This window comes from Inquilinus sp. CA228 (assembly GCF_052078665.1).
GTDB lineage: Bacteria > Pseudomonadota > Alphaproteobacteria > DSM-16000 > Inquilinaceae > Inquilinus.
Genome location: NZ_JBQJIK010000011.1, coordinates 54,306 through 108,058 on the forward strand (window position 1 = coordinate 54,306; position 53,753 = coordinate 108,058).

General features: G+C 70.4%; 58 protein-coding genes and 1 tRNA gene (1 of these 59 only partly in view). 31 read left to right on the forward strand and 28 right to left on the reverse strand.

Features of this window, described 5'->3' with window-relative positions:
* The 7 genes from alr to rpsF form a co-directional block, all read right to left on the reverse strand.
* Window positions 1-71, reverse strand: the 5' portion of a protein-coding gene (gene alr / locus ACTOWL_RS07260) for an alanine racemase (RefSeq protein ID WP_441320534.1). The gene continues 1,048 nt to the left of window position 1, outside the view; only the first 71 of its 1,119 coding nucleotides appear in the window; the start codon lies at window positions 69-71; the stop codon falls past the left edge of the window.
* Entirely contained in the window at window positions 61-1,548 is a 1,488-nt protein-coding gene (locus ACTOWL_RS07265) for a replicative DNA helicase (protein ID WP_441320535.1), read from the reverse strand. The genes alr and ACTOWL_RS07265 overlap by 11 nt, the downstream gene beginning before the upstream one ends.
* Before the next feature lie 116 nt (window positions 1,549-1,664).
* Window positions 1,665-3,104, reverse strand: a complete 1,440-nt coding sequence (locus tag ACTOWL_RS07270; RefSeq protein ID WP_441320536.1) for a virulence factor family protein — start codon at window positions 3,102-3,104, stop codon at window positions 1,665-1,667.
* A complete protein-coding gene (gene mprF, locus ACTOWL_RS07275; protein ID WP_441320537.1) occupies window positions 3,101-5,734 on the reverse strand; it encodes a bifunctional lysylphosphatidylglycerol flippase/synthetase MprF in 2,634 nt (877 codons plus the stop codon). Before mprF ends, ACTOWL_RS07270 begins: the two co-directional genes overlap by 4 nt.
* Before the next feature lie 170 nt (window positions 5,735-5,904).
* Window positions 5,905-6,489: a 50S ribosomal protein L9 gene (gene rplI / locus ACTOWL_RS07280; protein WP_441320538.1), complete on the reverse strand. Its 585-nt coding sequence runs from the start codon at window positions 6,487-6,489 to the stop codon at window positions 5,905-5,907.
* A 12-nt stretch (window positions 6,490-6,501) separates the two neighbouring features.
* Entirely contained in the window at window positions 6,502-6,732 is a 231-nt protein-coding gene (rpsR, locus tag ACTOWL_RS07285) for a 30S ribosomal protein S18 (RefSeq protein ID WP_306770208.1), read from the reverse strand.
* Between the two features lie 5 nt (window positions 6,733-6,737).
* Window positions 6,738-7,202: a 30S ribosomal protein S6 gene (rpsF, locus tag ACTOWL_RS07290; RefSeq protein WP_441320539.1), complete on the reverse strand. Its 465-nt coding sequence runs from the start codon at window positions 7,200-7,202 to the stop codon at window positions 6,738-6,740.
* 236 nt (window positions 7,203-7,438) lie between these two features.
* On the opposite strand from rpsF, the gene fabD reads away from it, so the two are divergent.
* From fabD to pssA, 7 genes are all read left to right on the forward strand, one after another.
* A complete protein-coding gene (gene fabD / locus ACTOWL_RS07295; RefSeq protein ID WP_441320540.1) occupies window positions 7,439-8,389 on the forward strand; it encodes an ACP S-malonyltransferase in 951 nt (316 codons plus the stop codon).
* Between the two features lie 32 nt (window positions 8,390-8,421).
* The gene (gene fabG / locus ACTOWL_RS07300; protein ID WP_441320541.1) at window positions 8,422-9,159 is read left to right on the forward strand and encodes a 3-oxoacyl-[acyl-carrier-protein] reductase; all 738 of its coding nucleotides are present in this window, start codon (window positions 8,422-8,424) and stop codon (window positions 9,157-9,159) included.
* A 143-nt stretch (window positions 9,160-9,302) separates the two neighbouring features.
* Window positions 9,303-9,542, forward strand: coding sequence for an acyl carrier protein (locus ACTOWL_RS07305; RefSeq protein WP_225766028.1), 240 nt, complete (start codon window positions 9,303-9,305; stop codon window positions 9,540-9,542).
* Between the two features lie 45 nt (window positions 9,543-9,587).
* Entirely contained in the window at window positions 9,588-10,850 is a 1,263-nt protein-coding gene (gene fabF, locus ACTOWL_RS07310; RefSeq protein WP_441320542.1) for a beta-ketoacyl-ACP synthase II, read from the forward strand.
* 4 nt (window positions 10,851-10,854) lie between these two features.
* A complete protein-coding gene (gene mltG / locus ACTOWL_RS07315) occupies window positions 10,855-11,883 on the forward strand; it encodes an endolytic transglycosylase MltG (protein WP_441320543.1) in 1,029 nt (342 codons plus the stop codon).
* Window positions 11,873-12,595, forward strand: a complete 723-nt coding sequence (locus ACTOWL_RS07320; protein WP_441320544.1) for a phosphatidylserine decarboxylase — start codon at window positions 11,873-11,875, stop codon at window positions 12,593-12,595. Before mltG ends, ACTOWL_RS07320 begins: the two co-directional genes overlap by 11 nt.
* The gene (gene pssA, locus ACTOWL_RS07325) at window positions 12,592-13,476 is read left to right on the forward strand and encodes a CDP-diacylglycerol--serine O-phosphatidyltransferase (RefSeq protein ID WP_441320545.1); all 885 of its coding nucleotides are present in this window, start codon (window positions 12,592-12,594) and stop codon (window positions 13,474-13,476) included. Before ACTOWL_RS07320 ends, pssA begins: the two co-directional genes overlap by 4 nt.
* On the opposite strand, the gene ACTOWL_RS07330 is transcribed toward pssA, so the two are convergent.
* The gene (locus ACTOWL_RS07330; protein WP_343712928.1) at window positions 13,458-13,586 is read right to left on the reverse strand and encodes a hypothetical protein; all 129 of its coding nucleotides are present in this window, start codon (window positions 13,584-13,586) and stop codon (window positions 13,458-13,460) included. The genes pssA and ACTOWL_RS07330 overlap by 19 nt on opposite strands.
* Window positions 13,587-13,651: 65 nt before the next feature.
* The gene (locus ACTOWL_RS07335; RefSeq protein WP_441320546.1) at window positions 13,652-14,407 is read right to left on the reverse strand and encodes an SDR family NAD(P)-dependent oxidoreductase; all 756 of its coding nucleotides are present in this window, start codon (window positions 14,405-14,407) and stop codon (window positions 13,652-13,654) included.
* Window positions 14,408-14,497: 90 nt separating this feature from the next.
* Between ACTOWL_RS07335 and ACTOWL_RS07340 the strand changes: the two genes are divergently transcribed.
* Both ACTOWL_RS07340 and gmk read left to right on the forward strand, forming a co-directional pair.
* Complete coding sequence (locus ACTOWL_RS07340; RefSeq protein WP_441320547.1) at window positions 14,498-15,400, forward strand: YicC/YloC family endoribonuclease; 903 nt, start codon at window positions 14,498-14,500, stop codon at window positions 15,398-15,400.
* On the forward strand, window positions 15,397-16,032 hold the full coding sequence (gmk, locus tag ACTOWL_RS07345; RefSeq protein ID WP_441320548.1) for a guanylate kinase: 636 nt from the start codon (window positions 15,397-15,399) through the stop codon (window positions 16,030-16,032). Before ACTOWL_RS07340 ends, gmk begins: the two co-directional genes overlap by 4 nt.
* Here gmk and rsmA read toward each other — a convergent pair.
* The 3 genes from rsmA to lptG all read right to left on the reverse strand — a co-directional run bounded on the left by rsmA (window position 16,029) and on the right by lptG (window position 19,383).
* On the reverse strand, window positions 16,029-16,892 hold the full coding sequence (rsmA, locus tag ACTOWL_RS07350) for a 16S rRNA (adenine(1518)-N(6)/adenine(1519)-N(6))-dimethyltransferase RsmA (RefSeq protein ID WP_441320598.1): 864 nt from the start codon (window positions 16,890-16,892) through the stop codon (window positions 16,029-16,031). The genes gmk and rsmA overlap by 4 nt on opposite strands.
* A 7-nt stretch (window positions 16,893-16,899) precedes the next feature.
* Entirely contained in the window at window positions 16,900-18,192 is a 1,293-nt protein-coding gene (locus ACTOWL_RS07355) for a peptidylprolyl isomerase (protein ID WP_441320549.1), read from the reverse strand.
* A 96-nt stretch (window positions 18,193-18,288) separates the two neighbouring features.
* Window positions 18,289-19,383: an LPS export ABC transporter permease LptG gene (gene lptG / locus ACTOWL_RS07360; RefSeq protein ID WP_441320550.1), complete on the reverse strand. Its 1,095-nt coding sequence runs from the start codon at window positions 19,381-19,383 to the stop codon at window positions 18,289-18,291.
* Between the two features lie 201 nt (window positions 19,384-19,584).
* Here lptG and ACTOWL_RS07365 point away from each other — a divergent pair, with 201 nt between their 5' ends.
* From ACTOWL_RS07365 to ACTOWL_RS07380, 4 genes are all read left to right on the forward strand, one after another.
* The gene (locus ACTOWL_RS07365; RefSeq protein ID WP_441320551.1) at window positions 19,585-21,090 is read left to right on the forward strand and encodes a leucyl aminopeptidase; all 1,506 of its coding nucleotides are present in this window, start codon (window positions 19,585-19,587) and stop codon (window positions 21,088-21,090) included.
* Window positions 21,090-21,551 carry a DNA polymerase III subunit chi gene (locus tag ACTOWL_RS07370; RefSeq protein ID WP_441320552.1) on the forward strand — a complete coding sequence of 154 codons (462 nt, stop codon included), beginning with the start codon at window positions 21,090-21,092 and terminating at the stop codon, window positions 21,549-21,551. Before ACTOWL_RS07365 ends, ACTOWL_RS07370 begins: the two co-directional genes overlap by 1 nt.
* Window positions 21,548-22,258 (forward strand): phosphatase PAP2 family protein, encoded by a 711-nt coding sequence (locus ACTOWL_RS07375; protein ID WP_441320553.1) that lies wholly within the window; start codon window positions 21,548-21,550, stop codon window positions 22,256-22,258. Before ACTOWL_RS07370 ends, ACTOWL_RS07375 begins: the two co-directional genes overlap by 4 nt.
* 124 nt (window positions 22,259-22,382) lie before the next feature.
* Complete coding sequence (locus ACTOWL_RS07380) at window positions 22,383-24,704, forward strand: xanthine dehydrogenase family protein molybdopterin-binding subunit (RefSeq protein WP_441320554.1); 2,322 nt, start codon at window positions 22,383-22,385, stop codon at window positions 24,702-24,704.
* A 10-nt stretch (window positions 24,705-24,714) separates the two neighbouring features.
* On the opposite strand, the gene ACTOWL_RS07385 is transcribed toward ACTOWL_RS07380, so the two are convergent.
* The gene (locus ACTOWL_RS07385) at window positions 24,715-26,598 is read right to left on the reverse strand and encodes an ABC-F family ATP-binding cassette domain-containing protein (RefSeq protein WP_441320555.1); all 1,884 of its coding nucleotides are present in this window, start codon (window positions 26,596-26,598) and stop codon (window positions 24,715-24,717) included.
* A 129-nt stretch (window positions 26,599-26,727) separates the two neighbouring features.
* On the opposite strand from ACTOWL_RS07385, the gene ndk reads away from it, so the two are divergent.
* On the forward strand, window positions 26,728-27,147 hold the full coding sequence (ndk, locus tag ACTOWL_RS07390; RefSeq protein ID WP_441320556.1) for a nucleoside-diphosphate kinase: 420 nt from the start codon (window positions 26,728-26,730) through the stop codon (window positions 27,145-27,147).
* A gap of 112 nt (window positions 27,148-27,259) precedes the next feature.
* Here the strand turns inward: ndk and ACTOWL_RS07395 are convergent, their stop codons facing one another.
* The 3 genes from ACTOWL_RS07395 to purM form a co-directional block, all read right to left on the reverse strand.
* Window positions 27,260-27,403, reverse strand: coding sequence for an aa3-type cytochrome c oxidase subunit IV (locus ACTOWL_RS07395; RefSeq protein WP_441320557.1), 144 nt, complete (start codon window positions 27,401-27,403; stop codon window positions 27,260-27,262).
* Window positions 27,404-27,528: 125 nt separating this feature from the next.
* Window positions 27,529-28,176: a phosphoribosylglycinamide formyltransferase gene (gene purN, locus ACTOWL_RS07400; protein ID WP_441320558.1), complete on the reverse strand. Its 648-nt coding sequence runs from the start codon at window positions 28,174-28,176 to the stop codon at window positions 27,529-27,531.
* Entirely contained in the window at window positions 28,164-29,246 is a 1,083-nt protein-coding gene (gene purM / locus ACTOWL_RS07405) for a phosphoribosylformylglycinamidine cyclo-ligase (protein ID WP_441320559.1), read from the reverse strand. Before purM ends, purN begins: the two co-directional genes overlap by 13 nt.
* An 86-nt stretch (window positions 29,247-29,332) precedes the next feature.
* Here purM and ACTOWL_RS07410 point away from each other — a divergent pair, with 86 nt between their 5' ends.
* From ACTOWL_RS07410 to ACTOWL_RS07425, 4 genes are read left to right on the forward strand one after another with little or no spacing between them, the layout of a single operon-like run.
* Window positions 29,333-30,046, forward strand: coding sequence for a hypothetical protein (locus ACTOWL_RS07410; RefSeq protein WP_441320560.1), 714 nt, complete (start codon window positions 29,333-29,335; stop codon window positions 30,044-30,046).
* Between the two features lie 49 nt (window positions 30,047-30,095).
* A complete protein-coding gene (locus ACTOWL_RS07415; RefSeq protein WP_441320561.1) occupies window positions 30,096-30,653 on the forward strand; it encodes a CDP-alcohol phosphatidyltransferase family protein in 558 nt (185 codons plus the stop codon).
* Window positions 30,650-31,744: an AI-2E family transporter gene (locus tag ACTOWL_RS07420; RefSeq protein WP_441320562.1), complete on the forward strand. Its 1,095-nt coding sequence runs from the start codon at window positions 30,650-30,652 to the stop codon at window positions 31,742-31,744. The genes ACTOWL_RS07415 and ACTOWL_RS07420 overlap by 4 nt, the downstream gene beginning before the upstream one ends.
* Window positions 31,741-32,433 (forward strand): HdaA/DnaA family protein, encoded by a 693-nt coding sequence (locus ACTOWL_RS07425; protein WP_441320563.1) that lies wholly within the window; start codon window positions 31,741-31,743, stop codon window positions 32,431-32,433. Before ACTOWL_RS07420 ends, ACTOWL_RS07425 begins: the two co-directional genes overlap by 4 nt.
* Here ACTOWL_RS07425 and pdeM read toward each other — a convergent pair.
* From pdeM to ACTOWL_RS07450, 5 genes are all read right to left on the reverse strand, one after another.
* Entirely contained in the window at window positions 32,430-33,137 is a 708-nt protein-coding gene (gene pdeM, locus ACTOWL_RS07430) for a ligase-associated DNA damage response endonuclease PdeM (RefSeq protein WP_441320564.1), read from the reverse strand. The genes ACTOWL_RS07425 and pdeM overlap by 4 nt on opposite strands.
* Before the next feature lie 60 nt (window positions 33,138-33,197).
* Window positions 33,198-33,635, reverse strand: a complete 438-nt coding sequence (locus ACTOWL_RS07435; protein ID WP_441320565.1) for a hypothetical protein — start codon at window positions 33,633-33,635, stop codon at window positions 33,198-33,200.
* A complete protein-coding gene (locus ACTOWL_RS07440) occupies window positions 33,632-34,246 on the reverse strand; it encodes a hypothetical protein (RefSeq protein WP_441320566.1) in 615 nt (204 codons plus the stop codon). Before ACTOWL_RS07440 ends, ACTOWL_RS07435 begins: the two co-directional genes overlap by 4 nt.
* An 84-nt stretch (window positions 34,247-34,330) precedes the next feature.
* Window positions 34,331-36,085 (reverse strand): adenylate/guanylate cyclase domain-containing protein, encoded by a 1,755-nt coding sequence (locus ACTOWL_RS07445; RefSeq protein ID WP_441320567.1) that lies wholly within the window; start codon window positions 36,083-36,085, stop codon window positions 34,331-34,333.
* A gap of 70 nt (window positions 36,086-36,155) precedes the next feature.
* Entirely contained in the window at window positions 36,156-38,621 is a 2,466-nt protein-coding gene (locus tag ACTOWL_RS07450) for a ligase-associated DNA damage response DEXH box helicase (protein ID WP_441320568.1), read from the reverse strand.
* A 222-nt stretch (window positions 38,622-38,843) separates the two neighbouring features.
* Between ACTOWL_RS07450 and ACTOWL_RS07455 the strand changes: the two genes are divergently transcribed.
* Complete coding sequence (locus ACTOWL_RS07455; protein WP_441320569.1) at window positions 38,844-39,608, forward strand: 5'-methylthioadenosine/adenosylhomocysteine nucleosidase; 765 nt, start codon at window positions 38,844-38,846, stop codon at window positions 39,606-39,608.
* A 7-nt stretch (window positions 39,609-39,615) separates the two neighbouring features.
* On the opposite strand, the gene ACTOWL_RS07460 is transcribed toward ACTOWL_RS07455, so the two are convergent.
* Complete coding sequence (locus ACTOWL_RS07460) at window positions 39,616-40,179, reverse strand: hypothetical protein (protein WP_441320570.1); 564 nt, start codon at window positions 40,177-40,179, stop codon at window positions 39,616-39,618.
* Window positions 40,180-40,371: 192 nt separating this feature from the next.
* On the opposite strand from ACTOWL_RS07460, the gene ACTOWL_RS07465 reads away from it, so the two are divergent.
* The 5 genes from ACTOWL_RS07465 (at window position 40,372) to ACTOWL_RS07485 (ending at window position 43,715) form a co-directional block, all read left to right on the forward strand.
* Window positions 40,372-40,839 (forward strand): YybH family protein, encoded by a 468-nt coding sequence (locus ACTOWL_RS07465; RefSeq protein ID WP_441320571.1) that lies wholly within the window; start codon window positions 40,372-40,374, stop codon window positions 40,837-40,839.
* An 87-nt stretch (window positions 40,840-40,926) separates the two neighbouring features.
* Complete coding sequence (locus tag ACTOWL_RS07470; protein ID WP_441320572.1) at window positions 40,927-41,160, forward strand: hypothetical protein; 234 nt, start codon at window positions 40,927-40,929, stop codon at window positions 41,158-41,160.
* A gap of 144 nt (window positions 41,161-41,304) precedes the next feature.
* Window positions 41,305-41,805: a hypothetical protein gene (locus ACTOWL_RS07475; protein ID WP_441320573.1), complete on the forward strand. Its 501-nt coding sequence runs from the start codon at window positions 41,305-41,307 to the stop codon at window positions 41,803-41,805.
* A 94-nt stretch (window positions 41,806-41,899) separates the two neighbouring features.
* Window positions 41,900-42,499: a flavin reductase family protein gene (locus tag ACTOWL_RS07480; protein ID WP_441320574.1), complete on the forward strand. Its 600-nt coding sequence runs from the start codon at window positions 41,900-41,902 to the stop codon at window positions 42,497-42,499.
* A 142-nt stretch (window positions 42,500-42,641) separates the two neighbouring features.
* A complete protein-coding gene (locus ACTOWL_RS07485; protein WP_441320575.1) occupies window positions 42,642-43,715 on the forward strand; it encodes a lipid A deacylase LpxR family protein in 1,074 nt (357 codons plus the stop codon).
* On the opposite strand, the gene ACTOWL_RS07490 is transcribed toward ACTOWL_RS07485, so the two are convergent.
* On the reverse strand, window positions 43,712-44,914 hold the full coding sequence (locus tag ACTOWL_RS07490) for an MFS transporter (protein ID WP_441320576.1): 1,203 nt from the start codon (window positions 44,912-44,914) through the stop codon (window positions 43,712-43,714). The two genes, ACTOWL_RS07485 and ACTOWL_RS07490, sit on opposite strands and share 4 nt — an antisense overlap.
* Before the next feature lie 47 nt (window positions 44,915-44,961).
* Entirely contained in the window at window positions 44,962-45,351 is a 390-nt protein-coding gene (locus ACTOWL_RS07495) for a VOC family protein (protein WP_441320577.1), read from the reverse strand.
* 84 nt (window positions 45,352-45,435) lie between these two features.
* On the opposite strand from ACTOWL_RS07495, the gene ACTOWL_RS07500 reads away from it, so the two are divergent.
* The gene (locus ACTOWL_RS07500) at window positions 45,436-46,089 is read left to right on the forward strand and encodes an aminotransferase class I/II-fold pyridoxal phosphate-dependent enzyme (RefSeq protein WP_441320578.1); all 654 of its coding nucleotides are present in this window, start codon (window positions 45,436-45,438) and stop codon (window positions 46,087-46,089) included.
* On the opposite strand, the gene ACTOWL_RS07505 is transcribed toward ACTOWL_RS07500, so the two are convergent.
* Entirely contained in the window at window positions 46,078-46,998 is a 921-nt protein-coding gene (locus ACTOWL_RS07505) for a pseudouridine-5'-phosphate glycosidase (protein WP_441320579.1), read from the reverse strand. The genes ACTOWL_RS07500 and ACTOWL_RS07505 overlap by 12 nt on opposite strands.
* A gap of 8 nt (window positions 46,999-47,006) precedes the next feature.
* Window positions 47,007-47,933 (reverse strand): carbohydrate kinase family protein, encoded by a 927-nt coding sequence (locus ACTOWL_RS07510; protein ID WP_441320580.1) that lies wholly within the window; start codon window positions 47,931-47,933, stop codon window positions 47,007-47,009.
* A 97-nt stretch (window positions 47,934-48,030) separates the two neighbouring features.
* Here ACTOWL_RS07510 and ACTOWL_RS07515 point away from each other — a divergent pair, with 97 nt between their 5' ends.
* The 4 genes from ACTOWL_RS07515 (at window position 48,031) to ACTOWL_RS07530 (ending at window position 51,675) form a co-directional block, all read left to right on the forward strand.
* Complete coding sequence (locus tag ACTOWL_RS07515) at window positions 48,031-48,453, forward strand: hypothetical protein (RefSeq protein WP_441320581.1); 423 nt, start codon at window positions 48,031-48,033, stop codon at window positions 48,451-48,453.
* Window positions 48,454-48,498: 45 nt separating this feature from the next.
* On the forward strand, window positions 48,499-49,515 hold the full coding sequence (locus tag ACTOWL_RS07520) for a ligase-associated DNA damage response exonuclease (RefSeq protein ID WP_441320582.1): 1,017 nt from the start codon (window positions 48,499-48,501) through the stop codon (window positions 49,513-49,515).
* Window positions 49,512-51,095, forward strand: coding sequence for a cisplatin damage response ATP-dependent DNA ligase (locus tag ACTOWL_RS07525; RefSeq protein ID WP_441320583.1), 1,584 nt, complete (start codon window positions 49,512-49,514; stop codon window positions 51,093-51,095). Before ACTOWL_RS07520 ends, ACTOWL_RS07525 begins: the two co-directional genes overlap by 4 nt.
* Window positions 51,096-51,462: 367 nt before the next feature.
* Window positions 51,463-51,675 (forward strand): hypothetical protein, encoded by a 213-nt coding sequence (locus tag ACTOWL_RS07530; RefSeq protein WP_441320584.1) that lies wholly within the window; start codon window positions 51,463-51,465, stop codon window positions 51,673-51,675.
* 15 nt (window positions 51,676-51,690) lie between these two features.
* On the opposite strand, the gene ACTOWL_RS07535 is transcribed toward ACTOWL_RS07530, so the two are convergent.
* Together ACTOWL_RS07535 and ACTOWL_RS07540 are read right to left on the reverse strand one after the other, a co-directional pair.
* Window positions 51,691-52,461, reverse strand: coding sequence for a class I SAM-dependent methyltransferase (locus ACTOWL_RS07535; RefSeq protein WP_441320585.1), 771 nt, complete (start codon window positions 52,459-52,461; stop codon window positions 51,691-51,693).
* A gap of 295 nt (window positions 52,462-52,756) precedes the next feature.
* Window positions 52,757-52,831, reverse strand: a tRNA-Thr gene (locus tag ACTOWL_RS07540).
* Between the two features lie 150 nt (window positions 52,832-52,981).
* On the opposite strand from ACTOWL_RS07540, the gene ACTOWL_RS07545 reads away from it, so the two are divergent.
* Together ACTOWL_RS07545 and dcd are read left to right on the forward strand one after the other, a co-directional pair.
* The gene (locus ACTOWL_RS07545) at window positions 52,982-53,167 is read left to right on the forward strand and encodes a hypothetical protein (protein ID WP_441320586.1); all 186 of its coding nucleotides are present in this window, start codon (window positions 52,982-52,984) and stop codon (window positions 53,165-53,167) included.
* Between the two features lie 12 nt (window positions 53,168-53,179).
* Window positions 53,180-53,725, forward strand: coding sequence for a dCTP deaminase (dcd, locus tag ACTOWL_RS07550; protein WP_441320587.1), 546 nt, complete (start codon window positions 53,180-53,182; stop codon window positions 53,723-53,725).
* Window positions 53,726-53,753 lie beyond the last annotated feature (28 nt).

Sequence of the window (53,753 nt, forward strand, 5' to 3'; positions counted from 1 at the left end):
CCGGCGATGGCGTCGAGGTCGATGGTCAGCAGGGCGCCGGCCCGGCCGAGCGCCGCCGCCTCAATGGTCATCGAAGCTGGGATCGGACTGCAGGTTGGAGAACTTGGTATACTGGCCCTCGAAATGCAGCCGCCGCGTGCCGGTCGGGCCGTGGCGCTGCTTGGCGACGATGACCTCGGCCACGTTGTGCACCCGGTCCATCGCCGCCATCCAGTCCTGATGCTCCGGCGTGCCCTCGGGCGGCTCGCCCTTCGACAGGTAGTAGGCCTCGCGATAGACGAACATGACCACGTCGGCGTCCTGCTCGATCGAGCCGGATTCGCGCAGGTCGGAGAGCTGCGGCCGCTTGTCCTCGCGGTTCTCGACCTGGCGCGACAGCTGAGACAGGGCGATGACGGGGATGCTGAGGTCCTTGGCCAGGATCTTCAGGCCGCGGGTGATCTCGGAGATCTCCTGCACCCGGTTCTCGTTCTTCTTGGTCGACCCGGCGCTCATCAGCTGGATGTAGTCGACCACCAGCATGCCGAGATTATGCTGACGCTTCAGGCGCATGGCGCGCGTTCTTAAGGTACTGATCGAGACGCCGGCGGTGTCGTCGATGAAGAATGGCGTCTGCCGGATCAGGTTCGCCGCCTCGACCACGCGCGGGAAGTCCGACCGCTTCATGTCGCCCTTGCGGATCCGCTCCGAGGCGATCTCGGCCACCTCGGACAGGATACGGACGGCGAGCTGATCGGCTGACATTTCCATCGAGAAGAAGCCGACCACGGCGCCTTCCTTGCCGTGCTTGCGCAGATAGGCGGTGGCCGCGTTGAAGGCCATGTTGGTGGCCAGCGCGGTCTTGCCCATGCCGGGCCGGCCGGCCAGGACGATCAGGTCCGAGGGCTGCATGCCGCCCATCATCTTGTCGATCTCGGCCAGGCCGGTGGTGACGCCGGTCAGCGGCGTGTCACGCTCCAGCGCCTTGCCGGCGGCGTCGACCGCCCGCGCCAGGACGTCGCCGAAGGGCTCGAAATCCTTGCGCAGCACGCCCGAGCTGGACAGGCGGTACAGCTTCTCCTCGCCCTCCTGGATCTGGGCGGGGCCGTCCATCTCGTTTTCGAGCTTGTAGGCGTCGTTGACGATCTCCTCGCCGGCCAGGATCAGCTGGCGCCGCAGCGACAGGTCGTAGATGGTCTGGGCATAGTCCTCGGCGTTCATCACCGAGACCACGCTGGCCGCCAGGTCGGTCAGGTACTGGGCGCCGCCGACGCCCTCCAGCTCGTTGTCGGTCTCGAAATACTGCTTCAGGCTGATCGGGTCGGCGATCCGGTTCTGCTCCGCGAGTCGCAGCGCCGCGCCGTAGATCCGGCCATGGGCCGGGACATAGAAATGCTCCGGCCGCAGGAAGTCCGATGCCTTCTCCAGCGCGGCGTTGTTGGCCAAAATGGCGCCGAGCAGCGCCTGCTCGGCCTCCTCGTTCGCCGGCATGCGCCGGTAGGTCGGGCTCGCCATCTGGTCGGCGCTGTGAACGAGGGTGAGGGGGGATTCGGGACGGAACTTCTCCATCGGCCCACCCTACCGCAGCCGGGCAGGGCACCGCCAGGAACGACGGTCCGATCCCCCTGTGGATAGCGGGACCGAATGTGAACTGTTCTGTGGACAACCGGAATCCGGCTGTCGGATCAAGGGGATGCCGGCTTGGTAGTCGCGGTCGAAAGACCCGCCTGCTGCCGCCTCTCCGCACCGTCCATGATGGTGCGGGCGAGGCTGTCGTAATCGCCGTCGAAATGGTGGCCGCCGGTGGTCTTGATCACCTCGGCGCCGGCCATGGCGGGGGTCGGGCAGACGGTGTCGTCCTCGTCCTCGCCGTAGAAGCACTGGATGCGGGCCGGGTCGATCGACTTCAGCTCCGGCGCGACCGGCGGCGCATCGTCGTCGGCGCTGACGCCGAGCCAGCCGGTGACCCGGATCTCGAAATCGGTCCGCTCGGCCAGGCCCAGCAGGCTGATCTGGTCGACCTTCGCCTTCTCCGCCGCCGGCAGCCGGTTGTAGGCGAAGGGCAGGACATTGGCGCCGAAGGAGTAGCCGATCAGGATCACCCGCTGGGCGCCCCAGGCCTTGCCGTAATGGTCGATGATGTGGGCCAGGTCCTTGGCCGTCTGCTCCGGCGTCTGCTGGCTCCAGAAGGTGCGCAGGCTGTCGACGCCGACGACGGAAACCCCTTTGCTCTGAAGGGCTTCGCCGATGCTCTTGTCGAGATCCTGCCAGCCGCCGTCGCCGGAATAGATGATCGCCAGGGTGGGCGAGGGGCCGGCCGCCCGCAGTTCCTCCAGCGGCAGGCTGCTGACGGCGGAGGCATCGGCATCCGTCGGCGCGTCCTGATGCAGCATCGTCACGACCTGGTCGGCCAGCGGCGCGTCCTGCGGCAGGGTCACCACCTCGCCGCCCGAGGCCGTCGCGAGATCGCTCGCCGCCGTATCCGGCTGCTGCAGGCCGATGCGCCACCAGCCGGGGATGTGCGGCTGCGGTCCGTAGGTGAAGCCGCCGCCCGGGGCCGGCGTCGCCACCGGCGTGTCGGCCGGACCGGTGCAGAGCGGCAGCTTGGTCTTCAGCGGCGGCAGCGGGCCGATGCTGGCGCCGCCCTCGATCGTGGTCCTGGCGGCGGCCTGGGCCACCGCGCCATAGGCCACGGTCGCGCCCTGGCCCCGGCCGACCACGATCGGGGCATGGTAGGCGGCGAATTTGTACTCGCGCTCGAGCCGCTGGCTCAGATCCTCGAAATCGCCGGCAGGGGAGTGGCAATCCTGGTCGTCGCCGTGCTCCAGCCCGTCGAGATAGCTCTTCAGGTCGACACCGACGACGAAGGCGCCGCTGCCCTGCAGCCGCTGCGCCGCCGTGTCGAACTCCGCGGTCCAGCCGGTGTCGTCCGACAGCAGGAAGACCATGGAGCCCGGCTGCCCCTCCGGCTGCCACAGCCGGACCGAACCGAGGGTGCCGCCGTCATAGCTGCGCGGCGGTGCGGCCGCGGCGCGCTGGTCGGGGATCAGCCAGGCCGCGGCGGCCAGGGCGACCCCGGCGGTCACCGCCAGCCCGGCGGCGGCCAGCCAGGAGGTGCGCTTCATCGAGCCACCAGCCCCTTGATCCCGCCGCCGATCAGCGCCGCGATGTCGGAGATGGCCAGGGCCGGCGCCAGGCCGCTCGGCGTCGCCAGGTAGCGCGGCTCCCACACCGGGTCGTATTTCTGCTTGAAGGCTCGCAGCCCTTCGAAATTGTAGAAGCGGGCGCCGCTGCGGTAGACGAAGCGGCCGATGCGGTGCCAGAGCGGCGCCAGCGGGTGGCTCTCCAGGCCGGACAGCGGCGCCATGCCGAGGCTGAACGTCTCGTAGCCCTGATCCTTGAAATGCACGATCAGCTTCGTGATCAGGAACTCCATCACCAGCTTGGAATTCGCCTCGGTGTGCCGCATCAGGTCGATGGCGACTTCGCTCTTCTCGTCGGTCACCATCAGCGTGGCGAAGGCCACCAGCCGACCGTTCTCGCGCACCAGGGCCGTGGGCGAGCCGTGGACGTAGCCGGGGATGAAGGCGCCGAGCGAGAACCGCTTCTCCTTGGCCTCCTGCTTGTGCAGCCAGTCGTCGGAGACGGCGGCGAGCTCGCTGATCAGGCCCGTGCCTGCGCCCGCGGGCACCATCTCGAAGCTCAGCCCGTCTTTCTCGCCGCGGGACAGGGCGTAGCGCAGCGCCTTCTTGCGGCTGCCGCCCTCGAGCGTGAAGGCGCGCAGCGGCACCCGCGCCTCCTCGCCCAGCTTCGACAGCGTCATGCCGGTGTCGAGATAGAGCGGCAGGGTCTCGGCCCGGACGCCGTAATAGGCCGGGCGGCCGCTGGTGGCCTCGGTCATCTCGCGGAAGCGCCAGATCAGCTCCGGCCAGTCTTCGCGCGCGCCGACCGGGTCGCCCAGCGCGGCCCAGGTGCGGCCCTGGATGGCGTACATCAGGAAGGCGCGGCCGCTGTCCGAGAACAGCAGGGCTTTGTCGCCCATGCGCACCAGATTGGCCTCGGCGCGCGGCTGCTGCCGCAGGATTTGCTCGGCCTGGTGCAGCTCGGCGGCGGTCGGTGCCGTCATCCGGCCGTGATGGGCCCGCACCAGGTGCCACAGGCCATACAGCGTGGCCAGCAGGCTGACCGCGACCATGGCCCTGAGCGCGCGCGACGCTTCCTCATGGACCTCGAAGGTCCACCACAGGTCGTTGGCGTAGGCGACGTGGCGGAAGGAGAAGAAGGTCAGCCAGGCCATGCCGCCGACGACGCTGCCGACCGCCACCAGCCAGCCCGGGGTCATCGGCTGGTCGAACAGGGCGGAGCGGCGCCAGAACTCCTCCCGGCAGGGCAGCATGATGACCAGGCACAGCAGCAGCAGCAGCGCCTCGCGCCAGGCGAAGCCCTTGCCCAGGGCCAGCACGGCGCTGACCGCGAGCAGCAGCAGGGTCAGCCAATAGGCCGCGATCAGCCGCCGGAACAGGCCCCAGGCGACGACCAGCAGCGCCAGCCCGGTGACCGCCGCGAGGATATGCGACAGCTCGACCACCGCGACCGGCAGCGTCTCCAGGATCTCAAAGCGGCTCTTCAGCGTCGGGGTGGCGGCCGAGATCAGCAGCAGCGTGCCGACGACGAAGATCAGCGCGGCCATCACCGACGGCATCAGCCGGCCGGCGACGTCGAGGGTCAGCCGCGTCGGGGCGTGGCTCTGCAGCCGGCTCAAGGCCCGCGCCGTCTCGGCGCTGGCGAGGATGCCGACGGCCAGGATCACCGGGATCAGGAAGTAGACCGCGCGGTAGACGACCAGCGCGGCGGCGATGGCCTGCGGCGGCAGCACCGGGCCGAGGCCGAGCAGCATCACCGATTCGAACACGCCGACGCCGCCCGGCACATGGCTGATGATGCCGGCCACGGTGGCGACGACGAAGACGACGAAGAAGGCGCTGAACGGCACGCTGCCATGCGGCAGCAGGATCCAGAAGGCAAAGCCGGCGAACAGCAGCTCGATGGTCGAGATCACCAGCTGGCCCGCGGCGATGCCGACGCTGGGCAACGGAATTCGGCCCAGGAAGGGCTGGCCGGGCCGGCGCAGGGCGCAGAGCAGCAGGAACAGCGCGGCGCCGGCCAGGATCACGGCGGCGCCGGCGCTGGTCCAGAGGCTGTGGACGCCGAGCGCGCGGGTCAGCAGATGCGGCTGCAGCAGCACCCCGGCGGCGCCGACAGTGACGATGCCGAAGCCGAAGGCGAGGGCGCAGAAGCCGGCGATCTTGGCGATGTCGCCGAACTCGAGCCCGGTCGCGGTGTAGACGCGGTAGCGCACCGAGCTGGCGGTGACCAGGCCGCCGATGGTGTTGCCGACGGCATAGCCGCAGAAGCTGGCCAGGGCCATGGTCCGCAGCGGCACCCGGGCGCCGACATAGCGCAGCGCCGACCAGTCATAGCCCATCAGCGCGACGAAGCTGCCGATCGTGCCCATCAGCGCCAGGCCGACCGAGGTCCAGGGCAAGGCGCGGATCCGGGCGATCAGGTCGTGCCAGCTCATCGCCGCCAGCTCCTGCCGGATCGCGTAGGCGGCGCCGGCGAACAGCAGCAGGGTGACGATGGTCAGCAGGGCCGGCTTCAGGCGCTGGTGCATGGGTCGAAGGGTCAGGCCGCCGGCGACGGCGGCCGCGTCGGCAGTCGGAACGGAAACCGCCTGCGGCTGTGCCGTGGACATTGGGGGGAACTCGATTGGACCGGATCGGCCGGACGCTAGTCCCGCCCAGGCTCCGGATCACGTTAAGAGTTTGCAACCTGTTGTTCAGGTTGCACGGCCGGGCGTTCCCCAACAAAAAAGCGCGGACCCGAAGGTCCGCGCCTTTTCGATACAGAACCGAACCGGGCTGGTCAGGCCGGCTCGCCCTCGGTGCTCTCGGTCTCGGCTTCGGCGATCGCGGCCTCGGCAGCGGCTTCAGCCGCCGCTTCTTCCTCTTCAAGGACCGAGGCGACGACCATGCCGCCGCGCGTGCGCTGCATCTCGGCCTCTTCGGCCGAACGGGCGACGTTCACGGTGACGATGACGCTGACCTCGGGGTGCAGCCGGATCCGGACCTTCTCCAGGCCCAGGGTCTTGATCGGCTGCTCGATCGCGACCTGGCCGCGCGAGACGGTGTAGCCCGCCTCGGTCAGGGCCTCGGCGATGTCGCGCGCCGACACCGAGCCGTAGAGCTGGCCGGTGTCGCCGGCCTGGCGGATGATGACGATGTGGACATCGACCATGCGCCCGGCGACGTTTTCGGCCTCGCCCTTGGCTTCGAGGTTGTTGGCCTCGATCTGCGACCGCTGCTTCTCGAACACGGCCAGATTGGCCTTGGTCGCGCGCAGCGCCTTCTTCTGCGGCAGGAGGTAGTTGCGGGCGAAGCCGGGCTTCACCTTCACCACGTCGCCGATCTGGCCGAGCTTTTCGACCCGCTCCAGCAGGATGATTTCCATCGGATCCTCCCCTTACTTCACGATGTAGGGCAGGAGGCCGAGGAAGCGCGCGCGCTTGATGGCGCGGGCCAGCTCACGCTGCTTCTTGGCCGAGACCGCAGTGATGCGGCTCGGGACGATCTTGCCGCGCTCGGAGATGAACCGGCCCAGCAGCTTGGTGTCCTTGTAGTCGATCTTCGGCGCGTTGGCGCCGGAGAACGGGCAGGTCTTCCGACGGCGGAAGAACGGACGGCGTGCACCCATCGCGCTCATGCCTGGGCTCCTTCACCTTCGGCCGGTTCGCGCGGGGGGCCGAAGCCGCGATCCCGGCGCTCGCCGCGATCACGATCGCCGCGGGGGCCATCACGGTCGCCCCGGCCATCGCGGTCGCGACCGTCACGGTCCCGGCCGGCCCGGCTCTGCATCATCGCCGAGGGGCCTTCCTCGAGGACGTCCATGCGCAGGGTCAGGGTGCGCAGCACGTCCTCGTTGATGCCCATCAGGCGCTCCATCTCGGCCACGGCGGCCGCGGGGGCGTCGATGTTCAGCAGGACGTAGTGGCCCTTGCGGTTCTTCTTGATCCGGTAGGCAAAGCTCTTCAGGCCCCAATACTCGGTCTTGGTGACCTTGCCGCCGTTCTCGGTGAGGATGGTGGAGAAGCCCTCGGTCAGGGCCTCCACCTGCGCGGCGGACACGTCCTGCCGCGCGATGTACACGCATTCGTAAAGTGGCATGGTGACTCCTTATGGCTGTTCCCGACATGGCGCTGTGCGGGGACCGCCAGCCGCCCATGTCAAAGCCGATCGCTATGCCAAGCGACCAGCAAGGAGCATCGACGAAGCCGCGCACTATACTCAGGAACGCCCGAAGATCAAGCGCGATCGGACCCCTGTACCGTCGATCAGGCTTGACTTGCGGTGGCGAGGCTCTAAGACCAGCGCCCTTAATTGCGATGCGGGGGAACGCCGCCATGGCGCGCGCTTTCGTGTTTCCGGGACAGGGCAGCCAAGCTGTCGGCATGGGCAAGGCGCTGGCCGACGGGTCGGCCAGCGCGCGCGAGGTCTTCGCCGAGGTCGACGCGGCGCTGGGGCAGAAGCTGTCCGAGCTGATGTTCGGCGGCGACATCGAGACGCTGACGCTGACCGAGAACGCCCAGCCGGCGCTGATGGCGGCCTCGGTCGCCGCGGCGCGGACGGTGGCGGAGCGGTCCGGCCGGTCGCTGGCCGATCTCGCGGGCTTCGTCGCCGGCCATAGCCTCGGCGAGTATTCGGCCCTGGCCGCGGCTGGTGCGGTCAGCGTCGCCGATGCGGCCCGGCTGCTGCGCCTGCGCGGCCGGTCGATGCAGAAGGCGGTGCCGGTCGGAATCGGCGCCATGGCGGCGCTGCTGGGTCTCGACCTCGACCAGGCGCGCGACGTCGCCGCCCGCGCCTCGACCGCGGATTCAATCTGCAGCGCGGCCAACGACAACGCGCCAGGCCAGGTCGTGGTCAGCGGCCACAAGGCGGCGGTGGAGCGGGCGATGGCGCTGGCGGCCGAACTCGGCGCCAAGCGCAGCATCCTGCTGCCGGTCAGCGCGCCCTTCCATTGCCCGCTGATGGCGCCGGCCGCCGAGGCGATGCGCGCGGCGCTGGCCGAGGTCGAGATCAAGGCGCCGGCCGTGCCGGTGGTGGCCAATGTCACCGCGGCCCCGGTCACCGCGCCGGACGAGATCCGCCGCCTGCTGGTCGAGCAGGTGACCGGCACCGTGCGCTGGCGCGAGAGCGTGCTTTACATGAAATCGGCGGGCGTGCTGGAACTGGTCGAGCTCGGGGCCGGCAAGGTGCTGGCCGGCCTCGCCAAGCGCATCGATCGCGACCTCGCCGCGGTGTCGCTGCAGACGCCGGAGGAGATCGACGCCTGGATCGCATCGACCGGCGCCTGAACTGCAAGGCCTGACGGACAAGGGAAGAGAGCATGTTCGATCTGAACGGCAAGTCGGCGCTCGTCACCGGCGCCTCGGGCGACATCGGCCGCGCCATCGCGACCCTGCTGCACGCCCAGGGCGCCACCGTGGCGCTGTCCGGCACCAAGGTCGAGAAGCTGGAGGCGCTGGCCCGTGAGCTGGGCGAGCGGGCCTATGTGACGCCGGGCGACCTGTCGAGCGCCGAGGGCGCCGAATCGGTGGCCAAGGCGGCCGAGGCGGCGACCGGCGGCATCGACATCCTGGTTAACAATGCCGGCCTGACCCGCGACGGCCTGGCGATGCGGATGAAGGACGATGATTTCGAGACCGTCCTCGACGTCAACCTGGTGTCCGCCTTCCGCCTGGCGCGCGCGGCGCTGCGCGGCATGATGAAGAAGCGCTGGGGCCGGATCGTGTCGATCACCTCGATCGTCGGCCACACCGGCAACCCCGGCCAGGCGAACTACGCCGCGTCCAAGGCCGGACTGACCGGCATGACCAAGGCGCTGGCGCAGGAGGTCGCGAGCCGCGGCATCACCGTCAACTGCGTCGCCCCGGGCTTCGTCACCAGCGCCATGACCGAGGCGCTGAACGACGAGCAGAAGGCGCGGATTTCCGCCACCATCCCGATGGCGCGGATGGGCGACCCGGCCGAGATCGCCGCGGCGGTGCTCTATCTCGCCAGCAGCGAGGCGGCCTACGTCACCGGCCAGACCATCCATGTGAATGGCGGAATGGCGATGGTTTGACGTCGTCAGGCTGGACATGGCCAGATGCTTGGCCATGTTCGATCAGGTGTGTTATGTGACCGCGGGTTACGGGGCGGTCACTCGTGCGGGGGTTCAGCACTGCGGAATTCAGCCCCGTTCCGCTCTCTTGAAAGGTAGAACGAATGAGCGACATCGCCGAGCGCGTTAAGAAGATTGTCGTCGAGCATCTCGGCGTCGAAGAAGGCAAGGTCACCGAGTCGGCCAGCTTCATCGACGATCTGGGCGCCGACAGCCTCGACACCGTCGAGCTGGTCATGGCGTTCGAGGAGGAGTTCGGCTGCGAGATTCCGGACGACGCGGCCGAGAAGATCCTGACGGTGAAGGACGCGATCCAGTTCATCGAGCAGCATTCGGCCGGCTGATCGCAGGCCTGTGCCACACGTTCCGCCGCAGAACCGGATGAAATGATGCGACGTGTCGTAATCACCGGCATGGGGATGGTCACGCCTCTCGGTGCCGGTGTGAAGACCAATTGGGATCGACTGACCGCCGGCCAGTCCGGCATCGGGGCGATCTCGACCTTCAACGTCTCGGATCTGCCGGCGCGGATCGCGGGCATGGTGCCGCGCGGCACCGGCCCGGGTGATTTCGACGTCGACAGCGCGGTCCCGCCCAAGGACCAGCGCAAGAACGACGTCTTCATCCATTACGCGATCGCCGCGGCCAACGAGGCGATCGCGAATTCCGGATGGGTGCCGCCGACCGACGAGGCGCGCGAGCGCACCGGCGTCATGATCGGCTCGGGCATCGGCGGCCTGCAATGGATCGCCGAGGGCTCGCTGACCCTGGAGCAGAAGGGGCCCCGCCGGATCTCCCCCTTCTTCATCCCTGCGGCGCTGATCAACCTGGCCTCCGGCCAGGTCTCGATCCAGCACGGCTTCCGCGGCCCGAACCATGCTGTGGTCACCGCCTGCTCGACCGGCGCGCACGCGATCGGCGACGCGACGCGGCTGATCATGTGGGACGATGCCGACGTCATGGTGGCGGGCGGGGCGGAGGCGGCGGTGTGCCGGCTCGGGCTCGCCGGCTTCGCCGCGGCCCGGGCGCTGTCCACCGGCTACAACGAGACCCCCGACCGGGCCTCGCGCCCCTATGACAAGGGCCGCGACGGCTTCGTCATGGGCGAGGGTGCCGGCGTGGTCGTGCTCGAGGAGCTGGAGCACGCCAAGGCGCGCGGCGCCACGATCTATGCCGAGGTGGTCGGCTACGGCCTGTCGGGCGACGCCCATCACATCACCGCCCCGCCGGAAGACGGCAATGGCGGTTTCCGGGCGATGTCGGCGGCGCTAAAGCGCGCCGGCCTGACCCCGTCGGATATCGACTATGTCAACGCCCACGGCACCTCGACGCCGCTCGGCGACGAGATCGAGCTCGGCGCGGTCAAGCGCCTGTTCGGCAACGCGATCGAGACCGTGTCGATGTCCTCGACCAAATCCGCGATCGGCCATCTGCTCGGCGCGGCCGGCGCGGTCGAGGCGATCTATTCGGTGCTGGCGGTCAACCACGATGTGGTGCCGCCGACGCTGAACCTCGAGGACCCGTCGGACAGCTGCCTCGGCGTCGACCTGGTGCCGAAGCAGGCCAAGGAGCGGCCGGTGCGCGCCGCGCTGTCGAACAGCTTCGGCTTCGGCGGGACCAACGCGTCGCTGGTCTTCCGCGAGTATCTCTGAGGGCATGCTTCGGGCCCTTGCCCGCGCGCTCGCCTTCCTGGTGGTCCTGGCGGCCGTCATCGGTGGCGGCGTCGCCTGGTTCCTCCATGCCTACCGCGCCCCGGGACCGCTGACGACGGGGGCGACGCTGGTCATCGAGCGCGGCAGCGGCCTGACCGCGATCGCGGCGCAGCTCGAGGCGGCGGGAATCGTCGAGAACCGCTGGGTGTTCCTGGCCGGAACCGCGCTCGACGGCGGCGACCGCGCCCTGAAGGCCGGGGAATACGCCTTCGCGCCCGGGACCTCCCCGGCCGAGGCGGCCGACCTGCTGGCCCGCGGCAGCAATGTCTCGCACAAGATCACCATCCCCGAGGGCCTGACCTCGGCCGAGATCGTGGCCCTGGTGCAGGCCGAGCCGCTCTTGACCGGCGAGGCCGGGGACGTCCCGGCCGAAGGCTCGCTGCTGCCGGAGACCTACCAGTTCATCCGCGGCGACACCCGCGTGGCCGTGATCGAGCGGATGCGCAAGGCGATGCGGCAGGAGGTTGACGCGCTGTGGGCTAGGCGGGGCAACGGCCAGCCCGTCAAGTCGCCGCAGGACGCCGTCACCCTGGCCTCGATCGTCGAGAAGGAGACCGGCGTGCCGGCGGAGCGGCCGGTGGTCGCCAGCGTGTTCCTGAACCGGCTGCAGGCCGGCATGCCGCTGCAGTCGGACCCGACCGTGATCTACGCCCTGACCGAAGGGAAGAAGCCGCTCGGCCGCCCCCTGTCCCGGGCCGACTGGAAGCTCGATTCGCCCTACAACACCTATGTCGTGGCAGGCCTGCCGCCGGGGCCGATCGCCAATCCCGGGCGCGACGCACTTGCCGCAGTGCTCAAGCCGGCGGTTACGGACTATTATTACTTCGTAGCCGACGGCTCCGGCGGGCACGTCTTCGCCCGGACGCTCGAGGAGCACAACCGCAACGTCGCCGAATGGCAGAAGCGACGACAGGCCGCCCCGCCCAATCCCGGCGACGCGGCCCCGGACACCGGAGACACCATTGAACGGTAGAGACGACCCCCATCTTCTGCACACGATCCGCGGGGTCCTGGTGCCGATTCACCCGGCCGGCTACCCGTTCATCGGCGTCTTCGCCGTTGCCACCGTGATGCTGTTCATGCTGTGGGAGCCGCTGGGCTGGCTCGGCGTGCTGGCGACCGCCTGGTGCATCTACTTCTTCCGCCACCCGCCGCGGGTGACGCCGAACCGGCCCGACCTGGTGGTGGCGCCGGCCGACGGCGTGGTGCAGATGGTGGTCCAGGCGACACCGCCGGCGGAGCTCGGCTTCGGCAACCGGCCGCTGACCCGGATCAGCATCTTCCTCAACGTGTTCAACGTGCATGTGAACCGGGTTCCGGCCGACGGCGCGGTGATTGACGTGAAGTACCGGCCCGGCAAGTTCCTGAACGCCAATCTGGAAAAGGCCAGCGAGGAGAATGAGCGCAGCGCCGTCTCGCTGCGCCTGCCAGACGGGCGGATCCTGGTCTTCGTCCAGGTCGCGGGGCTGGTGGCCCGGCGCATCATCTGCGACCTGTCCCCGGGCCAGCCGGTGGTGGCGGGCGAGACCTATGGGCTGATCCGCTTCGGCAGCCGCACCGACATCTACCTGCCGGACGGGGTCGAGCCATTGGTCTCGGTCGGCCAGACCATGATCGGCGGCGAGACCGTGCTGGCCGACCTGGCGGCGGCCGCCGTCGCCAACCCGGTCGCGATCGCCCGATGATGAAGCCCGAGCAACGTCGGCACCGGCGGCCCTTCCGCCGCCGACCGGTCGTCCGCATCCGCGGCCTGACGATCAACCGGCTGCTGCCGAACATCCTGACCACTCTGGCGCTGTGTGCCGGGCTGACCGCGATCCGCTACGCCGTGCACGAGCGCTGGGAACAGGCGGTGACGGCGATCCTGGTGGCCGCCGTGCTGGACGGGTTGGACGGCCGCGTCGCCCGGCTGCTGCGCGGGTCGAGCAAGTTCGGGGCCGAGCTGGACAGCCTGGCCGATATCGTGAGCTTCGGCGTCAGCCCGGCGATCATCCTCTATCTCTGGATGATGCAGTACGCCGGCAGCCTGGGCTGGCTGGCGGTGATGGCCTATGCGGTCTGCGCCGCGCTGCGCCTGGCGCGCTTCAACACGGCGCTGGACGACACCACCCTGCCGCCCTTCGCCTACAACTACTTCACCGGCGTGCCGGTGCCCGCGGGCGCCATCCTGATCCTGATGCCGGTGATGATCAGCTTCGAGTTCTCGTCCGGCTTCTGGGTGGCGCCGCTGTTGGTCGGGCTGTGGACCGTCTTCGTGGCGCTGCTGCTGGTCAGCCGGATCCCGACCTTCTCGATGAAGGTGGTGCGGATTCCGCAGGAATATATCGTGCCGGTGCTGGTCGGGATCGGGCTGGTGGCCACGCTGCTGGTTACCGCCACCTGGCCGACGCTGGTCGCGCTCGGCCTGATCTATGTCGGCAGCATCCCGTTCAGCATCCAGCGCTATGCCCATCTCAAGCGCCAGGCCGCGTTGATGATGGGAGAGCTGGATGAGGAGGAGGCGGCGCCGACTGCCGATCCGGCGCAGCAGCCTCCGGACCAGCCGGATCAGCCGAACGCGGCGTAGGCGACCAGCAGCAGGGCGAAGGTGGTCGCCACCCAGCCGACGATGGTCACGATCTCGCGGATCAGGTCGAACGGGCTGTCGGTATCGTCATCGTCATGGATCAGATGCATGGTCGTGCTCTCGCTGTGCGTGATGGCACCATGCACGTTCTCTCGTGAACGCACCGTGACGGCAGTCACACCCGCATGACGCGGCGGATCAGGGCGTCGGACCAGGTCGCGGGCAGGGCGGCGAGCAACCTCGTGCCGGCGTGGACCGGCCAGGGAAAGGCGATCAGCGGCCGGGAGCGCTCCAGCCCGCGCCGGATCACCGCCGCCGCATCCTCGACCTCCATCAGCATCGGCATCGGGAACCTGGCCCCGTCGGTCATCGGCGTGCGCACGAAGCCGGGGCAGATCACCGAGACCCGCACGCCGCGCGGCCGCAGCTCCACCCGCAGCGCCTCGCCGTAGATCCGAACCGCCGCCTTCGACGCGGCATAGGGGCCCATGCCGGGAAAGCCGCGGAAGCCGGCCAGCGAGCTCATCAGCGCGATCTGCCCGGCGCCGCGCGCCGCCATGCGCAGCCGGATCGGGTCGACGGTGTTGAGCACGCCGTCGAGATTGACCGCCAGGATCCGGCGGCCCTTCGCCGCCGCGTCGGCGCCCTCGGCTCCGCCCGGGCCGATTCCGGCATTGGCGATCACGAGGTCCAGCGGCCCGGCCTCGTCGGCCGCCGTTACCGCCGCTGCCATCGCCCTTTGATCGGTGACATCGACCGCCGCTGTTTCCAGTGTCGCGCCGAGGGCCCGCGTCGCCTCGGCCACCGCCTCCAGCCGGGCCGCGTCGCGCCCCAGCAGCACCAGCCGCACGCCGGGTGCGGCGTAGGCCTTCGCGAGCGCGGTACCGAGGCCGCTCGAGGCGCCGGTGATCAGGATCGCGGCCGGCGCCATGGCGTTCTCCTTGAGCGGGATGGATATTTCCCATCAGCGAGGAGGGAATGGGCTATTTCCCTTTCGGAATCGTCCGCTTATAAGCCCGCTATGACTCAGGATAAGACCGCCTCGGCCCAGCTTTCCAGCATGACCGGCTTCGCCCGCAAGGAGGGCGGCGTCGAGGGCGTGTCCTGGGTGTGGGAGGCGCGCAGCGTCAACGGCAAGTCGCTCGACCTTCGCCTGCGCACCCCGGCCGGCTTCGAGCGGCTGGAGGCGGCGGCGCGGGTCGAGCTGGCCAAGCGCTTCCGCCGCGGCAACGTCACCTTGAACCTGTCGCTCGGCCGCAGCGAGTCGGCGCCGCAGCTGCGCATCAACCGCGAGATGCTGGACCAGCTGATCGCGCTGGTGCGCGAGGTGAATGGCGACACCGCGCCGGTCCAGGTCGACGCGCTGCTCGGCGTGCGCGGCGTGGTCGAGAACGGCGACTCCGCCTCGGCCGAGCTGAACGGCGCCGTCGAGGCCGAAGCCGGGGCGGCGATCGCGCCGTTGCTCGACGACCTGCTGGCGACGCGGCTGGAGGAGGGGGGGCGCCTGCGCGACGTCCTGGCCGGCCAGATCGACCAGATCACCGAGCTCGTGAACCAGGCCCGGGTCTCCGCCGCTGCCCAGCCGGAAGCGCTCAAGGCGCGGCTCAAGGCCCAGCTCGACCTGCTGCTGGAGGCCCGGCCGCCCTTGGCCGAGGACCGGCTGGCGCAGGAGGTGGCGGTGCTGGTCGGCCGCTGCGACGTGCGCGAGGAGCTCGACCGGCTCGACGCCCATATCGGCCAGGCGCGCGGCCTGCTCGCCGCCGGCAGCGGCGTCGGGCGCCGGCTCGATTTCCTATGCCAGGAGTTCAACCGGGAAGCCAACACGCTGTGCTCGAAGGCGGCGGATGTGGCGCTGACCCGGATCGGCCTCGACCTCAAGGCCGTGATCGAACAGTTCCGCGAGCAGATCCAGAACATCGAATGACCACGGATATTCCTCGGCGCGGGCTCATGCTCGTCCTGTCCTCGCCCTCGGGGGCGGGGAAGACCTCGATCACCCGGGCCGTGCTGGCGCAGGACCCGAACCTGACGATCTCGGTGTCGGTCACCACCCGCGCCCAGCGGCCGGGCGAGATCGACGGCACGCACTACCATTTCATCGACCAGGCGGCCTATGACGCCATGGTCGCCAATGATGAGCTGTTCGAACGCGCCAAGGTCTTCGGCCACGGCTACGGCACGCCGCGCGCGCCGGTCGAGGCGGCGCTGGCGGCCGGCCGCGACGTCATCTTCGACATCGACTGGCAGGGCACCCAGCAGTTGGCGCAGAAGGCGCGGACCGACCTGGTCAGCGTGTTCGTGCTGCCGCCGACGGTCGAGGCGCTGGAGCAGCGGCTGCGCGCCCGCGCCCAGGACAGCGACGCGGTGATCGCCGGCCGCATGGCCAAGGCGGCGGACGAGATGAGCCACTGGCCGGAATACGACTACGTGATCATCAACCGGGACCTCGATGCCAGCATCGCCCAGGTGCAGGCGATCCTGGCGGCGGAACGGCTGCGCCGCAGCCGCCAGACCGGCCTGCCGGACTTCGTCCGCGCGCTGCAGGCTAGGCTCTAGCTCTTCTCCTGGCGGGCCGCCACGGCGCGGGCCAGGCGGACGAAGCCGGCGATGTCGATCTCTTCGGCCCGCGCCGTCGGCGTCAAGCCCGCCTCGGCCAGCAGCGCCTCGGCGTCGCCCAGGCTGCGCAGGCTGGCGCGCAGCATCTTGCGGCGCTGGCCGAAGGCGGCGGCGGTGACCGTCTCCATCGCCGCGAAGGGGACCACCTCCCGATCGGCACGCGGGCGGAAGCGGACCACGGTGGAATCGACCTTGGGCGGCGGCGTGAAGGCGCGGGCCGGGAGGGTCAGCAGCGGATCGACCTCGGCCCGCCACTGGGCGATCACCGACAGCCGGCCATAGGCGTGGCTGCGCGGGTTGGCGACCAGCCGGTCCGCCACCTCCTTCTGGAACATCAGCGTCAGCGACCGGAACTCGTCGATCCGGCGCAGCCAGCCGATCAGCAGCGGCGTCGCCACGTTGTAGGGCAGGTTGGCGATCACCGCGCGGGGTGCCGGCACCAGGGCCGGGATGTCGGTCTTCAGCGCGTCGGCCTCGACGACCCGCAGCCGATCGCCGGCGATCGCCGCCAGTTCCTCCAGCGCCGGCCGGAAGCGCCGGTCGCGCTCGACCACCGTGACGCTGTCGGCGGCGGAGGCGAGCAGCGCCCGGGTCAGCCCGCCGGGGCCGGGCCCGATCTCGACCACATGCACACCGGCCAGGTCGCCGGCCTCGCGGACGATCCGGGCGGTGACGTTGAGGTCGAGCAGGAAGTTCTGGCCGAGCGACTTCTTGGCCGCCAGGCCGTGCCGCGCGATCACGTCGCGCAGCGGCGGCAGGGCGGCGATCGCGTCGCGAAGAGCGTCGCCGGACAGGGTCAGAGACCCGTCAGAGCCGGATGTCGATATAGGCGTTGCCGCGCAGATCGCGCAGCAGCCGGCGCTGCATCATGTCGATCTTCTGGTCGGCCAGGCCGCCGCGGATCTGGTCGCGGTCGACGCCGTCGCCGCCGGCATCCTGGCGGGAGCAGACCATCATCACGGCGACGCCGTTCGGCACGCGCAGCGGCGAGCTGACCTGGCCGTCGGGCAGGGCGCTGACCACCTGGCGCATCGCGTCGGGCAGGCGGCTGAGCGGCACGTCGCCGAGATCCGGGTTGGCGGTCACGCCCAGCTCCTTGGCCTTGGCCTGGAAGGCCTCGCAGCCGTTCACGCTGGAGAAGTCGTTGCGCATCTGCGCCACCACGGTCTGCACCCGATTGGGCGGCGCGGTCGGCGGCACCGGGACGACGATCTGGTTCAGCCGGACCTTGACACCGGCCGAGGTGTTGGCGTTGACCGTCCGCTTGTCGCGCAGCAGCAGGATGTTGTAGCCGCCGAGGGTGCGGATCGGGTCCGACACCTGGCCCTTTTCCATGGTGCCGAGCACTTGGTCGAGCGCGGGTTCGAGCTGCCCGGCCAGCACCCAGCCCATGTCGCCGCCGCTCTGGGCGCCGGCGGCCTGGCTGAACTGGCGCGCCACGGCCGGGAAGGGGGCGCCGCGCCGGATTTCGGAGACCAGCCGGTCGGCCAGGGCCTTGACCTGGCCTTCGCCGGCATCCTGGTCGACCGCCAGGAAGATCGAGGCGACGAGATATTGCGGCTTGCCCTGATTGGCCTTCAGCCGCTCCACCACCTCGTCGATCTGGGTGTCCGAGACCTCGACCTGGGAGATGAAACGGCGCTGGATCAGCTGGCGCCAGCCGAGCTGGGCCCGCACCTGATCCTCCAGCGCGGTCTGCGGCACCCCGGTGGATTTCAGCATCGTGAACAGCTGCTGCGTCGACATCTTGTTCTGGCCGGCGATCGCCGCCAGCGCCCGGTCCACATCCTGGTCCGGAACGGCGATGCCGGAGCGCCTGGCCTCCTGGCCCTGCAGCTTCTCGTCGATCAGCAGGCGCAGCACCTGGGGCAGCAGCCGCTGCTGGGCGTCCGGAGTCGCCGGCAGGCCGCTGCTCATCAGCGCCAGGCGCATGCGCATCTGCAGGTCGGCCACGGTGATCACGTCGTCATTGACCACCGCGGCGATGGTGCCGACGGCGGAGGCCGGGGCGGGGCGGGTCTGGGCCATCGCCGCGGGAACGGCGAGAGAGGTGATGGCCAGGACCAGGGCGACGATCGGGGCCGACAGGCGACGGATCATGAGGGCGACACGGCCTCGCAGTTGAAAGGCGCAGATACAGCACGTGACTTTGGCCGACTCAAGGCAAAAGCGGCCGGACCCAGGGACGGCATGGGCTTAGCCATCCTCGAGATGGAGCAGCGCGGCGACGCCGAACAGCAGGGCGACGCCGGAGGTGGCCCAGGCGGCCATCGGCACCGGCAGGGTTCCGGCCCGGCCGAGCGCCGCCACGATGTCGCCGAGCACGAAGATCGAGAAGCCGGTGACGATGGCGCCGACGATCATCAGCACGGTGTCGACCCGGCGCCCGGGCCGCAGGCTGAAGGCCGCGGCGACCAGGATCATCGCCGCCATCAGCAGCGGCTGCGACAGCAGCCCCTGATAGGCGATGCGGTAGCGGGTCGAGGAGAAGCCGGTGGCCTCGAGGTTGCGGATATAGTCCGGCAGGTCCCAGAACGAGATGGTCTGCTGCGAGGCGAACCGCTCCTGGATCCCGTTGCGGGTCAGGTTGCTTGCGATCGAGGTGGTGTCGACATGCTCCGCCGGCGTCTCGCCCTTCATCACCCAGGCGTTGCTGATCACCCATCTGCCGTCCTGCAGCTGGGCGCTGGCGGCATCGATCCGGCCGCGATAGCTCTCGTCCGGGTTCAGCAGCAGGAACATCGCGTTCTGCAGCTGGTCGCCGTTGCTGCCGACCGTCTCGGCATGGATGACGACGATCCCGCTCTCGTCCTTCTGGCGCAGCCAGAAGCCGGTCCGCGCCACCTTCATGACGTCGCCGGTGCCGCCCAGGAAGTCGAGGTCCAGGCGCTCGAACCGGCTGTACATCGCCGCCGAGATCGGGTTGACGACCGTGATCTTGAGCACGCCCAGCACCATCGCCGCGGCGATCACCGGGGCCAGGAACTGCCAGGCCGACAGGCCGGCGGCCCGGGCCACCACCAGCTCGCGGCTGCGGGTCATGCGCCAGAAGGTCACCATCGCCGCGATCAGCACGGCGAAGTGGAACAGGATCTCGATATCGCTCGGCAGCTTGAAGGCGGCCAGGGTAAAGGCCAGGCTCACCGGCAGCTCGGGGATAGAGCTGACCTGGCGCACGAACTCGACGAACTCGAACACCGCGATCACGCCGCTCAGCACCAGCAGCACGGCCATGAACCAGAACAGGAACTGCCGCACGATATAGGCGTAAAGGGTGGGGGAACGAACCATCGGGTGCGGGCTGGCCTGTGGGTGCCGGTTGGGCGGGTCGGCGGATCTTCTACAACAGACGGCCCGCCGCGGCGACCATCAAGGAGTCGCAGCCGGGCGGCGGGGTCGTTTTCGACCGGTGACGGCTGTGAAACCCGCTGTTACCTTGCAGGTTCCGCCGCCTTGGCCGCGGCCATCGGAAATCGCCCGGAAGACGACAAGATGCAGATCTCCTTCGCCCCGCCCGCTTCCGTCGAAGCCGGCGCCCTGGTGCTCGGCGTGTTTGCCGACGGCGTCCTCTCGACGGCTGCCGCCGTGGTCGACAAGCGGTCGAAGGGGGCGCTGTCGCGGGCGCTGAAGGCCGCGCCGAAGTTCAAGGGCGGCCGTGACGAGACGCTGACCCTGTACGGCCTTGCCGGTGTCGGCGCCGACCAGGTCGTGCTGTTCGGCCTCGGCAAGCCGGATGAGGTCGACGCGGTCCGGCTGCAGCGGGCGGGTGGCGCGGTCGCCGCGCTGCTGAACCAGGCCCGGATCCATGAGGCGACGGCCCAGTTCGAGGGCATCGTCCTCGCCGGCCAGGGCGCGGGGGCCGCGGCCGCCGAATTCGCCTTCGGCGCCCGGCTGCGGGCCTGGCGCTTCGAGCGCTACCACACCAAGGAGAAGGCCGAGGCGAAGCCGACGCTGAAGAGCCTGGCGGTGCAGACCGGCGAGGCTGCGGCGGCGAAGAAGGCCTTCGCCCGCGCCGATGCCGTGGCCCAGGGCGTGTTCCTGACCCGCGAGCTGGTGTCCGAGCCGGCCAACATCCTCCATCCCGAGAGCTTCGCCGCCAAGGCCAAGGATCTGGCGGATCTCGGCGTCGAGGTCGAGATCCTCGGCGAGAAGCAGATGCGCAAGCTCGGCATGGGCGCGCTGCTCGGCGTCGGCCAGGGTTCGGCGCGCGAGAGCCAGCTGGTGGTGCTGCAGTGGAAGGGTGCCGGCGGCAAGCGCAAGGACGAGGCGCCGATCGCCTTCGTCGGCAAGGGCGTCACCTTCGACACCGGTGGCATCTCGCTGAAGCCCGGCCAGGGCATGTGGGACATGAAGTGGGACATGGGCGGCGCAGGCGTGGTCACCGGGCTGTTCAAGGCGCTGGCCCTGCGCAAGGCCAAGGTCAACGCGGTCGGCGTGCTCGGCCTGGTCGAGAACATGCCGTCGGGCGACGCGCAGCGGCCGGGCGACATCGTCACCTCGATGTCGGGCCAGACCATCGAGGTGTGGAACACCGACGCCGAGGGCCGGCTCGTCCTGGCCGATGCGCTCTGGTACACGCAGGACCGGTTCAAGCCGAAGGCGATGGTCAACCTGGCCACCCTGACCGGCGCGATCATCATCGCGCTGGGCAGCGACCACGCCGGGCTGTTCTCGAACGACGACGCCCTGGCCGAGAAGCTGGCCGCCGCCGGCAAGGCGGTCGAGGAGAAGCTGTGGCGGATGCCGCTGGCCGATTCCTACGACAAGCAAATCGACAGCGACATCGCCGACATGAAGAACATCGCCGGCAGCCGCGACGCCGGTTCGATCGTCGCCGGGCAGTTCCTGCAGCGCTTCGTCAACAAGGTGCCCTGGGCCCATCTCGACATCGCAGGCACCACCTGGTCCAGCAAGGACACGCCGACCGTGCCGAAGGGCGCCACCGCCTTCGGCGTGCGGCTGCTGGAACGGTTCGTGGCCGACAATTACGAAGGCTGATGGCCGAGATCCGGTTCTATCACCTGACCGCGCGGACGTTCGAGCAGACCCTGCCGGTGCTGCTCGACCGGACGCTGCAGCGCGGCTGGCGCGCCGTGGTCAGCGTCGGCTCGGAGGAGCGGGTGGAGAGCCTGGCCGGCCATCTCTGGACCTATTCCAAGGAAGGCTTCCTGCCGCACGGCACCAAGCGCGACGGCTTCGCCGAGGAGCAGCCGGTCTGGATCAGCGACCGGGTGGAGAACCCGAACGGCGCCCAGGTGCTGTTCCTGGGCGACGGCGCGGAGTCGGACGGCGAGGGCGCCTTCGCCACGGTCTGCGACCTGTTCGACGGCAACGACCCAGAGGCGGTGCAGGCCGCCCGCGGCCGCTGGAAGCGGTTGCGGGACGCCGGCCACACCCTGGTCTACTACCAGCAGGACGAGGCCGGAGCCTGGAGCGAGAAGCAGCGGGTGGGCGGGTGACGCCGCGCGTCACGCTGTGGCTCGCGGTCGCCCTCTGTGCCCTGCTGGTCCTCGTTCCGGGGATCGACCTCGTCGTCTCCGGCTGGTTCTACGCCCCCGGCAGCGGCTTCGCCTGGGACGGCGCGCCGCTGGCGGAGGCGATGCACGAGGCTGTGCAACTGGTGGTCCGCACGGGCGGCGTGCTGCTCGTCATCGCGGCGCTCTGGACCTGGCTCGCACAGCGGCGGCTGCTCGGCCTCGACGCGCGGCGCTGGACCTTCCTGGCGCTGGCGCTGGCGATCGGGCCGGGGCTGGTGGCCAACGCCGTGCTGAAGGACCATTGGGGCCGGGCCCGGCCGCGCCAGGTCGAGGCCTTCGGCGGCACCGCCGTGTTCACGCCGCCGCTGATCCCGGCTGGCCAGTGCGGCCGCAATTGCTCCTTCGTCGCCGGCGACCCGACCGTCGGCTTCGTCATCCACAGCGTCGCCTATGTCGTCCCGGCGCGGCGGCGCCGCCGGATCTTCTGGGGATCGATGGCGCTGGGCGGTGTGCTCGGCCTCTTGCGCATCGGCATGGGCGGGCATTTCTTCAGCGATGTGATCTTCGCCGCCGCGGTGATCCTGCTGGTCAGCGCCGGGCTGCACGCCCTGCTGTTCGACCGCTGGAGCACGGCCGCTGCCTGGCGCGACTTCACCCGCGGCCTGATCCGTTGGCCGGAGCGGGGCTGAGTTGCAGCCGTAGCCGATTTGTCCGGCAAGTGGTGCGCACGCGCGATCCGCGACCATATAGACTGACAGCCAAGGCCGCCGCGGATCAGGCATCCGGGCGGCTTCCCAGCCAAGGTGACGAGTGATGACGGACGGATCGGCAATCGGGCGGTTCGGCAGCGGGCGCGAGGTGCGGCGGATCGAGGATGCCGGGCTGCTGGCCGGCGCTGGCCGCTTCAGCGACGACATCTCCCTGCCCGGACAGGCCTATCTCGGCTTCCTGCGCTCGCCGCACCCGCATGCCCGGATCGTGTCGATCGACACCTCCGAGGCGCTGGCGATGCCCGGGGTCGTGGCCGCGCTGACCGGCGCCGACCTGGTTGCGGACGGGGTGAAGCCGCTGCCGCTGGCGCCAATCTTCAAGCGGCCGGACGGGTCGCCCGGCGCGTCGCCGCTGCGGCCGGCACTGGCGCATGAGGTCGTCCGCTTCGTCGGCGAGGCCGTGGTCGCGCTGGTGGCCGAGAGCCGCGCTGTGCTGAAGGACGCACTCGACGCCGTCGTGGTCGAGTATGACGAGCTTCCGGCCATCACCGGGGTGACTCAGGCGCTGGCGGCGGATGCGCCGCAGGTATGGCCGGCGGCGACCGGCAACATCGCCGCGCAGATGCGGCACGGCGATGCGGCGGCGACCGAGGCCGCCTTCCAGGCCGCCGCCCATATCGTCTCGCTCGACATCGTCAACCAACGGCTGGCACCGACGCCGATGGAGCCGCGCAGCTCCCAGGCCGATTACGACGCCGAGACCGACCGGCTGACGCTGCGCCTGTCGAGCCAGATGCCGTCCGGCGCGCGCGACACGCTGTGCGACGCCGTGCTCGGTATCCCGCGCGACAAGGTGCGGGTGGTGGTCGACGATGTCGGCGGCGGCTTCGGCATGAAGACCGGCCTCTATGCCGAGGACATCATGGTCGCCTATGCCGCGCGCAAGCTGCAGCGCCCGGTGAAATGGACCGCCGAGCGGATCGAGGAGTTCCTGGCCGCGACCCATGGCCGTGACGTCGAGAGCCGGGCCGAGCTGGCGCTGGACGAGACCGGCCGCGTGCTGGGCTACCGGGTGCGGTCGCACGCCAATGTCGGCGCCTACGCCACCACGGCGGGCATCATCATCCAGCTGATGATCGGCCCCTGGGTGTCGACCAGCATCTACGACATCCGCACCATCGACCTCGAATTCACCACCCTTCTGACCCATACGGCACCGACCGCCGCCTATCGCGGGGCGGGGCGGCCGGAGGCGATCTATCTCATCGAACGGCTGTTCGACGCCGCGGCGCGGCAGCTCGGCCTGGACCCGGTCGAGATCCGGCGCCGCAACCTCGTCCACCCCGAGCAGATGCCCTACACCAACGCCATGGGGCAGACCTATGACAGCGGCAGGTTCGGCTCGATCATCGACCAGGCCGTGGGCCTCGCCGACTGGGACGGCTTTGCCGCGCGCGAGGCCGAGTCCCGGGCCCGCGGCAAGCTGCGTGGCCGCGGCCTGGCCTCGTTCCTGGAATGGACCGGCGGCAACGTGTTCGAGGAGCGGGTGACGGTCCAGGTCTCGGGCGACGGCGGCATCGAGGTGTATGCCGCGACCATGCCGATGGGGCAGGGGATCGCGACCTCCTACGCCCAGCTGGTGGTCGACGTGTTCGGCGTGCCGATCGACAAGATCCGCATCGTCATGGGCGACACCGACCGCGGCCAGGGCTTCGGCAGCGCAGGGTCGCGCTCGCTGTTCACCGCCGGCTCGGCGATCCGCCACGCCTCCGAGCGCGCGGTCGACACCGGACGCGAGCTGGCCGGCGACGCGCTGGAGGCCGCGGCGGCCGACATCGAATATGCCGAGGGCATGTTCCGGATCGCCGGCACCGACCGCGGCATCGGCCTGTTCGAGCTCGCCGACCGCCAGCCCGACCGCCGCATCTTCATCGACGCCACCAGCACGGTGAAAGGGCCGAGCTGGCCGAATGGCTGCCACATCTGCGAGGTCGAGCTGGACCCCGAGACCGGCACCGTCGACATCGTCTCCTACGTCTCGGCCAATGATGTCGGCCGGGTGGTCAACCCGATGATCGTGCGCGGCCAGCTCGATGGCGGCGCGGTCCAGGGCATCGGCCAGGCGCTGGGCGAGCACATGGTCTACGACCCGGAGACCGGGCAGGTCATGACCGCCACGTTGATGGATTACGGCGTGCCGCGGGCCGACGTCATCCGCAGCTTCGTCCATGTGCTCGACGAATCGACGCCGTGCCTGAACAATCCGCTCGGCGTGAAGGGCGTGGGCGAGCTCGGCACGATCGGCGCCACCCCGGCCGTGGTCAACGCCGTCGCCGATGCCCTGGTGCGCGCCGGCCACGGCGCGGCCGCCGACCGCCTCCAGATGCCTCTGACCCCGGCGACGGTGTGGGAGGCGCTGCGGTAGGGCGGTAGCCTCAGCCCGCCAGCGCCTGCGCCGCCTCCAGCTTGCCGTTGGCCTCCAGCCAGGCTTCCTCGGCGGCGTCCAGCTTGCTCTGCACGTCGTGCGCCGCGATCTGCTGCTCGGTCGCTGCCGCGGGGTTGCTGTAGAGGGCGGTGTCGGCCAGCTTCGCCTCGATCGCCTTCTTCTCCCGCTCCAGCCCCTGGATCCGCTTCTCGATCTCGCGGATCGCCTGGCGCAGCGGCGCCAGCTGGGCCCGGGCCTCGGCGGCGGCGCGGCGCTGTTCCTTGCGGTCGGCCTGGCTCAGCTTCTCCGCCTGCCGCCCGGCGCGCTCCTGCCGGCGCTGCTCGCCCAAGAGGCGGCGGTAGTCGTCGAGGTCGCCCTCGAAGGGGCTGACCGCGCCGTCCTTGACCAGCAGCAGCCGGTCGGCCGTCAGCTCGATCAGATGCGGGTCGTGGGTGATCAGCACCACGGCGCCGTCATACTCGTTCAGCGCCTGCACCAGCGCCTGGCGGCTGTCGACGTCGAGGTGGTTGGTCGGCTCATCGAGCAGCAGCAGATGCGGCGCCTCGCGCGCCATCAGGGCCAGCAGCAGCCGCGCCTTCTCGCCGCCCGACATGTCGCCGATCCGGGTCTCCGACCGGCGCTGGACGAAGCCGAAGCGGCCGAGATGGGCGCGGATCTTCTCGTCGGTCGAATTCGGCATCACCCGCCGCGCCTGGGCGATGGCGTTCAGCGACAGGTCCAGCTCCTCCGCCTGGTGCTGGGCGAAATAGCCGACCTTGAGCTTGTTGGACTTGCGCAGTTGCCCGGCCATCGGCTGCAGCCGTCCGGCGAACAGCTTGACCAGGGTCGATTTGCCGTTGCCGTTGGCGCCCAGGAGCGCGATGCGGTCGTCCATGTCGATCCGCAGGTCGAGATTCTTCAGGACCGGGCGCTCGTCATAGCCGACGGTCACCTTGTCCAGCACCAGGATCGGCGGCGCCAGCTCCTCCGGCGGCGGGAAGTCGAAGCTGATCGACTGGCCCTCGACCAGGGCCACGATCGGCTCCATCTTCTCCAGCGCCTTGACCCGGCTCTGCGCCTGGCGGGCCTTGGTGGCCTTGGCCTTGAACCGGTCGATGAAGCTCTGCATGTGGGCGCGCTGGGCGATCTGGCGCTTCTGCAGCGCCGCCAGATGTTCCAGCCGCATGCGGCGGGTCTGCTCGAACTGGTCGTAGCCGCCGGTATAGGCGGTCAGCTTCGCGTTCTCGAGATGGATCGTCGTGTCGACCACGCGGTTCAGCAGGTCGCGGTCGTGGCTGACCATCAGGATGGTGTGTGGGTAGGATTTCAGCCAGGTCTCGAGCCACAGCGTGGCCTCGAGGTCGAGATGGTTGGTGGGCTCGTCGAGAAGAAGCAGATCGGGCTGGAGGAACAGCGTCGCCGCCAGGGCGACGCGCATGCGCATGCCGCCCGACAGGTCGCCGACCGGCTGGCCTTGGGCCTCCGTGTCGAAGCCGAGGCCGGCCAGGATGGTGGCGGCGCGGGCCGGGGCGGTGTGGGCGTCGATATCGGCCAGGCGGGTGTGGATCTCGCCGATCCGGTCCGGATCCTCGGCGGTCTCCGCCTCCTCCATCAGGCTGGCGCGCTCGGTGTCGGCGGCCAGCACGGTGTCGAGCAGGCTGGCCGGCCCTTCCGGCGCGTCCTGGGCCACGCTGGCCATGCGCCAGCGCCCGGGATAGCTGATCTGGCCGCCGTCGAGCCCGATTTCCTTGCGGATCGCGCGCAGCAGCGTCGACTTGCCGGTGCCGTTGTGGCCGACGAGGCCCGCCTTGTGCCCGGCCGCGACCGACACCGAGGCGGAGTCGAGCAGCACGCGGCCGGCGATGCGGATGGTGATGTCCTGGATCTGAAGCATGGCGGCGGGGTCATAGCACGACCGGGCCGGATTCGGGTCTGCGGATTCGGCTTCGGTTGCCGGATCGGGGCGGCCCGTCTATAAGGCCGCGCAATTCCGATCGCCAACGCCTGAAAAATCGAGGATCCAATGGCCGAGCGCACCCTCTCCATCATCAAGCCGGACGCCACCCGCCGCAACCTGACCGGCAAGGTCAACGCCAAGTTCGAGGACGCCGGCCTGCGCATCGTCGCGCAGAAGCGGATCCAGCTGAGCCGCGCCCAGGCCGAGGCCTTCTACGGAGTGCACAAGGAGCGGCCGTTCTTCAACGACCTCTGCGCCTTCATGATCTCGGGCCCGGTCGTGGTCCAGGTGCTGGAGGGCGACAACGCCGTGGCCCGCAACCGCGAGGTGATGGGCGCCACCAACCCGGCCAACGCCGCCCCGGGCACCATCCGCAAGGAGTTCGCGGAATCGATCGAGGCGAACTCGGTGCACGGCTCCGATTCGGCCGAGAACGCGGCGATCGAGATCGCCTTCTTCTTCGCCGGCACCGAGATCGTCGGCTGATCCGAAGCGCTTTTGGCCCTCCTCGCTGCGGCGGGGAGGGCGGATGCCGCCTTCCGGGCAACAAAAAAGGCCGGTCCCTGGGGACCGGCCTTTTTCGCGCCGATGGCGAAAATCAGAGCAGGAACAGCGCCATGCCGATCAGCAGGATGGCGATGGCGACAATGCCCCAGGTGCTGAAGCGCACGAAGCTGGCATACATCTGCTTGCGCGAGGCCAGCAGCTCATCGGGAACCTGATTCGTGCCTTCGCTGGCCATCGCGCCCATCCTCGTCACGCTTTCGTATGTTTGCGATCGAGGCACCATTTACGGGTGGCCCCCGGCCTTGTCCAGTGAAATAGGGTTTAATTGTCGCAGCGTCGAGTTGGACTTTGTGACAATTATCACAATGGGTTGCGGATCGCGCCTGCGGCGGCGTCCGCACCGGTGATCCGGACCCGTCCGTCCTCGATCCGGACCCGCCCTTCGGCGACCCAGCGCAGCGCCAGCGGATAGCAGCGATGCTCCTCGACCAGGATGCGCGCGGCGAGGCTTTCGGCGTCGTCGCCGTCGAGCACCGGCACCGCCGCCTGGACCAGGATCGGCCCGTCATCGACCACCGGGCGCACGATGTGCACGGTGCAGCCGGCGAGCTTTACGCCTGCCGCCAGAGCCCGCTCATGCGTGTGCAGCCCCGGGAAGGCCGGCAGCAGCGAGGGGTGGATGTTGAGGATGCGGTCGTGCCAGCGGCCGACGAAATCGGCGCTCAGCACCCGCATGAAGCCGGCCAGGCAGACCAGCTCGACCCCGGCGGCGCGCAGCGCCTCGTCCATCGCCGCCTCGAAGGCCGCCTTGGAGGGGTGGGCCTTGCGCTCGACCGTGGCGGTGGCGAGGCCGCGGCCCGCCGCGACGGCCAGCCCGCCGGCGCCGGGGATGTCGGACAGCACCAGCGCGATCTCGGCCGGGAAGTCGGGCGCGGCGCAGGCCTCGGCCAGGGCCGCCATGTTGCTGCCCCGGCCCGATATAAGAACTCCAACCTTCAGACGGCCCATGCCGCCTCCGTGCCGGCGATGGCCACGGAATGCCCGGCATCGGCGACGACCCGGCCGATCCGGCGGACGGTCTCGCCCTGGCCGGCCAGGATGGCCGACACCGCGTCCGCCCGGTCCGGCGCCACGATCAACACCATGCCGATGCCGCAGTTGTAGGTGCGGGCCAGCTCGGCCGCGTTGAGGCTGCCCTGCGCCTTCAGCCAGCGGAACACCGGGGGCAGGGGCCAGGCCCCGGCGTCGAGGGCGACGCCCAGCCCGTCCGGCAGCACCCGCGGGATGTTCTCGGTCAGCCCGCCGCCGGTGATGTGCGCCAGGGCGTGGACGCCGCCGGCGCGGATCGCGGCCAGGCTGCTCTTTACATAGATCCGGGTCGGGGTCAGGAAGGCCTCGCCGACCGTGGTGTCGTTGGCGAAGGGCGCCGGCGCGTCCCAGGCCAGCCCCGCCTCGGCGACGGTGCGGCGGACCAGCGAGTAGCCGTTGGAATGGACGCCGGTCGAGGCCAGGCCGAGCACCACGTCACCGTCGCGCACGTCGCGGCCGGTCAGGGCCTGTTCGCGCTCGACCGCGCCGACGGCGAAGCCGGCTAGGTCGTAGTCGCCGGCGGCGTACATGCCCGGCATCTCCGCCGTCTCGCCGCCGATCAGGGCGCAGCCGGCCTGGCGGCAGCCCTCGGTGATGCCGCGCAGCACGCCGACGCCGACCGAGCGGTCGAGCCTGCCGGAGGCGAAATAGTCGAGGAAGAACAGTGGCTCGGCGCCCTGCACCACCAGGTCGTTGACGCACATGGCGACGAGGTCGATGCCGACCGTGTCGTGCCGGCCGGTCTCGATCGCCACCTTCAGCTTGGTGCCGACGCCGTCGGTCGCCGCGACCAGGATCGGGTCGCGGAAGCCGGCGGCCTTCGGGTCGAACAGCGCGCCGAAGCCGCCCAGGCCTTCCATCATGCCGCTGCGGCGCGTGCTCTCGGCCAACGGCTTGATGTCGCCGACGAAGGCCTCGCCCTCGGCGATGTTGACGCCGGCCCGGGCGTAGGCATCGGAGCTGTCCTTGGGGTCGACCGGCGGGCACATGATGACCTCGCAGAGAGGGGTGCTATATAAAGGCGGATTATCCGTGCGGATGGGCGCGGACCATAGCGAAACCGGAAGGCATTGCAATGATGCTTCGCATCGGATCGACCCTGGCTCTGGCGGCCGCTCTCCTCTGCGCCGGGCTGGCGCCGGTGCGTGCCCAGACCCCGGGCGGAGCGCCGATCGCGGGCAGCGCCTCGGGCTATTCGGTGGACAATGTCGCGGTCGAGGCCAGCGCCGGGAACGCGACCGAGGCCCGCGCCAAGGCCTTCGCCCAGGGTCCGCGCAAGGGGCTGCAGCAGCTGCTGCAGCAGATCGGCGCCGATCCGGCCCGCGTCTCCGGCATGTCCGACGCCGATGTCGAGCGGCTGGTGCAGAGCTTCCAGGTCAAGTCCGAGCAGGCCTCGCCCGGCCACTACGCCGCCACCCTGGCCTACACCTTCCGCAGCTCCGGCGTGCAGCAGTTGCTGGCCGGTGGCGGCGCCGCGCCGCCGGTCACCGCGACCGCCCCCGGCACGGTGCCCGGGACTCTGCCGCAGCCGGATTTCCAGGCGCGGGGATCGGTCACCGTCACCGTGCCGATCGCGGCACCGGCCGACTGGTACGACGTGCAGGGCCGGCTGACCCGCCTCGGCGGCGTGGTCTCGTCCTCCCTGGTCAGCCTGTCGGCGCGGCAGGCGGTGCTGGAGCTGCGCTTCCCCGGCGACCAGACCCAGCTCAACCAGATCCTGTCGCAGCAGGGCCTGACGGTGCAGCAGGGCGCCGCGGCGCTGGAGCTGCACCGCACCGGCGGGATGTAGCCCCGGCGTGACCACACTCTTGCCATCGAGGTCTGGCCCTTTGCGCCGCATGGTCCGATACCTGCCGAACCTGCTCAGCCTGGCCCGCCTGGTCGTCGCCCCGATCACCATCTGGCTGATCCTGGACGGCCGGCTGGTCACGGCCTTCTGGATGTTCTCGGCGGCGGCGCTGACCGATGCGATCGACGGCATCCTGGCCCGCTGGCTGCAGGCGCGCACGGCGCTGGGCAGCTATCTCGACCCGATCGCCGACAAGTCGCTGCTGGTCGGCACCTATCTGGCCCTGACCTGGACGGCGGAGCTGCCGGTCTGGCTGGTAGTGCTGGTGGTGGCGCGCGACATCGGCCTGGTGCTGGGCGTGGTGGTGCTGCACTTCGCCGGCCGCGGCACCCGCTCGCTGACCCCGTCGATGATCAGCAAGCTGAACACGGTGATGCAGATCGCGCTGGTGGTGCTGGTGATGGCGGCGCCCGGGCTGGATGTCGACGCCAGTGGCGTCATCGCGGTCCTGGTCTGGATCGTGGCCGGGACCACCACACTGTCGGCGGTCGGCTATCTGCGCGAGACCGTCCGCCGCTTCTTCACCCCAGCCGGGGCGCCCGCGTGAACGGCTCCACCCAAATCCGCTTCTGGCTGATCGGCTTCGTCGTCTTCTGCCTCCTGGTGTGGCTGCTGAGCGGCGTGCTGGCGCCTTTCGTCACCGGCATGATCATCGCCTATCTGCTGGACCCGGCCTGCGACCGGCTGCAGCGGCTGGGCATGCCGCGCTGGCTGGCGACCACGGTGCTGCTGCTGCTGTTCGTGATCCTGGCGATCCTGGCGGTGCTGATCGTGGTGCCGATCCTGATCACCCAGGTCACCGGGCTGATCTCGGCGGTGCCGGACTATGTGGCCCGGGCGACGGCGCGGCTGCAGCCGCTGATCGCCGATCTGCGCCACCGCGTGTCGGCGGCGAACTTCACCGAGATCCAAAAGGCGGTCAGCCAATATGCCGGCAACGCCGTGTCCTGGATCGGCACGGTGCTGGGCAGCCTGTGGCAGGGCGGCATGGCGCTGATCGACCTGCTGTCGCTGGTCTTCATCACCCCGGTGGTCGCCTTCTACATGCTGCGCGACTGGGACCATATGGTCGAGGTGATCGACCACAACCTGCCGGTGGCGCAGCGCGAGACCATCCGCGGCCTCGGGCGCGAGGTGAACTACACTCTGTCGCGCTTCATCCGCGGGCAGCTGATCGTCTGCCTGCTGCTGGGGCTGTTCTATGCCATCGCCCTGACCATCGTCGGGCTGAATTTCGGCCTGCTGGTCGGGCTGATGACCGGCATCCTGTCGATCATTCCCTATGTCGGCTCGCTGGTCGGCCTGATCAGCTCGATGGGCATCGCGTTCGTGCAATATGACGACTGGACGATGTGGGTGCTGGTGCTGGGCATCTTCCTGCTCGGCCAGTTCCTGGAGGGGAACTTCGTCACTCCGAAGCTGGTCGGCGAATCCGTCGGCCTGCACCCGGTCTGGGTGATCTTCGCGCTGCTCGCCGCCGGCAGCCTGTTCGGGTTCACCGGGGTGATGCTGGCGGTGCCGATGGCCGCCGTGATCGGCGTGCTGACGCGGTTCGCCCTGCACCGCTACCGCCAGAGCGCGCTGTACCGGCAGCCGCCCGCCGATCCGCCGGACATGGACATCCCCACCGTCTCATGAGCAGAAGCACCGGAGAGGTGGCGCAGTTCGTCTTCGACCTGTCGCTGCCCCCCGCTTTGGGGCCTGAAGACTTCATCGTCGCCGACAGCAACCGCGAGGCCACGGGCTGGATCGCGCGCTGGCCGGGCTGGCCGGGGCCGGTCCTGGCCCTGCACGGCGCCCCGGGGGCGGGGAAGAGCCATCTGCTCGGCATCTGGGCGCAGCGCGCCGGTGCCCGGATCCTGGCCGGGGGAGCGCTGGCCGCGGCCGATCCGGCCGAGCTCGCCGCCGCCGGAGCGGTGGCGCTGGACGATGCCGACTGGGTGGCGGGCGATGCGGCGGCGGAGCGGGCGCTGTTCCACCTGCACAACCTGCTGAAGGAGGCCGGCGGGTTCCTGCTGCTGGCGGCGCGCGAGCCGCCGGCGCGCTGGCCGGTGGCGCTGCCGGATCTCGCCTCGCGGCTGAAGGCGGCGCCGGCCGTCGGGCTCGGCGAGCCCGACGACGTGCTGCTGGCCCAGGTGCTGGCCAAGCTGTTCGCCGATCGCCAGCTCGCGATCGGGCCGGAGATCGTGCAGGCGATGCTGGCGCGGATGGAGCGCAGCTTCGCCGAGGCGCGCCGGCTGGTGGCCGAGATCGACGCCGCCAGCCTGGCCCAGGGCCGCTCGATCACCCTGCCGCTGGTGCGCTCGATCCTGGCGGAGCAGGGCTAGGCGACGCTGTCGATGTACCGGAAGGTGATCGGCGACAGGCGGGCGCCGGGGAAGCGGTGCAGCCCGGCGCGGCCGATCAGCCAGACATGGAAGAGGGGGCCCAGCAGCCGGCGGATGGCGGGGTCGAGCACGTCGAGCCCGCCGGTGTAGGCGCCGAAGGCCGGCAGCACCAGCCGGTGCTCGTCGGCGACGAAGCAGCGCCCGGTCACCCGCCCGGCGCGGCCGCTGACCGCCGCCTTGGGATGGGAGTGGCCGGAGATCTCGCCGGCAGCTCCCGGCGCGGCGGCGTGGCGGCAGACCAGGCCGTCGACCTGCAGCTCCTCGGCCCGGTCGCCGGGCAGCGACCGCGGCAGGTCCGGATCGTGATTGCCCAGCACCCAGATCCAGTCGCGCCCGCGCGCCAGCCGGGTCAGGGTCGCCAGGTCGTCGGCGGCGAGTCGATCCGCCCCCGCCGAATCATGGAAGCTGTCGCCCAGCGCCACCACGGCCGCCGGATCCAGCCGGTCGATCGCGGCGCCCAGCCGGGCCAGGGTCGCGGTGCTGTCATAGGGCGGCAGCAGGCGGTGCGACCGCCGGGCCAGCGCCGTCGCCTTCTCCAGATGCAGGTCGGCGACCAGCAGCCAGCGCCGTTCCGGCCACCACAGCACGCCCGACGGGTCGGGGCGGAAGGCGTGGTCGCGGAGCGGGATGGTGCGCGTCGGCATGACTCCGGTCTAGGCGTCCGGCCCGCCGCCGGCAATGGTTTTGTTCGACTTCTGTTCCACTCAAGCTCCGGGCGGTTGCCGGGGCTCCAGGATCGCACCGATCTCCGTCGCCTTGCGGTGGCCCAGCCAGAACAGCCCGGAGGCGAGCCCGACGAACAGGACGAGGAAGACCCAGAGCGCGGTCGCCATGTAGTCGTACATCGGATCGGTGGCGGCCGGGCGGATCATCAGCAGCCCCAGCACCAGGATGAACAGCACGAAGCCGATGACGCTGAGATTGACGGCATAGGTGTGCCAGGTCGCCAGCCGCCGGTACTCGATCCGGCATTCGACGATGGCGCGCTTCTGCGCCTCGTCGCCGGCGAAGCGGTTCAGCTCGATCTTCTGGCGCAGCGCCAGCAGGTCGCGCAGCCACTGGCTGAGCTGGATGTAGAAGAAGCTGCCGACGAGGCCGGCCAGGGTCAGCAGCGGGCTGAGCAGCGACAGCGGGTTGGTCATGGCCGGCCCTCCCGGCTCAGCGCGTCGAGCAGGGCCAGGATCGACTCGGCCGTGATCGAGAACCAGGTCAGGGTGGGCGAGGAGGGCTTCTTCGCCGGCGGTGCCGGCCGGTCGCCCCTGGTGATCGCCGCGGCGACCGTGTCGTAGAGGGTGACGAGCTCATCGTAGCCGCCGCGTGACAGGCTGAGCTCGAAGCGCTGCACCTGGGCCCGGCCGGCGTCGGCGGCGGCGCGGGCGTCGGCTTCGATACGCTCCAGCACCTGGCGCAACTCGACCCGGGCAGCGGCCCGCCACTGCGCGGTGCGGCGGGCGCGCAGCAGCCGTGCCAGGTATTGCGCCCGCGGCAGGCCGAGCTGGTAGCGGGCATAGATCCGGTTCGCATCCGGCTGCTCGTCGCTGTGCAGCGTGTCGTAGAATCGGGCGATCCAGGCCTCGGCCTGCTGCCCCTGGCTCTCATGGCGGCGCTCGCCCAGCACCCATTCGCTGACCAGGTCGAGGCACAGCGCCTCGTAGCCGGACTCGATCCGCGCCCGGCTGGCCGGCGAGGCGTCGATCGCCAGCGCCGCCTTGGCCCGGGCCAGGCGATCCCGTCCGTCCGCATCCTCCGCCATCACATCCCCCCGATTCCGCCGCGCGGACCGATCCTAGCGAATCCCTCGGGCGGCAGCAGGACACACATCTCGTGAGCTTTGCGATCAGGCAGGCAACCCGGCCTTGAGCAGGCCGTCGCGGCAATGGGCGCGATCCTCGTCGCGCTTGTAGTGCAGGGTCACCAGGAACGTCTCCGCCGTGAAGTCGGAATTGGTCCGCAGCACCGCCTGCGCATGGGCGCCGGCGGCGGTGGCGTCGCCCATCCAGGCCAGCGCGGCGGCGAGGAAGGCGTGGTGGCTGTGGTCGGGCTTGGTGATGTGGCTGTAGGCCTCCACCGCCTCGGCGTAGCGCCGGGCGGTGTAGTGGGCCCGGCCGAGATGGCTCCAGAACCGCTCCGGATGATGCGGGTTGAGCCGCATCGCCTTGCGGATCCAGTCGATGCCTTCCTCCGGCCGGCCGAGCCAGGTCAGGATCTCACCCTGCTGCACCACGATCAGGTCGTAGTTCGGGTTCGAGGCGATCGCCCGTTCCTGGTGGTACATGGATTTGTCGAACTCGTGCCGCGCCAGGGCGACCGCGGCGAGGATGCGGTGGACATCGGCGTCGTTGTCGTCGAGGGCGATGGCGATCTCCAGCTCGCCGACCACGGCGTCCCAGGTGGCGTCGCGGTCGGCGCACCAGCCATTGACCCAGCTCTGGCCCAGCACGCAGGCCCGCCAGGCATGGGCATGGGCGTATTTCGGGTCGAGGACGACGGCGCGGTCGAGCATCGCCAGCGCCTGGCCATTGTCGTCGCGCGTCGACCGGTGGTGCAGGACCTTGCCGGCCAGCAGGCATTCATAGGCTTCCAGATTGTCCGTGGTCTTCCGCTTGGCCCGGTCGCGCGCCGCGGCCTCGACCCGGCCGGGCAGGGTGGCGGCGATGGCCGACGTGACCTCGTCCTGGATGGCGAAGATGTCGGCCAGGTCGCGGTCGTAGCGCTCGGCCCAGATGTGCCGGTCGGTCTCGGCGTCGATCAACTGCACCGTGACCCGCACCCGGCCGCCGGCCTTGCGCACGCTGCCCTCGACCACGTAGTGGACGCCGAATTCGCGGGCCACGTCCTGCACCTTCACCGCCTTGCCCTTGTGCACGAAGGCGGAGTTGCGGGAGATCACCAGCAGCTCGTGGAAGCGCGACAGCTCGGTGATGATGTCCTCGGTCAGGCCGTCGGCGAAGAACTCCTGCTCCGGCTCGCCGCTCATATTGGCGAAGGGCAGCACGACGATGGAGGGCTTGGTCGCGACGGGAGCGGCGGCGGCGATCTCGGACGGGGCGCCCGCCGCCGGCAGGTCGAGCCGGACCCGGTACACGCGGATCGGCCGGGAGATGTTCTTGACCGCCTGCTCGCCGAGATCCTCGAAGCCGAAGTCGAGCCGGTCGCCGACCTGGTCGCGCACCGCGCCCGACACGCAGATCCCGCCCGGCTCCGCCAGCGCCTCCAGCCGCGCCGCGACGTTGACGCCGTCGCCGAACAGGTCGCCGTCCTCGACGATCACATCGCCGAGATTGATGCCGATGCGGAACTGGATCCAGCGCGCCGGCGAGACGTCGCTGTTGCGCCGGGCCATGCGGCGCTGGATCTCCGCGGCGCAGGTCAGCGCGTCGACGATGCTGGCGAACTCGACCAGCAGCCCGTCGCCGGTGGTCTTGACGATGCTGCCGCGGGCCTTGGCGATCGCCGGGTCGATCAGCTCGATCCGATGGGTCTTCAGCCGCGCAAGCGTGCCGGACTCGTCGGCCTCCATCAGCCGGCTATAGCCCACCATGTCCGCTGCCAGGATCGCCGCCAGCCTGCGCTGGACGTCCGGCCGTTCCATGGGCTCGTCCTTGCCCTGAAAGATGCAATTTTAGCAAACCCTGGGCGGGGCGACAAACGATGTCGGCCGCTCATGCGCGGCGCCGCCGCTCGCCCCGCTTCGGGGTGGCCTCGGCGATCATCTCGGCGGCGGCCTCCTCCAGCATCTTGTCGATGGCGCCGTCGGCGATGCTGACCCGGCCGATCTCCAGCAGCACCGGAACGGCCAAAGGCGAGATGCGGTCGAGTGCGCGCAGCGTCAGCTTGCGCCGGGCGCGCTTCAGCAGCAGGGTGACGCGGCCGAGGTCGACCAGGCCGCGGGCCGCGTCGGCGCGGGTGGCGCGCAGCAGCACATGGTCGGGCTGGTGCCGGCGCAGCACGTCGTAGATCAGGTCGGCGCTGACCGTGACCTGGCGGCCGGTCTTGCGCTCGCCGGGCATGCGGCGCTCGATCAGCCCGGCGATCACGGCGACGTTGCGGAAGGTGCGGCGCAGCAGGCTGGATTCGCTCATCCAGGCCTCCAGGTCGTCGCCCAGCATGTCCTCGTCGAACAGCGGCGCCGGGTCGGTCACCGGTTCCAGGCTCCAGGTCGCCAGCACATAGTCGGTGGCGACGAAGCCGATCGGCCCCAGCCCGGCGCGCTCCATCCGCTTGGTGATGAGCATGCCGAGCGTCTGGTGCGCCTGCCTTCCTTCGAAGCAGTAGGCCACCATGTAGTGCCGGCCGCCGCGCGGGAAGGTCTCGATCATCAGCTCGCCCGGGCCGGGCAGGCCGGAGCGGTCGCGCTGCAGCTCCAGCCATTCGCGCGCGTCGTCCGGCAGCCCGGCCCAGTGGGCGGGGGTGGACAGCAGGCGCCGCACCCGGTCGGCCAGATGGGTGGTCAGCGGCATCCGGCCGCCGGCATAGGCCGGCACCTTGGGCTCGCCGCTGGCGGCGCGGCTGCAGATCACGCTCATCTCGCGGATGCCCTCGAAGCGCAGCAGCTGCCCCGCGAACATGAAGGTGTCGCCGGGCAGCAGACCCTGGGCGAAGTACTCCTCGACCTCGCCGAGCACCTTGCCGAAGCCGCCGGAGAGCCGGACCTTCAGCATCTCCTCCTCGACGATGGTGCCGACATTCATCCGGTACTGCCGGGCGACCACGGCGCTGGCCACCTTCCAGCGGCCCTCGGCATCCTGCTTCAGCCGGTGGAAGCGGTCGTAGTTGCGCAGCGCGTAGCCGCCATGGGCGACGAAATCCAGCACGTCGTCGAAGTCGCGGCGGGTCAGGCCGGCATAGGGTGCGGCGCGACGCAGCTCGGCATACATGGCGCGGGCGTCGAAGGCGGCGGAGCAGGCGCAGCCCAGCAGATGCTGCGCCAGCGTGTCGAACGTGCCGGGGGCGGGCGGGTCGCCGTCCAGCGTCATCGCGTCGATCGCGTCGGAGGCGGCGCGGCATTCCAGTACCTCGAATCGGTTGGCGGGGACCAGCACCGCGACCGATGGCGCGTCGAAGCGGTGGTTCGACCGGCCGATGCGCTGCAGCAGGCGGCTCGCCCCCTTCGGCGCGCCGATCTGGATCACCAGGTCGACCGCGGCCCAGTCGATGCCGAGATCGAGCGAGGAGGTGGCGACCACGGCGCGCAGCTCGCCCCGCGCCATCGCCGCCTCGACCTTGCGGCGCTGCTCCGCCGCCAGGCTGCCGTGGTGCAGCGCGATCGGCAGCACCTCGTCGTTGAGCCGCCACAGCGCCTGGAACACCAGCTCCGCCTGCGCCCTTGTGTTGACGAAGAGCAGCGTGGTGCCGGCCTTGCGGATGCGGTCGTAGAGGTCGCGGGCGGCATAGGTGCCCATATGGCCGGCCCAGGGCAGGCGGCTCTCGGTCTCCATGATCTCGACGATCGGCTTGATCCCCGGCGGGCCGCGCACCGTGCGCACCAGGGCCGGGTCGGCATGGCCGGTCGGCGACAGCCAGGCGACCAGCGCGTCGGGATGCGCCACCGTGGCCGACAGCCCGATCCGGCGGGCCGCCGGCGCGAGGGTGGCGAGGCGGGCGAGGCCGAGCGCCAGCAGGTCGCCGCGCTTGGTGCCGGCCAAAGCGTGCAGCTCGTCGACGATGACGCAGCGCAGGGCCTCGAAGATGCGGTCGGCGTCGCCATAGGACAGCAGCAGCGCCAGGCTCTCCGGCGTCGTCATCAGGATCTGCGGCGCGTGGCGGCGCTGGCGCTCGCGCTTGATCTGCGGTGTGTCGCCGGTGCGGGTCTCGGCCCGGATCGGCAGCCGCATCTCGGCGATCGGCTGCTCCAGGTTGCGGTGGATGTCGACCGCCAGCGCCTTGAGCGGCGAGATGTAGAGCGTGTGCAGCCCCTCGCGCGGCCGCTCCGCCAGCTCGGTCAGCGTCGGCAGGAAGCCGGCCAGGGTCTTGCCGCCGCCGGTCGGGGCGATCAGCAGGGCGTGGGTGCCGTCGCGCGCCGCCTGCAGCATCTCCCGCTGGTGCGGATGCGGCGTCCAGCCCTTGTGCCGGAACCAGCCCTCGAAGGCCGGCGGCAGCAGCGGTTCGGTCTCCGCCAAGGCGGTCATGGGTGCTTCGTTTCGAAGGATGCGTCCGACCAGATCAGCCCAGGACCGGCCCGAACGCAACTGTTGTGTGTTTGTTCTCGTCAACCGGCGCTTCGTGGCGGTGCATCGCGTGCCGACCGGCGGCCGGCGCCGGCCCGCGCTCGGCCTGTCCTGATGGTCGCATCCCTTTGCGCCGGCTGCCCGGCCGGCGCATAAGGGGCGGCGACAAGAGCGGAGGATGCGATGCGTGCGGATGGACCGATCGGGCTGATGGCGGCGATCCCGCAGGAGCTGGCGGCGCATGACGATCTGGTGGTGCGCACCGAGCGCGAGATCGCCGGCTGCCGCTTCCGTCTCGGCCGGCTCGGCACCCGCGACCTGGTGGCGGTCGAGGCCGGCATCGGCAAGAGCCACGCCGCCATGGTCGCGACCCTGCTGCTCCAGGAGTTCAAGTGCAGCTCGTTGCTGTTCTCCGGCGTCGCCGGCGGCCTCGACCCGGACCTCGCCATCGGCGACGTGGTGGTGGCCGACCGGCTGGTGATGCACGATTACGGCGCCCGGATCGGCGGCCGGCTGAAGCCCTACCAGCCCGGCGTGCCGCCGCTGCCCGGTTTCCCGGAGGAGACCGGCTACAGCCTGGAACAAAACCTCAGAGAAAAGATCAGGGACGCAATCGAAGGCCTTGATATCGGCGGATTCGGCGCCACGGCAACCGGCGGCGAGCCGCACCGGTCCCGGCTGATCTTCGGTACCATCCTGACCGGCGACATCTTTCTCAACGACGCGCAGGAGCGCGAGCGGCTGCACCGCGAGTTCGGCGGCGTCGCCATCGAGATGGAGGGCGCGGCGGTGGCGGCGGTGGCCGAGCGCTTCGGCGTGCCGGTGGTGGTGGTGCGGGCGCTCAGCGACCTCGCCGGCAGCGAGAGCCACATGGATTTCCCCGCCTTCCTCGACGCCGCCGCCGGCATCGCCGCCCGCGTGGTCGGGCGGATCTCGACGGTGCTGTAGCCGCCGGTCATAGATCCATCAGCCGTTGCGTCAGGTCGCGGACCAAGCCGGTGAACCCCGGATCATCCGGCCCGGCGGCCTGGTCGAGATAGCCGGTGACGGCGGACTGGGCCTGACCGTCCAGGCAGGTCGCGGCGCGCACCACGATCGGCCCCCGGCCCGGCTCGGTGGCGACGGGACCGCCGCTGCACAGTGCGTCCGGCAGCAGGCCATGGGCCGGGTTGAAGACCAGGGAATAGTTGGGCATGCGCGCCGGGCCGGATTCGGCCGTGGGCGCCGCGACGGGTACGAAGCGGGTGCGCCCGCCGCCGAAAGCCTGGGTCATGATGCGGGTCACCGCATCGGCGAAGCCCGGCGTCGTGAATGGATTGCCCTGCACCGAGACAGGCTGCTCCGCCCTGCCCGAGGCGACGGTGAACGGCACCCGCGAGACCGGATCGATCTCGTCCGACACCACGCGCGGCACCGCGGCGAAGGCGGGCAGGGCACCGCCGGCCAGGGCGAGGGCGGCGGCCGCCAGAATCCGGGCCGGCCGCTGCGGACGAAGCGAGGAGAACGGGAAGCGGGTCATGGCGATTGTCCATGGGTTGCTGTGGAGACGAGTGCCTTATGGACCCCGCCGGCCCCGGGCTTATTCCGGCCCGCCGCATGAAGTCTTTGTCATCTCCGCCGCCGTGATTTCGACTCCTCTAACCTTCTTGATGGTTATAGTGTCAGGCAGGGTGGGCCAGACGGCCCCGAGGCAACAGCCAGGAGGAACGCCATGACGTCGGGTCTCTTGCTCACCACCTTCGCGCTCGGCATCGCCCTGTCCCTCGGGGCCGCGGCGGCGACGCCGGAAGAGGACCTGGCCTCGGCCAGGCCGGAGATCGACAAGGCCAATGCCGACTGGGTGCCGGCGCTGCAGGCGGGCGACGTCGAGAAGGCGGCCGAGCCCTTCGCCAACGACGCCATGTTCATCCTCGGCAACGGCAAGACCTACACCGGCCGGGCCGCGATCGAGGCCTTCCTCAAGGAGCGCATGACGCCCGGCACCAAGATCACCGGCGGCACCATCCAGCAGGACGGGATCCAGGTCATCCGCGACGGTCTGATCTACGAATGGGGCCATGGCGGCACCACCAAGGTCGACGCCAAGGGGCAGAGCCAGACCTCCTCGGGCCTCTATTTGACGGTATGGCAGCGCGGCGCGTCCGGGCACTGGCAGATCATCCGCAATCTGAACTTCTGACGAGTTCAGGGGCTCGACAGCCGCGCTGCGGGTGACAACATCATGGCTGGAGCCGTCGGCCCGCTCGGGGCCGGCGCGGAGGAGGCCATGGACGCAGCGATCATCGAGGACTATGCCCAGAAGCTCCGGGCCGCCGGCGCGGGGGCGACGCTGGTGCTGTTCACCCGCGGCGGGCACGAGCTTCCGGCCCAAGACGTCCGGACCGTGCGCGATCTCGTCTACCTGACCCATGATGGCAGCGAGACCGTCATCCTGCGGTCGGAGATCGTCGCCATCCGGTTCAGCGGCGCCAAGGCTGGGGCGTCGAAGGTGGGATTCTAACCGGCAAGAGCGCATGCCCGTCAGGCCGGTCTGGCGGATCGTATCGGGGCCGACTATCGTCCGTCAGGCTCCGGTTCCGGAGCCTTCTGTCCTGCCGAGGCCGCGCCGCATTTCAAGGCCCCGTGCTGCTTGTCGAGGGGGATCATGCGCAATCTGGCATTGGTGGCTCTGTGCCTGTTCGCGGCGGGCTGCGCGCCCAAGGTGATCAAGCCGCAGGCGCCATTCGTCGAATCCGAATACGCGGCCTATCGCGGCAGCGGCACGGGCACCATCGAGGGGCAGGGCTTCCTGCGCCAGGATGGCGGCGGCGTCGTCACCTGCGCCGGGTCTGAAGTCTGGGCCGCGCCGGCGACCGCCTATACCCGCGAGATGACCGGGATCTTCGAGGCCGGATGGAACCCGATCGTGGGTGGCCTTGCCGTGATCGACAATCCGAACCAGGGCCGGCTGTTTCGGGAGGGCATCGAGCGCGAGACGCAGTGCGATGCCCAGGGCAATTTCGTGTTCCGGAATCTTCCCGCGGGCCAGTGGATCGTCTCGACCGCGGTGACCTGGCGGGTCGGGTATGACGCTCAGGGCGGCTATGTCCGTCAGGAGACCGCTCTCGCCGATGGACAGACCGTGAGGGTTCTGCTCACCCGGTGATGGGCTGCCGTGGGTGGTGGTTCGGTCCGCCTGCGGCTTGATCCGGTGCCACGGATCGCCCAGCTATCGAATCTCCGGAACCGCGAGATCACCCATGGATTACGAACCCCGGCTGCGCAACCACGGCCTGCCGCACGACCCGTTCAAGGCCCTGGTGGTGCCGCGGCCGATCGGCTGGATCAGCACGGTCAGCCGCGACGGGGTGGTCAACCTGGCGCCCTACAGCTTCTTCAACGCCGTGGCCGACCGGCCGCCGATGGTGATGTTCGCGCCGAGCGGGCCGAAGGATTCCCAAGCCAACGCCGAGGCGACCGGCGAGTTCGTGGCCAGCCTCGCCACCTGGGACCTGCGCGAGCAGATGAACACCACCTCAGCCTCGGTCGGGCCGGAGGTCAGCGAGCCCGAGCTGGCCGGGCTGGTGATGGCGCCGTCGCGGCTGGTCAAGCCGCCACGTGTGGCGGCTGCCGCCGCGGCGCTGGAATGCCGCTGGGTCAAGTCGGTGCCGCTGACCACCGCGGCGGGCGAGACGGTGCCGGGCGCCATCGTCATCGGCGAGGTGGTGTCGATCCATATCGACGAGTCGGTGATCGTCGACGGCCGCATCGACCTGTCGTCGCGGCGCGCGATCTCGCGGCTCGGCTACATGGATTACGGCGTGCTCGACACCGTGTTCAGCATGCAGCGCCCGCGCTGACCGCCTCAGACCGACCCCGCCGGCTGCCATCCATGCTATCGTTCCCGCAAGCTGCCGGGGAACCCGTCGCGCTGTCGTACCGTTCCGTTTGCCGGGACGCCTGCCAAAGCGCGGCGGTGGTCGAGAGGGAAGGGGGAACAGCATGGGTTTGCGCACCGGGGTCTGGTGGTGTTCGGTTTCGGCCGCAATCGGCGTCACGCTGCTTCCGGCCGGGGGACGGGCGCAGGAGGCACCGGCCGAACCGGATCGGCCGGCGGTCGTGACCTCGACGCCGCAGGCGCCGCGGCCGCTGAAGGAGGATCCGGGGGCCTTCATCGGCTTCAGCCTGGAGAACGACGTCTTCGCCAACACCGACCGCGGCTACACCAACGGCTTCCGCTTCGCCTTCACCAGCTCGGAGACCTGGACGCCGGACTGGCTCGCGACTGCGGCGCGCACCTTCCCTCTATTCCCCGACAGCGCGCCGATCCGGTCGACCCTGTCCTTCGGCCAAAGTCTGTACACGCCGAAGGACATCTCGCGGCGCGACCCGGACCCGAACGACCGGCCCTACGCGGCTTGGCTCTATGGCGGCGCCGCGGTCCTGGCCGATTCCGGCAACCGGCTCGACCGGCTCGAACTGCAGATCGGCGTCGTCGGCCCCTATGCCATCGGCGAGCAGGTGCAGAACACGGTGCACAGCATCATCGATTCGCGGAAGGCGCGCGGCTGGGACCACCAGCTGCACAACGAGCCCGGCGTGATCCTGAGCTACGAGCGCACCTGGCGTGGACTTTGGACCGCCGCGCCGTTCGGCATCGGCTTCGACCTGTCGCCCCATGTCGGCGCCAGCCTCGGCAACGTACTGACCCAGGCCTCGGCCGGCGCCACGGCGCGGCTCGGCTTCCGTCTGCCCGACGATTACGGGCCACCGCGGATCCGGCCGAGCGTGCCGGGATCGGACTTCTTCATCCCGACCAGCGGCTTCAGCTGGTACCTATTCGCCAGCGTCGAGGGCCGGGCCGTGGCCCGCAACATCTTCCTCGACGGCAACACCTTCGAGGACAGCCCGCACGTCACCAAGAACCCGCTGGTCGGCGACCTGCAGCTCGGCCTCGCGGTCCAGATCGACGACCTCCGTATCGCCTACACCCATGTGTATCGGACGCAGGAGTTCGAGGAGCAGCACAACCATTTCACCCAGTACGGAGCCTTCACCCTGTCCTGGCGGTTCTAGGATCGTGCGACCACGGGGCAGGCCGGCTGCCTGGCGTCGCGCCAGGCGGGGACCAGCGCGGCCGCGACCAGCGCCGCGGTGAGGGCGAAGGCCGCCGCATAGCCGGTGCACGCCGCCAGCAGGCCGAAGGCGACCGCGCCCAGGCCGTAGCCGGCGTCATAGGCCAGGTTCCAGAGGGCGCTGGCGGTGTCGTAGCCGGTGGCCGGCACCCGGTCGAACATCAGCGACAGGCTGGCGTTCTGGGCGACGCCGAAGCCGGCACCGAACACCAGCATGCCCGGCAGCACCGCGGCTGCGGCGTCGCCCAGGACCAGGGTGGCGATGCCGGCCGAGGCGGTGGCGACGCCCAGGACCAGCAGCCTCGCCTGGCCGACGCGGTCCCCGAAGCGGCCGGCCAGCCAGCGGGCCACGGTCGCGGTCACCGCCTGGGCCAGCAGGGCCAGGGCGACGAGGTCGCCGGAAGCCGAGGACAGGGCCAGCGGCAGGAAGGTGGTGACGATGCCGGCCGCCATCGCGACCGCCAGGAACACCAGGGCCGGCCGAACCAGGGCGGGCATGCGCAGCCCGGCCAGCAGGCCCATCGCCGCGGCCGGCGCCGCGGCCCGGCCCGGCAGGCCGGGCATCACGGCGAGGCCGGCCAGCGCGACCGCGGCGCCGGCGGCGAACACCGGCGCGAAGCCGACATGGCCGGCCAGCCAGACGCCGAGCGGCAGGGCCACCAGCGCCGGCACGGTGGCGGCGATGCCGAACAGGGCCAGCCCCTCGCCGCGGCGTTCGGGCGGGACCAGCACGGCCACCAGCGCGCCGCCGGCCACGACCACGACGGCGAGGCCGCAGCCGCGGAGCAGGCAGACGGCCACGATCGCCGCCATGCCGCCGCCGGCCGTCAGCAGCAGCGCCGACGCGCCGAGCAGCACCAGCCCGGCGGTGAACAGCAGCCGGTAGCCGAAGCGGGCGGTCAGGGCCGGCATGGCCAGCTCGACCGCCACCGTGGCGGCCATCAGCGTGCCGGTCACCAGCCCGGCGCCGGCATCCCCGGCCCCTGCCGCGGCGGCGTAGAGCGGCACCACCGAGAACAGCAGGTAGAAGCCGGTCATCGCCGCGAAGCTGCCGGCCAGGACCGGCCACAGGGCCCGGACCACGCTGGGGGAGTGCGCCGGGAGTGCGGAGCACGGATCGGCCAGGATCGCCTGGGACATGATCGCACCTTCGGTCCAGGGGATGGGGCGGATGGCGGAGAGACGGATCAGGCGACGGGCTGGACCAGGTTGACCAGGTTGCCGCAGCCATCCTCGAACACGACCGAGAGGACCGGCCCCAGGGCCTGCGGCTCGCCATGCACGGTGACGCCCGCCGCCAGCAGGCGGCGATGCTCGGCCGCGATGTCGGCGGTGAACAGCGCCAGGGCCGGGATGCCGGCATCGAACCGGGCCTTCTGGTAGACCTGCGACGCCGGAAAATCCGTCCGCTCCAGCACCAGCTCGACGCCCTCGACGCCATCCGGGGACGCGACGGTCAGCCACCGCATCGGGCCGATCGGCAGGTCGGTCGCGGTGACGAAGCCCAGCACGCCGGTATAGAAGCGCAGCGCCTTGTCCTGGTCGTCGACCATCACGCTGGCGAGCTTGATCTGCATCGGTGCCTCCCGTCATGGATTGATCGGGATGGAGGCTAGTGCCAGACTGGACAGCGAGACAGTTCCAGTCATGGGTCGACTTTGTTGACCAGTTCGCCGATCGACATCCTGGTTTCGGTGACGCGCGACGGGCCGCGCACCCTGGGCGGGCAGATCGAGGACCAGATCCGCGACGCCGTCCGCGCCGGCCGGCTGCGGCCCGGCGCGCCGGTCCCGTCGACCCGGGACCTGGCGCAGCAGCTCGGTATCTCCCGGCCGCTGGTGGTGGAGGCCTATGCCCAGCTCGCGGCGGAAGGATATCTGAGCCTGCGGCAGGGGGCCCGGCCGCGGGTCTCGGCCTTCGCCGCCTCCGGCACGGCCGCGGCGATCGAGCCCGCCGCGCCGGAAGCGCCGCCGCGCTATGACTTCCGGCCGGCCGTCCCCGACCTGGCCAGCTTTCCCCGCGGGCCCTGGCTGAAGGCCTGCCGCGACGCCCTGGCCGCCATGGCGGGCGACGATTTCGGCTATGGCAGCCTGCACGGCATCGCGGCGTTGCGGCAGGCGCTGGCGGAGTATCTCGGCCGGGTGCGCGGGGTCGCCGCCGATCCCGAACGGGTGATGGTGACCAGCGGCTTCACCCAGGCCCGCGGCCTGCCGCCGACGCTGCTGCTGGGCTATGCCCGCCATTCGGAATCGGTGATCCGGGCGGGGGTGCGCGCCCTGGCCGCCGCGGTCCGCGCCGCCCGGTCAGGCGGCTGACAGAATGGCCAGCGCCTTGGCGATGCGGGCCCCGACCCGGGCGTTGTTCTCCACCAGCGCGATGTTGGCGATCAGGCTGCGGCCCTCGGTCAGGGCGACGATCCGGGCCAGCAGATAGGGCGTCACCGCCTTGCCGGCGATGCCCTCGCGGTCGGCGTCGGCCAGGGCGCTGGCGATGGCGGCGTCGATCTCCGCCTCCGGCAGGGCATGCGCTTCCGGGATCGGGTTGGCGATCACCGCCCCAGCCGGGAACCCCAGCGCCGCCTGGGCGGCCAGCACGGCGGCCACCTCCTCCGGCGTGTCGCGGCGCAGCGCCAGCGCAAGGCCGCTCGACCGGCAGAAGAAGGCGGGCAGGGTGTCGGTGCCGTAGCCGATCACCGGCACGCCGCGGGTCTCCAGATATTCCAGCGTCTTCGCCAGGTCGAGGATCGACTTGGCGCCGGCGCAGACCACCGCCACCGGGGTGCGCGCCAGCTCCTCCAGGTCGGCGGAGATGTCGAGGCTGGTCTCGGCGCCGCGATGCACGCCGCCGATGCCGCCGGTGGCGAACACCCGGATGCCGGCGAGATGGGCCGCGATCATGGTCGCCGCCACGGTGGTGGCGCCGAGTCCGCCCGAGGCCAGGATCGCGCCCATGTCGCGGCGCGACAGCTTGGCCACGTCCCTGGCCGTTGCCAGCCGCTCGAGCAGCGCGTCGTCGAGGCCGACATGGATGCCGCCGTCGGCCACCGCGATCGTCGCCGGCACCGCGCCCTCCTCGCGGATGATCGCCTCGACCCGGCGCGCCATCTCCAGGTTCTGCGGATAGGGCATGCCGTGCGAGATGATGGTGCTCTCCAGCGCCACCACCGGGCGTCCGGCGGCCAGGGCGGCGGAGACCTCGGGGGCGATCGACAGCAGGCTGTTCATCGGGATCCTCACGCGACAATCAGGGCGCGCCGGCGCAGCGCGTCGGCGGTCAGGGTTGCGGGCACGGCGGTCGGAGCCTCCAGCGCCAGCGCCGCGGCGGCACGGCCGAGCCTGGCCGCCTCGACCAGCGGCAGGCCGGTGACCAGGCCGTAGAGCGTGCCGGCCACGGCGGCGTCGCCGGCGCCGGTGACATCGACGATCCCGGCCGGGCAGGCGGCAACCGTGGCCTCGCCCGCGGCATCGGCGATCAGGGCACCGGCGTCGCCGCGGTTCAGCACGACTCGGCCGACGCCTTCGGCCCGCAGCCGGCGCAGCGCGTCCCAGGCCGTCGCTTCGTCGGTGACCGGCTGGCCGGTGATCGCCTCGGCCTCGTCGCGGTTGAGGCACAGCAGGTCGATGCGGCCCAGCAGGCCGCGCAGCTTCTCGGATTTCGGCGAGGACACGGCGTCGACCGCCACCAGCGCCGGCCGGCCCGGATGCGACAGCACGGCGGCCAGCCCCTCGGCCGGCAGGTTGGCGTCGACGAACCACGCGGAAGCCGGCCGCGCCGCCGCCAGGGCCGGGGCCAGAACCTCCGGCCCGATCTCGTCATAGATGCCCATATCGGCGATCGCGACCGCCATCTCGCCGCCCGGCTCCAGCACCGCGGTGTAGCTGGCGGTGCCGCTGGTCTGCGACCGGCCGACCAGGGACAGGTCGAGGCCCAGCCGCGCCATCTCCGCCAGGATCCGTTCAGCCGACGGGTCGTGTCCCATGCGGCTGACCAGGCCGACCGGCAGGCCCAGCCGGGCCAGGGTCTCGGCCACGTTGCGGGCGACGCCGCCCAGGCTGGTGCGGATCGTCACCGGGTTCGAGGTGCCGAGGCGCACGGCGCGATGGGCGCGGGCCTGGCGGTCGATATGGGCGGCGCCGAAGCACCAGACGGGCAGGGACATGCGGGCTCTTCTCAGGATCGCGCACCCTGCGTCGGCCGCCGGCGAAAGGCAAGATCCGGGGTTGCGCGGCGCCGCCGCAGCCGGCAGCATCCCGGCCATGCGACGCCTCGTCCTCCTGATCGCCCTGCTGTTCGGTCTGGCCGGCCCCGCCCTGGCCCAGGACCAGGCGGCGCCGGCCGGCACCTATCGCGGCCAAGTCACCTCCGGCGGCGTGCTGGCCCCGTCGATGCTGACCTTCCTGCCGGAGAAGCGCGGCGGCTGCTACCACGTGATCGACTCCACCGCCGGCCCTTATGACGGCCAGCTCAGCGACGGCGAATCCCTGGGCGGCGGCCTCTACCGCTTCACCTGGAACGACAAGTTCGGCACGGGCACCGTGACCTTCGCCTTCCTGGACGGCGGGTCCGGGTTCAGCGGCAAATGGTACTTCGCCGACCAGTTCGCCGGCGTCTGGATGGCCAAGCGGGCCGAAGGCGACGACCTTCCATGCAAGCCGATCCCGGTGGCGTCACTGGACTGAGGCAGCATTTGGCGTCGTCTCGATCCGTCCCATATCCTTGAGGCCATGCCGACTCCGCGCCCCGACCAGTGGATCCGGATCCAGCCCGAGGGCCTGCTGGTGGTGCCCGGCGGCTTCCATGTCGACCCGGTGCGGCCGGTCGAGCGGGCGCTGGTCACCCATGGCCATTCCGATCACGCCCGGCCCAACAACCGCGCGGTGCTGGCGACGGCGGAGACGCTGGCGATCATGCGCGCCCGGTATGGCGACGAGGCCGGCCGCAGCCTGCAGCCGGCGGCGCTGGGCGAGACCCAGCGGATCGGCGAGGTCGACGTCACCTTCGTGCCGGCCGGGCATGTGCTGGGCTCGGCCCAGATCGTGCTGGAGCACGCCGGCAGCCGGGTCGTCCTGTCCGGCGACTACAAGCGCCGGCCGGACCAGACCTGCCTGCCGTTCCAGCCGGTGGTCTGCGACGTCTTCGTCACCGAGGCGACCTTCGGCCTGCCGGTGTTCCGCCACCCGCCGGACGGGGCCGAGATCGGCAAGCTGCTGCACTCCGTCGCCCTGTTCCCGGAACGGTCGCATCTCGTCGGCGTCTATGCCCTCGGCAAGGCCCAGCGGGTGATCCGCCTGCTGCGCCAGGCCGGCTGGGACCGGCCGATCTACATCCATGGCGCGCTGCAGGCGCTGTGCGAGCTGTACGAATCGCTCGGCGTGCCGCTCGGGCCGCTGCTGCCGGCCACCGAGGCGTCGAAGGCCGAGCTGGCCGGGCAGATCGTGCTGGCGCCCCCCTCGGCCAGTGCGGACCGCTGGTCGCGGCGCCTGCCGGACCCGGTGGTGGCCGCGGCCTCGGGCTGGATGCGGGTGCGCCAGCGCGCCCGGCAGGGCGGGGTCGAGCTGCCGCTGATCATCTCCGACCACGCCGACTGGGACGATCTCTGCGCCACCATCGAGGAGGTTCAAGCCGGCGAGGTCTGGGTCACCCATGGAAGGGAGGAGGCGCTGATCCACCAGGTCCGCAAGTCGGGCCGCGCCGCCCGGGCCCTGGCGCTGATCGGCTTCGAGGAGGACGACAGCGCATGAAGGCCTTCGCCGCATTGATCGAAGGCTTGGTCTACATGCCGTCGCGCAACGGCAAGATCCGGCTGCTGACCGACTATTTCGAGCACACGCCGGACCCCGATCGCGGCTGGGCCCTGGCGGCGCTGACCGGCAACCTGACCTTCGCTGCCGCCAAGGCCTCGACCATCCGCAACCTGACCATCGAGCGGGTCGACGAGGCGCTGTTCGGCTGGTCCTACGACTTCGTCGGCGACCTGGCCGAGACCGTCGCCCTGATCTGGCCGTGGAAGCCCGGAGCCAACCGCGAGCCGACCATCACCGAGGTGGTGGAAGAGTTGCGGGCCACCTCGCGCGCCGCGGCGCCGCTGCTGGTCGAGCGCTGGCTCGATGCCCTGGGGGCGTCGGAGCGCTTCGCCCTCCTCAAGCTCATCACCGGGGCGCTGCGGATCGGCGTCTCGGCCAGGCTCGCCAAGGTGGCTCTGGCGGAATGGGGCGGCCAGCCGGTCGACGACATCGAGGAGCTGTGGCACGCGCTGGAGCCCCCTTACGAGGAGCTGTTCGTCTGGCTGTCGGGGCAGGGGCCGAAGCCGGAGATCGGCGACCGCGCCACCTTCCGGCCGCTGATGCTGGCCCATCCGCTCGAGGCCGAGGACATCGCCGGGCTGGACCCCGCCGCCTACCGGGCCGAATGGAAATGGGACGGCATCCGGGTGCAGGTGGTCGGCCGCGGCGACCGGCCGCCGCGGATCTATTCGCGCAGCGGCGACGACGTCACCGGCGCCTTCCCGGACCTCGCCGACACCATCCGCTTCCACGCCGTGCTGGACGGCGAGCTGCTGGTGGCGCGGGACGGGGTCGTCGCCCCGTTCAACGACCTGCAGCAGCGGCTGAACCGCAAGGCGATCTCGGCCCGGATGATGGAGGAATACCCGGCCTGGGTGCGGCTCTACGACATCCTGTTCGAGGGCGAGGAGGATCTGCGGCCGCTGCCCCTCGACGCCCGCCGGGTGCGGCTCGAGTCCTGGATCGGGCGGGAGCGGCCGGCGCGCATGGACCTGTCGCCGATGATCCCGTTCGAGAGCTGGGACGAGTTGGCCACGCTGCGCGACAACGCCCGGGCCCAGGCGATCGAGGGGCTGATGCTGAAGCGCGGCGACAGCGACTATGTCGCCGGCCGGCCGAAGGGGCCGTGGTTCAAATGGAAGCGCGGGGCGCTGACCCTCGACACCGTGCTGATGTACGCACAGCGCGGCCACGGCAAGCGCTCCTCCTTCTACTCCGATTACACCTTCGGCACTTGGCGCAGCGAGGCGGAGGGCGAGCGGCTGGTGCCGGTGGGCAAGGCCTATTTCGGCTTCACCGACGAGGAGCTGGCCCAGCTCGACCGCTGGGTGCGCAGCCACACGGTCAAGCGCTTCGGCCCGGTGCGCGAGGTCGAGCCGCGTCTGGTGCTGGAGGTCGCCTTCGACAGCGTCCACCGCTCCACCCGCCACAAATCCGGAGTCGCGATGCGATTCCCCCGAATCCACCGCATTCGCTGGGACAAGCCGGCGGCGGAGGCCGACCGGCTGGACACGCTGGAACGAATGATCGTCGAGTAATACTTCGATTTAACGTCACTTTCACTTGACAATGAATTTTATGCACATTGCCCGCGTATTAAGCGTTGACAGTCATCGCCCGCTGCGCGAGGGTCGGCGGCAAGAGCGACCCCTCATGAAGGCCGCCGAGCACTTGATGCCAGCAGACGAGTCGCGCCCAGCGAAGGGCGAGGAGCTGCGCGCTTTCTTCGGAGGGACGCGGCAAGGACACGGAAGGATGACGTGTTGGCAAGCTGCACCGGACTGCCCCTCCCGACCTCGGATCACCCGGCCGGGCGATGGCGGAACTGACGGCTTTGCCGTCCTGTTCCTCCGTCGCTCCCGTCATTGCCCGGCGCGCCAAGCGCCGTCTCCGCAGAGGTCCATCATGGTTCGTTCCGAAGCGTTCACGATCGAGGTCGCGGGCGAGGCGATTGGTATTGTCGTCGCCCAGAAGCGCGGCTTCCGCTTCTACGCTTCCGATTCCCGCTTCCAACACCTCGAGGGACAGGATTTCCGCACCGTCGCGGATGCCGAGCGCGCCGCCCGCGACCTTGGGCGCACGGCGCCGCTGCCGCGGGCTGCAGGCATCGCGAGCTGAGCGCTCCCGGAGCGGCTAGTCGGCGGCCGGCTTGGCCAGGATCGCGATGTAGTTCTTCGGATAGCCGCGAACCACCTTCTGGCGCATCTCCAGCCAATGGAAGAGGAAGGTGAGCACGGCCATCTGCGCGCGCAGCAGCAGCATCAGGGGCGACAGCACGAAGCCGAGCACACCCGGCGCCACGGCGGACGGGCGGACCGGCAGAAACCGGGCCGTCCGGTTCATCTGATAGGCGACCGTCGAGTAGAAGCCCTCCAGCCAGTCCAGCCGATCGATCCGGAAGCCCGCGCCTTCGAACAGATACCGCACGGCGAACTGGGTATAGCGGTAGAAGTCGTAGGGCTGCTCATGCTCCTCGTAGAAGAGCGGCGCGGTGTAGATCATCCGGCCGCCCGGCTTGAGGACGCGGAACAGCTCGTTCAGCACCGCCTTGGGGTCGGGGACGTGTTCCATCACCTGGTTGAAGAGGATGGCGTCGAAGCGCTGATCTTCGACCGGGATGGCTTTGAGATCGCAGACATAGGTGGACTTCGCATAGGGCTTGTCGACCAGCTCGAAATCCGCGCTCTCGTAACGGCAATGCGCCAGCAGCGGCTTGTAGGGGGCCTCGCCGGACCCGGCGTCGAGCACCAGGGCGCCGGCCGGCACGCTGGCGGCAAACGCCTGGTTCTCCAGCAGCAGTCGCTGCCGGGAGGAATTCGCCGAGAACAGGCGGCGCAGCCACGAGGGAACCCCTGACTTCGCCCGCGGCGGCTGCGCGCCCTCGGCCAATGAACCCGAACTCATAGATCCCCCTCTATCGTATCAGCAATGCGCTCCAGCCCGGCCATCCCCGGAGCAGGCAGGGCAGCCGGCACCAGCGAAACTGGCGCGCGAAGCATGGGCGTCGTCTGGTCTGATATCATCGTGTCAGCTTTGGCCCGTCATCATAGAGAGGCCCTAAAGATCTGTCACGCCCGCCACCAGGGCATTTTCGTGGCCGCGGCCGGCGGGTTCGGCGGGACGGCAAAGACAGTTCTTGTGGATTTGCGATTGAACGCCTGGGGCACTGCCCGGCATTTCGCGAGTACAACGAAAATGCTGGTGCTGCCGCTGAGGATTGAACTCAGGACCTCTCCCTTACCAAGGGAGTGCTCTACCACTGAGCTACGGCAGCCCGCCCGTTCGAGGCGGCGCGGAACCTGCCATAGCGTCGGGGGTGGTGCAAGCGCTTTTCCGAGGGGCTTGTCGATTACCGTCGTTCCGCGCCGTCCGCCCCTCCGCTCCGGTTGCGTAACGCCGCCGCATCGGCCATACCAAAGCCGAAATGACCGATCAGCGTCGTCCCCCGAACGCCAAGCCCGCATCGCCGTCGCGCCAGGAGCGCGAGGCGGCGGCGCTGCGCGCCAACCTGGCGCGGCGCAAGGCGCAGAGCCGGGGGCGGGCGGCGGTCGAGGACGAGGCGAGCGCGCAGGACGGGGAGTCCGGCCGCGACGATGAGGCGAGGGGTTAGGCCGTGACGATCATGTCCGATATCTGGATCCGCGAGCGGGCGCTCCAGGACAAGATGATCGACCCCTTCGTCGAGCGGCAGAAGCGCGAGGGCACGATCTCCTACGGCCTGTCGAGCTATGGCTACGACGCCCGCGTCTCGGACGAGTTCCTGGTCTTCACCAATGTCGACAGCGCCCTGGTCGACCCGAAGAACTTCGACCCGAAGAGCTTCGTCGAGCGCAAGGGCCCGGTCTGCATCATCCCGCCGAACAGCTTCGCTTTGGCCCGCACGGTCGAGTATTTCCGCATCCCGCGCGACGTGCTGGTGATCTGCCTGGGCAAGTCGACCTATGCCCGCTGCGGCATCATCGTCAACGTCACGCCACTGGAGCCGGAGTGGGAGGGGAATGTGACGCTGGAGTTCTCCAACACCACGCCGCTGCCGGCCAAGATCTACGCCCATGAGGGCGCCTGCCAGTTCCTGTTCCTCAAGGGCGACCAGCCCTGCGAGGTGTCCTATGCCGACCGGGCCGGCAAATACATGGGCCAGCGCGGCGTCACCCTGCCGAAGCTGTAGCGTCACCTCATTCCAGGGCCCGGGGGAG

Coding starts and splice junctions, on each gene's coding strand:
- ACTOWL_RS07385 (WP_441320555.1), bottom strand. CDS start 26,598: ATGCTTCAGATCCAGGACATCACCATCCGCATCGCCGGCCGCGTGCTG.
- pdeM (WP_441320564.1), bottom strand. CDS start 33,137: ATGCCGACGCGCACCATCCCGCTCCGCGACCACGCCTTCCGCCCCGAC.
- ACTOWL_RS07490 (WP_441320576.1), bottom strand. CDS start 44,914: ATGTCCCAGGCGATCCTGGCCGATCCGTGCTCCGCACTCCCGGCGCAC.
- ACTOWL_RS07340 (WP_441320547.1), top strand. CDS start 14,498: ATGACTCAGGATAAGACCGCCTCGGCCCAGCTTTCCAGCATGACCGGC.
- purN (WP_441320558.1), bottom strand. CDS start 28,176: ATGGGCCGTCTGAAGGTTGGAGTTCTTATATCGGGCCGGGGCAGCAAC.
- lptG (WP_441320550.1), bottom strand. CDS start 19,383: ATGGTTCGTTCCCCCACCCTTTACGCCTATATCGTGCGGCAGTTCCTG.
- ACTOWL_RS07485 (WP_441320575.1), top strand. CDS start 42,642: ATGGGTTTGCGCACCGGGGTCTGGTGGTGTTCGGTTTCGGCCGCAATC.
- ACTOWL_RS07370 (WP_441320552.1), top strand. CDS start 21,090: ATGGCCGAGATCCGGTTCTATCACCTGACCGCGCGGACGTTCGAGCAG.
- ACTOWL_RS07270 (WP_441320536.1), bottom strand. CDS start 3,104: ATGAAGCGCACCTCCTGGCTGGCCGCCGCCGGGCTGGCGGTGACCGCC.
- gmk (WP_441320548.1), top strand. CDS start 15,397: ATGACCACGGATATTCCTCGGCGCGGGCTCATGCTCGTCCTGTCCTCG.
- ACTOWL_RS07440 (WP_441320566.1), bottom strand. CDS start 34,246: ATGGCGGAGGATGCGGACGGACGGGATCGCCTGGCCCGGGCCAAGGCG.
- ACTOWL_RS07305 (WP_225766028.1), top strand. CDS start 9,303: ATGAGCGACATCGCCGAGCGCGTTAAGAAGATTGTCGTCGAGCATCTC.
- pssA (WP_441320545.1), top strand. CDS start 12,592: ATGATGAAGCCCGAGCAACGTCGGCACCGGCGGCCCTTCCGCCGCCGA.
- ACTOWL_RS07530 (WP_441320584.1), top strand. CDS start 51,463: ATGGTTCGTTCCGAAGCGTTCACGATCGAGGTCGCGGGCGAGGCGATT.
- ACTOWL_RS07460 (WP_441320570.1), bottom strand. CDS start 40,179: ATGACCCGCTTCCCGTTCTCCTCGCTTCGTCCGCAGCGGCCGGCCCGG.
- ACTOWL_RS07505 (WP_441320579.1), bottom strand. CDS start 46,998: ATGAACAGCCTGCTGTCGATCGCCCCCGAGGTCTCCGCCGCCCTGGCC.
- ACTOWL_RS07425 (WP_441320563.1), top strand. CDS start 31,741: ATGAGCAGAAGCACCGGAGAGGTGGCGCAGTTCGTCTTCGACCTGTCG.
- ACTOWL_RS07525 (WP_441320583.1), top strand. CDS start 49,512: ATGAAGGCCTTCGCCGCATTGATCGAAGGCTTGGTCTACATGCCGTCG.
- ACTOWL_RS07445 (WP_441320567.1), bottom strand. CDS start 36,085: ATGGAACGGCCGGACGTCCAGCGCAGGCTGGCGGCGATCCTGGCAGCG.
- ACTOWL_RS07455 (WP_441320569.1), top strand. CDS start 38,844: ATGCGTGCGGATGGACCGATCGGGCTGATGGCGGCGATCCCGCAGGAG.
- ACTOWL_RS07365 (WP_441320551.1), top strand. CDS start 19,585: ATGCAGATCTCCTTCGCCCCGCCCGCTTCCGTCGAAGCCGGCGCCCTG.
- ACTOWL_RS07475 (WP_441320573.1), top strand. CDS start 41,305: ATGCGCAATCTGGCATTGGTGGCTCTGTGCCTGTTCGCGGCGGGCTGC.
- purM (WP_441320559.1), bottom strand. CDS start 29,246: ATGTGCCCGCCGGTCGACCCCAAGGACAGCTCCGATGCCTACGCCCGG.
- rplI (WP_441320538.1), bottom strand. CDS start 6,489: ATGGAAATCATCCTGCTGGAGCGGGTCGAAAAGCTCGGCCAGATCGGC.
- ACTOWL_RS07380 (WP_441320554.1), top strand. CDS start 22,383: ATGACGGACGGATCGGCAATCGGGCGGTTCGGCAGCGGGCGCGAGGTG.
- mprF (WP_441320537.1), bottom strand. CDS start 5,734: ATGTCCACGGCACAGCCGCAGGCGGTTTCCGTTCCGACTGCCGACGCG.
- ACTOWL_RS07465 (WP_441320571.1), top strand. CDS start 40,372: ATGACGTCGGGTCTCTTGCTCACCACCTTCGCGCTCGGCATCGCCCTG.
- ACTOWL_RS07410 (WP_441320560.1), top strand. CDS start 29,333: ATGATGCTTCGCATCGGATCGACCCTGGCTCTGGCGGCCGCTCTCCTC.
- ACTOWL_RS07480 (WP_441320574.1), top strand. CDS start 41,900: ATGGATTACGAACCCCGGCTGCGCAACCACGGCCTGCCGCACGACCCG.
- ACTOWL_RS07535 (WP_441320585.1), bottom strand. CDS start 52,461: ATGAGTTCGGGTTCATTGGCCGAGGGCGCGCAGCCGCCGCGGGCGAAG.
- ACTOWL_RS07515 (WP_441320581.1), top strand. CDS start 48,031: ATGCGACGCCTCGTCCTCCTGATCGCCCTGCTGTTCGGTCTGGCCGGC.
- ACTOWL_RS07510 (WP_441320580.1), bottom strand. CDS start 47,933: ATGTCCCTGCCCGTCTGGTGCTTCGGCGCCGCCCATATCGACCGCCAG.
- ACTOWL_RS07330 (WP_343712928.1), bottom strand. CDS start 13,586: ATGCATCTGATCCATGACGATGACGATACCGACAGCCCGTTCGACCTG.
- dcd (WP_441320587.1), top strand. CDS start 53,180: ATGTCCGATATCTGGATCCGCGAGCGGGCGCTCCAGGACAAGATGATC.
- rpsR (WP_306770208.1), bottom strand. CDS start 6,732: ATGGGTGCACGCCGTCCGTTCTTCCGCCGTCGGAAGACCTGCCCGTTC.
- ACTOWL_RS07335 (WP_441320546.1), bottom strand. CDS start 14,407: ATGGCGCCGGCCGCGATCCTGATCACCGGCGCCTCGAGCGGCCTCGGT.
- ACTOWL_RS07450 (WP_441320568.1), bottom strand. CDS start 38,621: ATGACCGCCTTGGCGGAGACCGAACCGCTGCTGCCGCCGGCCTTCGAG.
- rpsF (WP_441320539.1), bottom strand. CDS start 7,202: ATGCCACTTTACGAATGCGTGTACATCGCGCGGCAGGACGTGTCCGCC.
- ACTOWL_RS07415 (WP_441320561.1), top strand. CDS start 30,096: ATGGTCCGATACCTGCCGAACCTGCTCAGCCTGGCCCGCCTGGTCGTC.
- ACTOWL_RS07265 (WP_441320535.1), bottom strand. CDS start 1,548: ATGGAGAAGTTCCGTCCCGAATCCCCCCTCACCCTCGTTCACAGCGCC.
- ACTOWL_RS07395 (WP_441320557.1), bottom strand. CDS start 27,403: ATGGCCAGCGAAGGCACGAATCAGGTTCCCGATGAGCTGCTGGCCTCG.
- ACTOWL_RS07520 (WP_441320582.1), top strand. CDS start 48,499: ATGCCGACTCCGCGCCCCGACCAGTGGATCCGGATCCAGCCCGAGGGC.
- ACTOWL_RS07545 (WP_441320586.1), top strand. CDS start 52,982: ATGACCGATCAGCGTCGTCCCCCGAACGCCAAGCCCGCATCGCCGTCG.
- fabG (WP_441320541.1), top strand. CDS start 8,422: ATGTTCGATCTGAACGGCAAGTCGGCGCTCGTCACCGGCGCCTCGGGC.
- ndk (WP_441320556.1), top strand. CDS start 26,728: ATGGCCGAGCGCACCCTCTCCATCATCAAGCCGGACGCCACCCGCCGC.
- mltG (WP_441320543.1), top strand. CDS start 10,855: ATGCTTCGGGCCCTTGCCCGCGCGCTCGCCTTCCTGGTGGTCCTGGCG.
- fabD (WP_441320540.1), top strand. CDS start 7,439: ATGGCGCGCGCTTTCGTGTTTCCGGGACAGGGCAGCCAAGCTGTCGGC.
- fabF (WP_441320542.1), top strand. CDS start 9,588: ATGCGACGTGTCGTAATCACCGGCATGGGGATGGTCACGCCTCTCGGT.
- ACTOWL_RS07470 (WP_441320572.1), top strand. CDS start 40,927: ATGGACGCAGCGATCATCGAGGACTATGCCCAGAAGCTCCGGGCCGCC.
- ACTOWL_RS07355 (WP_441320549.1), bottom strand. CDS start 18,192: ATGATCCGTCGCCTGTCGGCCCCGATCGTCGCCCTGGTCCTGGCCATC.
- ACTOWL_RS07435 (WP_441320565.1), bottom strand. CDS start 33,635: ATGACCAACCCGCTGTCGCTGCTCAGCCCGCTGCTGACCCTGGCCGGC.
- ACTOWL_RS07495 (WP_441320577.1), bottom strand. CDS start 45,351: ATGCAGATCAAGCTCGCCAGCGTGATGGTCGACGACCAGGACAAGGCG.